Consider the following 57671-nt stretch of genomic DNA (forward strand, 5'->3'; position numbering starts at 1 on the left):
AGAAAGATAGGATGTTATCTTTTGTAAGATATGATCAGATATTTAGGAATTAATTCATTTCTTTTGTTTAAATTAATAAAGAATAGCACTTTTCTACTGAATTTCAATCCGAAAAAATCAGTATAAAAGTGCTATTTTTCTGGATTACGTTGACATATTTACATGTTCAAGGTATGGTTTTTTTGTGGAAAAAAAATCCAACAAAGGGATGGTGGTTGTATGAAATATATTAAGAAAGCGTTATTAATATGCGGCTTAGGAGGATTATTGTTTAGTAACATACAAGCTTATGCGACTCCAGTAACTGGTTATTCTTGGGGAAGCAGAAATATAACTTATCAAAACAATGGTTCTAATAATTTCTACATAAACATATGGACAAATGCTAGAGATGAATGGAATCTATCTACTGATGTTTTTCTGAAAGCTGGTACGAATTCTAAATTTACTGCGGGCAATAAATCTGACAGTGGCGTTACTTGGGACGGTCTTGCGGAATGGACATTTAGTATTATAACTGGTAACTATTCCACTATGAAAACATGGGTTAATACATACTACACAACGCAAAGTCATTACAATACAGACAATGTAGAGGGTATCGCAACTCATGAATTTGGACATGCCCTTGGGTTGGATCATGCTCCATATGGTAATCCTACAGTTATGACTCCAAATACATTTGAACGTAAATCTTCTGGAACTTTGGTAGATGGGCGTCCAAACAAGTCACCAACTTCATGGGACATAAATACCGTTAATGTTCTTTATGACAATAACTTTGCTAAAGCCCAGAATCAAGAACCTGTACTAGATGTTCCCGAAAATATTCTTCAAAAGGCTCAGATAACACAAAAAGATTTGAAAATAAATCATTATTCCTGGGCTATTGGCTATAGCACACTCGAAGCTCGTGCATATGATGCTGATCTTATTGTGAGTGGGATTGTTAAAAACAAACTTAGTCCTCTCATAAAAAATGATGGTGAAACCGAAGAAGCATTTCACCAATCAGAGGTAGCTATAGAAAATGTCATCAAAGGAGAAGGTTCAAAAGGAGATACAATTATTTTACGCCAAATTGGCGGAGAAACGGATACGTCTATTATTTACCATGAAAATTCAACCGAACTCCAAGAAGGTACAGAAGTATTGATGTATCTAAAAAAGATCGATGATAATGTATACATTCCAATTAATGAGGATGAAAGTATCTTTATTAAACAGGGTGTACAATCGCTTAAAACGGGTGACAGTTCGTTTAAAAACCTGTACGATAATCGTTTAGTTACTCTTGATGAAGCTTCGGCTTCTATTAATTAATAGCCAAGTCAAGGCCTCATCAATTGGGGGCCTTAATCTATTCCTGGAGGTAATATGAAAAGAAAATTTTTATTTATACCGGTCGTTTCTTTGATTTTACTTTTGATTGGTTGTTCATCTTCCTCAGGAAGTTTTGCTTCAGATAAAATGATAAAACTAAAGGAAGAAGTCTATATTACAAGCAATGACATCATCTCAGAGGAGGAACTAGCTGAACAAGTAGGTGAGATAGAGGTATCCTCGACCAATGAGAGTGATCACGGTGATGGGAACGTTATTAGTTCCAACACCTACAATGTAGGTACAAAACTATTTAAAATCAAAAACGAAAACAGTAAAGATATGATTGCTGTAGAGGACTCTACAGAGAAATACCTCATTGCCTATAATACCAAATACAAAGAAATAAAATAATGTTAATAAGACGTCTTATACTTCAACCCAATGATCGTCTTTTTTCCACCCCAGATGCACCCTTAATCGCACCGAAGTCGTACGAATGACCATCCGCGCTAGGAATGAAAGGGTGTAAGATTATATTATCGGATCAATAGCAAAGGACACACACCGAAAGCACATACGCTAATGTACAGATCGGCCACAAGGGGCTGGTCTTTTTTGTTGCGGTGAATGGTGTCCAGCTTTGGCGCCGGTGGAGAACCGTTAGCACAGAGACGTACTGACGATGATTTCCTTTTTCCATTAGCAGATCGGTTAAAGGGGGGGGAGTTCGTTGCTGCCACATTGTCGCTGCACAATGCGGGCAGATCGAAACTTGCAGCTGAAGGGGGCGAAATAAATGTGTCTATGAGTAGTGACTTAAACAACACGGACAGCACAGGGAAAGCGAGTAACGTCATCAGACGAACGCTGAAGCAGAAGCTGGAGGCTCTTGTTCCGGCATGGAATGGCCGAGTAAAGGACATCCCTGCACCGGGAGAGGTGTTAGCCGGACCCTGTGCCGTGATTGCTTTTGCAGAAGAAGTACCGAAGTCTGCTTGGGCTGGGTATAGGAGGATCATCAAAATCTCTCCATATGCACGCCCCGAAGATGGAGGTGCTGAACAAGTAGAAGTATGGTCAGCAGCGCTGATGGAAGGACTGCATCAGGTCAGGCTGGAGGATGAAGAAGGCGGGGCATTTACCTGTATTTATCTGGGTTCTTCAGATTGTGATCGTGTGGATGCCAGTTCTGGACTGGTTACGCGCAGCCTGCGATTTGGGGTGTATGTTCCGGAAACGGTGGAATATGCTCAGGCTGAAACCACAGATTCGTGGATGGCTGCACTTCAGGGCTGGACACGAACTCAGCTTGGACAGGAATGGTCCGTATATGGGGATGCCTGGCCTGGGGGTTATAGGTCCAAGTCTATACTGTGGCGATTGACGGGATGCAGTACAACCACTGCAGGGACTTCTGCGCTGGAGATTCGTAAGCAATGGATTGGGCATGTGCTGGCTGCGAATGTGGGAGATGTCCGTCAAACGGTCACACATCTGGTTGAACAACTGGCTGTGCAACCCCGTATTGCTTTGACGGATACAGACGGTACGCGATATGTGACGGTGGATGAAGTTTCTGCCGACTTGCAGGCAGACGCTTACTTGAACGGGCAGATTCGTCTGACGTTGCAGCAGCGTATTCGCCGTCCGGGTACGGATGTGCCATTAATCCGTGAGATTCACCATAGCAAAGGGATAGAGTAAGCGCTAGTCGAGAGGGACTCTAGATGGGGTTCCAGATGAGAAATTCAATATCATACTTTAGCTTCAAATTCATAGGTTCATAGTTTCGTAGGTTCATAGGGACAAAAATTCATAGGTCAAAATTATGGTGCAAAGATCAGGTTCAACGAATTCAGTAGTCAAACAATGAGGTGAGATGGCCATGGCAAGCTCAGTGAAAAAAAATAAACAGGCTGCCCCGCAATACACGCGGGCCGAGCTGATGAATCATGCCGAAGCCCTCTTTGCCGTTAAGGCAGAGGTGCTGTATGGTGCGCTGTACGAAGTAGCGCAAGAGACGTTTTCCATTGCGGAAGCGAAGGAACGCATCAACCAATTTATGAAAGCGAAGGTGAAGGGATAATGGCAGGCGGAACTTGGGAGCAAACGAATCGTCCGGTACTTCCGGGCTTATATATGAATTTTCAGGCGGCAGCGTCTTCGGCCATTCAGGCTGGTAATCGGGGAACGGTGGTTGTGCCGATCAAGGCAAACTGGGGTCCGGTGGGTACTTTTGTAGAAGTTGGCAGTGAAGCTGCAATTGAGCGTATTTTCTCGGCACATGCCTTGGATAACGGAACAGCTTATACATCCTTGAAGCTCGCTCTGTTGGGTGGACCGAAAAAGCTGCTCGCTTATCGGGTAGCCGGAGAGACGGCGAAAGCAGCCACGCTTACGCTGAAAGACAGCAGTGATACAGCCGTTCTGCAACTGGACGCCAAGTATCCGGGTGACCGGGGTAACGGGTTCTACGTCACCATTCAACCGGGTGTAATTGATAATACGAAGCATGAAGTGCGCTTGTTTGAAGGCAACCGGATGCTATATGCACTGCTGACTGCGGATATTTCGGCAGCGTCACTGGCGAAAGAGATCAACGCGGATGAAAGCAACATTTGGATTAACGCTCAGGCGATTGGCGATGGTACAGGTGTTGTTGCAACCGTTGTGGGAGCGGCTTTTAAAGGTGGTGCAAGTGGCAACGATGGACTGACCAATGCGGAGTATATCGCCGTGCAGGGCGCGCTGGAAGGAGAGCAATTTGACGTTTTGGCACTGGATCATGCGGCGGATGCACCTTTGCTGGCGAGTTTTGCAGCTTGGGTGAAACGTGTACGCAATGAGGGTAAACCCGTGATGGCTGTATTCGGTGGTACTACGGCAGACGACACCTCTACGACTGCAGCACAGAAGGCAGCAGCACGTTCACTTACGTTGAATCATGAGGGTGTGATTAATGTTGGTACGGGTGTGCGTCTGGGAGATGCGTTCTACAGCTCGGCGGAAACGTCTGCTTATGTTGCGGGTCTGATTGCCGGACAACGTCTGAATGAATCCACAACATACGCTCCTTCTCCGTTCGATGACGTGACTCGTCGCTGGACTCGTGCAGAACAGGAGCAGGCGGTACAGAATGGCGTATTTATTTTCTTCCATGATGGACGTCAGGTGAAGGCGCTTCGCGGAGTGAATACACTCGTGACCCCTGCTGCAGGACAGAATAATGCCTGGAAAAAAATCCGTTCCATTCGTGTCATGGATGCAATTAATACGGATTTGCAGCGCTCTGCTGAAGATACGTATATCGGCAAAGTAAACAATACGGAAGAAGGACGTCAGGCGCTGATCGGTGCGATGAAAGCCTATTTGGCGCTGCTCGCACAGAGCAATGTCATTGAAGCTGAGGGATACGATGTCGTTCTCGACCCGGCTTATTATGGTGCTGCACCAATTCTCAAGCCTGAGGCGGACCAGGTATTCCTGCAATGGAATGTGAAGCTGACGGATGTGATGGAGCAGTTGTTTGGAACGTTTTACGTGCAATAAGTAGTGTAGAGAAGATCGGTTATTAAATTGATTAAAATTATTTGAGCTGGTGTTTTACACGATAACGGAGAGGGCAGAAAAAATCTGGGGATAACAGCGATCGGAAGATTATTCTGCCCGCGAAGTTATACCGTGTAACAATGATCAGCCAACCATTTCAAGGAGGAATTGTTATGTTGGATGCGTCAAGAGTAATTCTCGGTACCCATGGTCAGCTGCATATCGATGGTGTGTGGCAGACGAATATTAATAAGCTGGAGGCCAGCGTCGAAATTGAGAAGCGTGAGCTGAATCTGGTCGGCAACGATTGGAAAGTACACAAGAATGGTGCAAAAAAAGGAACAGGCACGATGACGGGTTACAAAGTCACTTCGGACATGATCCAGCGCGGCTTCACCAAGTTCCAAATTATCTCGAAGGTGGACGATCCAGAATCCTACGGACATGAGAGTGTCCTGTTGAAAGGTTGCATGGTGGACAAAATCCAGCTTGCCAACTGGACTGCGGGTGAGGAAGTACCGGAGGAAACAAGTTTTACATTTGAAGGGTTCGAATTGTTGAACCCGATTGTAGCGAACTAAGATTTTTCAGAGTCTGCTTCTGTAAGTATCTAAGTATCTCCGTAGAAACTTTTGTTTTCATATGATATCTAGTTGTTATGATATAGGCTCCAAAACTACTTTTCTCAGCAGTGCATACTACATCATAGGAATATAAATCTTTATTACCAAGGAGACGATTGATATGTTATCCATTAAAGATTTTGAAAATTTGGTACCCGATAAAAGTTTGCCTGTTTCCCAATGGGACTGGACCAAAGCATTTGATAAGCTGATGGAAAGTAATGAGGTAGATGTGATGATTCCTTCTGGCACGTATCTGCTTAAATACACACTTAAAATCACAAAGCCTAAGAATATTCTTGGGAATGGAGCGATTCTAATGCTTGAAGCTCCTTTGCAAATTGAAGGCTCCAATATCATTCTCAATGACCTTAAGTTCAGGAGTGAAAAGCAAGTTCGGGCCATTCAACTGCATAATACCATGAATGTAAGTGTTCATCACTGTGACTTTATAGATATCATGGAAACAGCTATTTATTTTGAAAACAAAAGTCATCAAAATGTTAGTATCACAGACTGCAATTTCGAAAATATAGGTAGAAACATTACCAATATTGTTGTTCAGGGTAATGCCGTTTATGTTCAGAATGCTTCTACGGTATTTATCGAGAATTGTGAAATGCATAAAATTTGGGGGCAATCCGCCATTACGGTACGAAGTTCAAGTGATATCAAGATTACCAATTGTATCATTGAGGATACGGCTTATCGTGGAATTCAAACGTATGGTTCCGATTCGGGTTCGGCTGCAGATTCTGTGCGTAACATGGAGATTACGGAATGTTCAATCAGAAGAACAGGAGAGTTAAACCAGACTCCAAAAGGAGATGCTACGAATGGGATATTTGTTCGTAATCCACAGGGGACTGCCGCTGACGTTAAGATCTCTAACTGCATCATTGAATATTGTGGAGAGAATTTCATAGAAGGAAACTTTTATGCATACAACAATACCATGAGGTATTCTGGTTATTATCCTCATTTCACAACTCCTTCTAAAGAGGGATTGTTTCCTCAAACTAACTCGGTGATTGAAGGAAACTCTATTCATTCCTCCTATTTAGAAGCTATCAAATTATTTTTCAGCCGCAATAATATTAGGATTGATAACAATACCATTCTTGATTGGGATATGACACCAGCTCCCAAATCGTCTTTCTTGCCAGCGATCACGATGCAAACTAAGTTATCTTCGGATGTAATGAATAATATTACTATTCAAAATAATACGATTACTGGTCCGGCAAGGAAGTTGATGATTGGAAATACGGTTAAGGGAGAACAAGAAGTTATTAAAAAGATTCCGTCCCCTGGAACTTTTGGTACCATTGTTTATGCCAATAACCAGATTATTGTTGAATAGTTATGTGTGTTTGGAGAGTTATTATTAAGCAGCCCTAGCCAGGGCTGCTTTTATTCTAAATTGAAACTATGTAGCTAAGAAGGAGACCACAACCAATGAGTATGAATGAGAATATGTCGGAAGAACAAATTTTGGATCAGTTGTTTGAAGCAGCAGAGCGTTTGCCGGAAGAGAATGTACGGATTCAACGTTTGGATCTGTTGCTGACTCTGCGTGGATTGACATCCTCCAAAGTGGATCAGATCCGCGAACGCTGTACGATTCGCAAAACGGTCAAAGGCCGCACTGATGAAAAGGTGGATACCGAAACATTTAACGCGCTACTGATTTCCGAAGCTACTGTGAAAATGAATGTGCGCGGACTCGAACTGTCCGGTTGGGGAGACAACCGCATCACTGGTCGCATGAAGCTGTCCGGTGGGGAACAAGCGGTTCGCCGTATGCTGCTTGCGGGTGAGCTGGATGCCGTTGGCGACAAGGTACTTGAGCTGTCCGGCTTCGGTGTGGAGATTGAAGACCTAAAAAACTAATTCACTCCGGCGGGATGACCACGTTCCTTTATCACATGTGGGTTCGTCATCATCTACGGCCCGGAGAATTCTGGTCTTTGCCACGCGGGGAGCGCTCGCTGTTGATTGCTTTCTCGGAAGAGGAAATGGCAGCGATCACCTCGCAAATGAATCGATGATTAGATCGGACAGGGGGTGAAAGAAATGGCAGAAATGATTGTGGGTTTATCCAAATCCAATGCGGAAATGCGAACGACCATCCGATATCTGGATCAGATCCAGCGCTCAACGGAACGTCTGGGCAGAGTTCGCTATCAGAGTCTGATTAAAGTGAACAATGAGCTGAGAACAACCGGGCGCAGGCTGGAGAGCATTTATAGTACGGCTATGCGATTGAGTAGATTGCGGATCACGCCAACGGTTGATTTGGCTGACCGTGCTACTCCAGCATTAAATGGTTTGTTGAAAAAAATGAAGCAAATCCGATCTAAGATGTTGAATGCTACAGCTAATGTGCAGCTCAAAGTGAGTCACCAAATTTCAGGTGTGTCCGTTAATGTGAATTCACAGCCATTAATAGATGCTTTGAGTATGAATACGCAGTCAATTAATATGCTGAGCACCAAGCTGGATTCCATTAATATTGGGGGAGCAGCAGGAGCCGAAGAAAAACCTAAAACCTTTTTGCAAAAGATGAAGGGCATGTTTGATCGAGGCAAATCGATTTCTTCTGGCGTACAGAAAGGATTCGCTGCCAGGAGTAGTGGGAAAAAGCTGTTGAGAGAAATAAAAAGGCCATCCACTCCAGGAAATAAGTTAAAGAAATTGATGAAGGTTACGAAACGCGGAGCCACTTTTGTCAATGATTTCTCGTCCGCAGGATCGGATTTAATCGGTGGTATTGATGGAATGTGGGGAGATGTCAAAGGACTATTTGGTGGTGGAGGAGCAGGAGGTAGTGGAGCCTCTGGAATAATGAGTAAACTGGGTGGAGGGTTAGCCAAGGGCGCAGGCAAGTTATTTGCACCGATTCGTATGCTTAGCAATATTAAAGATCTTGCGAGCGCCCCTCCAGAGGAACGAGTGCGTGCATTAGGTTCTGTTGCTGGTAGTGCAGTAGGAACAACTCTTGGCAGCATCCTTGGCAGTGTAATTCCGGTGGGTGGAACCTTTGCAGGAGGTGCATTAGGTGGTTGGCTTGGTGAGAAAGCAGGTGGCTGGGTTGGCGATAAGGTAGGTGGATTTATCAATAACCATGCAGAGGGTATTTCGAAAATGGCGAATCTTGCTGTGCAGGGAACGAATATTGTTATGGAGAAATCAAAGGATATGTTCAATGGCATATCCAGTTTCTTCGGTTTTGGTTCCAAGAAAGAGGAAGAGAAGCCTGTCGTACCCGTATCCACTGTCCCCGTATCCCCAGCAGCAATGGTGGTTTCAACGTCGCAAGTAGCAACAGGTCCGCAGATGCCACCTGCCTATATTCCACCGGCACTGACAATGACGGGTCCAGCAGCTTATATGAACAGTAAGGTCGGCCAGTCTACATCTGCTGGTTTTATGGGAACAAGCGTGATGCAGTCCCAAGCCATGGGTCTAGGTAACGGAGCGCAAACTGCTGGAAATGCCAACGGCAAATCATCCACGATGACGGTACAAATATCCGAAGATCAGATGAGCAGTCTGTCCGCTTACCTCAAGGATTTCAAAACCGAGACGACCAACCAGATATCCGTAAACGTACCACAAGGTGCAGTGCAGGTGACTGTCCGGGAGAACGCCATCGACTACGATGCGATTTCACATCAGGTTGGAATGAGATTTGCAGGCGAAGTGCGCCGTGCGATGGAAAATCGAAAAACGATTATGGCCTAAGTAGAAAGGAGGCCTGTCATGACTGTATTTAAAGATAACGTGGAAGGTGTCAAAATGGAATTTACCTTGATCGATGGGAAAACGAAGTTTCAATTCCCGGTGAAACCGGAAGAACTGACGATCTCCCGATCCAAGGGATACGAAACGATTAATATGCTGGAGTATGGCGAGTTTGATTTTGCGCAGGGGGAGAAGGTGAAGGAGATCACCTTCTCTTCTTTTTTTCCCAAAGAATATGATGCATCCTATTGCATGTACGAGCCTTTGCCTGATCCGCGTGTAGCAATGAATATGCTGAATACGTTTCTGGTATCGAAAAAGCCGCTGCGCTTCATCATTACAAACACAGGGGTGAACGTGCCCGTGTATCTGATCTCCCACAATACCACCTTCCGAGGCGGTGAGAGCGGGGATATTTACTTTGACATTACGCTGCGAACGTGGCGGGATTCCAAAGTGGAGAAGGTTGGCGGTGCAACGTCTGCGAGCAAGTCAGGTTCTCGTACGGATCTGAAAACGAGCAGTAAGACCTACACCGTCAAATCTGGCGATTCCCTGTCCAAAATAGCAAAGCTTAAGCTGGGCAGCAGTTCCAAGTGGAACGAGATTTATAAGCTCAATGTGAAGACCATCGGGAGTGATCCGAACAGGATCAAGCCAGGACAAAAGCTGGTGATGCCATGACCTACAAGGTCATTGTCGACGACAAATATGACATCACGAAGCTGGTGGAGACGATTACGTTGAAGGATTCGCTGGACCAGATTGCCTATCAGGCCAACATCCGGCTGGCGGTGTCTTCGTCTTCGGGTCTACCTGCGATATCACCGGGTATGGCGGTGCGGATCAGCGGGATTCCTTTTGGCGAAAAATCAATGGTCCACTTGCTGCACCCTGCGGTCATCTGGGAAGTGGAAAGCTCCAACAGCGGTACCAAGCGACTGTCCCTGACCGTCTACGACCGGATGATTTATCTGGAAAAATCAGAGGACGAGTTCCTGCTGCCGAAAGACCAGACTGCCACGCAACGACTCAAAACATACGCTAAAGAATGGAAAATTCCATACGCCGCGCTGCCGGATACCAAAACAAAGCTGAGCAAAGCGGTTTATCGGTCGCAGACGATTTTTTCGATGATGTTTGCCGATCTGAAGGAAACGGTGAAATCCGGTGGGGATATGTATCATCCGCGGATGACGCCGGGCGGGTTGCAGCTGTTTAAGGTGGGCAGCAATGCGAAGGTACACGAGCTGGATCGGCTGATCGATCTGACCCAGATGCGTACGCTCGAAGGTGCGGTCACCAAAGTTAAAGTGATGGCAGCCTCGGAGTCCAGCAGCGGCAAAGAGGTTCCTTCCAAAGTGCTCGCGATTGAGCAGGCTGGTGTAGCCGAGCTGGGCACGCTGCAAAAGCTGATCGAAGACGATCAGGTCAAAACGGCGACTGCCGCCAAGAAGCTGGCGAAAAGCCGTCTGACGGGTATTCAGGAGACCTTTACGATATCCGCACCTGATGTGAATACGATTCGTGCCGGAGACGCGGTGCTGCTTAAAGGGCTGAAACTGATCATCATGTCGGTTAGCCGTGATCTGTCCGCCGGACCTGGAACGATGACGTTGGAGCTGGGCACGGTCGAGATGGTGAAAAGGAGGGTTTATCTTGAATAAAGAAGATCCGTACGGACATTTTGCCGAGGTCATGCGGGGTGCGATGAGCACACAAACCCGTCAGGCTGTGAGTGGCCTTGGCGCGGTGTTGGGTACGATGACTTCATCCGGCGTGAAGCTGGATGATTTCAAGCACGAAGTGCAGGACTATCTCGTGGCCGAGCTGCCGGGCACGCTTGGACTGCCGGAACGCGAGGCTGCTGGCGCGATTTCCGGTATACCTGACGTGGCAAATGGCGGAACGACCGGCACGGGAAGGTTTCTTTTGCAAGAAGAGGAAGTGGAAGAAGCGGTGTGGTCTCTTGGTAAAGGATTAAAAGCTGGGGACCGTGTGCTGGCGATGCGGGTGAATGGCGGTAACGACATTGTGGTGCTGTGTAAGGTGGTGAGTGCGCATGCCTAGTTTGTTCCCGGAAACGGGCTTGGTATGGGGAGATGAGGAAGATCTGTCAGGAGTGGCTTCGGAAGAGGTACGATTTGGACGGAGCTGGCGATTCGATTACGATGCGGGGGATTTTGTGCTGACTCCAAGTGGCAAGGTAGCTGCGGCAGGTGCGCATGAAGCTTGGGTACAGTGGTGCATCAAGGCGGTCAAGACGCCTAGGTACAGACATGTGATCTATTCTCGAAACTATGGCTCGGAGCTGGATGAGTTGGTTGGTCAGGGGGACAGTCGGGGCGTAATCGAAAGTGAGATAACCCGTATGGTTACGGAGACGCTGCTGGCTGATCCACGCACGGATTCGGTAGACCAGTTTACGTTTGATTGGAATCGGGAGCAATGCATGTTCTCATGCCGGGTGGCGAGTGTGCAGGAAGAGATGTTTATTTTGGAAAGTGAGGTGATCTGACGGGATGGCTGAGATTCCGCGTTATTTGGAGGACCAGACGGAGGAACAGATTATGCAGCGTATGCTGGATCGTCTGCCCGCGGATCTGGACAAGTCGGAAGGATCTTTTCTGTGGGATGCGGAGGCTCCGGTTGCGTTTATGCTGTCTGAGGCGGCTTTGTGGGCGCAGGAACTGCTGCGGCGCGGCTTTGCGAGCACTGCGGCGAGCAGTGATTCGAATTTTCGTTCGGAGGAGCTCGATCTGCGAGCGGGGGAGCATGGGCTTACGCGACGGGCTGCGGTGGCGGCACAAGGTACGGTTAGATTCGTGGGTAGGCCGGGCAAGGTGATTCCTGCGGGTACAGTTGTGGCTACTTTGGCGGATGAAATCTCCGGTGAAGCTTCGCTCGAGTATGAAACGGTTGGTCGTGTGGAGTTGGGAGAAGATGGTCTGGGTAGTGTTGGCGTGCGAGCGCTCGTTGCCGGAAAAGAAAGCAATGTGCCTGCAGGCACCGTGACCGTGCTGTCTACACCCGTGAGTGGCGTTACCTCTGTAACTAACGTTGAGGTGATCAAAGGTGGTGCGGATATCGAGGCAGATATGGCGCTGCTGGAACGCTTTTATGCCAAAGTCCGCAACCAGGGAACCAGCGGTAACAAGGCGCAATATGTGCAATGGGCCAGTGAGGTGCCAGGTGTTGGTGCAACTCGTGTCATACCGCTATGGAAGGGGCCGGGCACGGTGGGACTGTACCTGCTGGATACGGACAAACGTGCCGCGGGAACCCATCTGGTGGCGGCTGTGCAGAAATACGTGGACCCAACGCAGGATGGACAGGGTGAAGGCGTTGCTCCTGCTGGTCCGGTGGTGACCGTGATGCCCGCAGAGGAAGTGCCGATGAACATCCAGGTGAAGCTGACGCTAGCGAGTGATGCGACGTTGGCAGATGTACGAGCGTTGATCGAACATGGGGTGACTGCGTATCTGAAACAGTTGGCTTTTTCCGATCCGCTTGTACGCTACACTCGAATTGCCGCGATCCTGCTCGACATTCCGCCGATTATCGACTATTCGGAGCTGACCGTAAACGGTGTGAGCGACCAGAATATCGAGATGACAGCGAGTCAGGTTGCGGTGCTGGGGACGGTGGATGTGCATGAGTAGCGCAGTGAAGATGGTGAAAGCGAAGTGCGGATGTGGAGGCAGCGGTAAGGTGGGACATCGGGAATATTCTGACTATACGGTATCTGGTTCAGCTGGAAATGAAGTAAGTGGTGGGCCAGAAGAGTGCTTGGGTCGTGAGGTAAGCGGCTCGGGAACTGAGCATTTGAGCGAAGCGGTTTGCATCGATGTGGAAGGAAAGGAGGATGCAGGTCATGAGTGCACCTTCTGCTGTACATGTTGGACTGACGAGTGAGAAAGGGCGGGAGTTGTTCTCGTATTTGCCGAGCTATTATGAGACTTCCCGCGTGATACAGGCGGATATGCAGTCCAAAGGGACCGAGATGGACCTGCTGTATCAGGCGCTAGATGAAACATTGGATCAGTTCTTTGTCCGCACGGCAACGTGGGGCTTGGATTTCTGGGAGCAGGAGCTTGGCATTGAGACGGATCGTCTCAAACCTGTGGATCAGCGGCGTGCGGTGGTCGAAGCGAAGCTGCGTGGCGCCGGAAAGTTTTCAGGGAGATTGGTTGCGAATGTCGCTGAGGCGTACGCTGGAGGCAAAGTAGATGTAACCTTTCAGCCGGAAGAGTGGAGCTTTACGGTGAGCTTTGTGGATACGATGGGCATCCCGCCCAATATTGACGATCTCAAACGCGCGATTGATGAACTAAAACCGGCCCACATGGCCGTAGAGTATGAGTATCGCTATCTGATCTGGGACGATTTGGATAAAAAACAGGTGACCTGGGATGAACTGGACGCCGCGTCCTTGACGTGGAATGAACTGGAGGTGTGGGCGTAATGCCAAAAGAAACGAATCGACTGAAATTGCCTCTGCCCTTAGGAAACGAGAACGTTACCCGGGAGAGTATTAATGGGATTTTTGAAAAAATTGATGCAGGCGTTGCGACACGGGAGGATTTGGAGACATTACGCCAAATGATGGGCGAGATGGACATCCCGGATGCATCCCTTACGGTAAAAGGTAAAGTGCAACTGTCAAATAAGATTGACGGTGACTCTGAAGAACTTGTACCTACTGAAAAGGCGCTCAATGATGCTAGATTAGCTGCTCAAAAATATGTAGACGATAAGCCATGGCAAAAGTACAAGCTCACACAGGATGATGGAATTGTCAAGGTGGTGGGGAGTTCGGATTTAAATGACTATTTGACCCCTGGATTTTATTTCAGTAGTGTGACTGCAAACGGCCCAATTCAAGGTTCTTTTTATATTGAGGTTATTATTTATTCTTCTTCGTTTTTATTACAAAGGGTTACGACTTTTATTAGTCCGTCAATCACTTATACGCGGATTAGAAATAATAACTCTTGGCATCCTTGGGTATTGCAAACACCAGAAGAAAATCTATGGGGGGCGTTATAGATGGCAGTAGTATCAAAACGATTTGCGAAAGGTCAGGCAACAACAACCCTTACTACAGTGTATACCGTTCCAGCGAATACAACCTCTTTTCTAAAAGCGCTCACCATTTGCAACACAGCAGCAAGCGGTGAAGTAGACTTTACAATGTTTCTAGGAGGGACGAAGATCATAAATAGTCACAAGATAAGGACATTTGACACGATTACTATTCCTTTTTTGGATCAAATCATATTAGCAGGTGAAACTATCCAAGTTCAATCAGCCGGTAACGCAACTTCATTTTTTATCAGCGGTAAAGAGGTGACGTAATGCCAGGTATAGATAACTACTCATTGGATAATTACGGTTTGGATGGTACGGATGTATTTCCGGCAACGACAGAACAGGCGTTGTATAGTGTGCCGGGTTTTAATACTCCACTAAATACAACAGTTGATAGATTGTTGTTGACTTTACCGAACGGATTCCGTAGTTTTAGTTTTGTTTCTAGTGATAATAATAGTCGACTAAACTGGGATTCTGTCTATACTATTCCGGGTCTGGTATTGAAAAATATCGGTGGGTCTACAAGTTCCGGTTATGAATTTCCTGATCAGTATGCTGCTCCTGCTTACTTCTTGAATATTGTTTTGGATGTAGTAAATAAAAGATATCAACATATTCAATACGATGTATCGAATAGTAGAATGATTAGGTCAGTATGGACATTTGGGTCTATTGATAAGTCAGTAGATTTTAATCAGCCACTAGGGATTTATGTGAGAGCAAGGAGAACAAATGCCGAAGTGGGAAATGTATGGGCATCACTAACGGGACAATCATTCTTTAGTTAATGGAGGGATATGAGATATGGAATTCTATGCCAAGTGATGCGCTATTTTTGTGCCAACATATAGAGTATCGGGAAGGAGGTGACAATACAATGCAAACAGGTATGAGAATCATATATGATCAAGACAGGGAGATTGTACTTTCTTTCATGCCAAGTGATGGTTCGCCGCGGAAAGAAATCACAAAACTAGAACACATTGATTTGAAGTATGATGAGATCGATCTTAATATTTATTATATTGAGAAGGTCGATCTAGAAACCAAAAAGCCAGTCATTAAAAGGATTTGTCCCGAATTGACTCCAGAAGAGAAAATGAGGGAATTGGAAGATCAAATTTTATTATTAGCCAATGAAAATACAGGAGGGATTTTGTGATGGTGAACGAAGTCGTGGTACGTATTGCAGCAGCAAGAATATTGAATAAAGGACTCAACCCAAAGACAAGTCAAGTATACTTGCTTAATGACATTACCAATACTGATTATCGCCAGGTTATTGAGGATTACATTTTAGAAAAAACTGAAGGAATTTAACGAGCGTACCCAAGTGGTGCGCTTTTATTATTCCCTCTGGAGCAGCTGGTATTTAAAAACCAAAGGAGGTGAAACCATGGAACGATGGGACACCCTATGGAAATGGCTCCTCGCCCTAATAACCAGCTCAGCAACCTACTTCTTTGGCGGCTGGTCTGCTGTGCTCGGCGTACTACTCGTGTTCGTCATCCTCGATTACCTAACAGGCATCGCGGCGGCAGGCATGACTTGCAAGTTGGAGAGTAATGTCGGGATGTTCGGCATTGCGCGAAAGGTATTTATTTTTGCAATGGTATCGGTGGCTCATCTGGTGGACGGTGTTCTGGGGGACGGACATTTGTTCAGGGATGCGGTTGCCTTTTTTTATATCGCAAATGAGTTATTGTCCATTATCGAAAACGGGGGCAAATTAGGCGCGCCGATTCCGCCTGCGATCCGGCAGGCTATTGAAGTGCTCAAGGGTAAGGGAGGAGACGGGGGGATTCCCGGCAAGTATACTCCTGATTACAGAGAATCTTTTGTACAGTCAGATGATAAGGATGTTGAACAGAACAGAGATGAAACGAAGTAAAGACTATTCATTCAAATATGTCCTGTAATAAGAGAGAGAAAATATTTGAATCGATAATCTGATCCATTGGATACAAGTAGTAAAGGAGACGGAATCGATTCTGAGGAAGCGATAGCGGTCGCCTTTGTCTCCGAATTGCTAACCTTTAAGAAAATGAATCAAGAAAATTTGGAGACAACAACGATCGGAAGAACGATCCGTATCTGGAACGGTAACGTACCGACTCGGTATTTTTCCTTAGTGAGTTGATGGAAACCCAATAGACTACCGATAGAAGTTAGATAGCACCGACATAGAATACGAAGCAGACTGACCAAGCAGCACCTGATCTTACCCAAATAGCAATACCCACATAACCCATAGCCATACGACTTACCTTTTACCAACAACAAGGGACACGCACACAAGCAACTCCCGATCCCCAAGCATTAACTATAGGAGCATTTTGCATCAATCAAGAGAGTGACTTCCAATCAGCAATGTATAGATCAGAATGATCTAATCTGTCTATACTTGTACCCGGGAGCGCTTGAATCGAATGATGCAAAATGCTGATACAAACGGCAATTTGCCGCATAAAGGGTGTGAGAAACATGCAAACAAGAAGCTCGGGCAACACGCAGGGCATAGACGTTTCCCGTTACCAGGGCGCGATCGATTGGGCCAAAGTGAAGGCAAGCGGTATGACGTTTGTGTTCATCAAGGCGACCGAAGGGCAGACGTATACGGATCCGAATTTCCAAACCAATGTGACTGGCGCACTGGCGGCGGGCATGCTGGTAGGGACGTACCATTTTTTTCGCGCAACGACTAGCGATGGTGCCAAGGCTGAAGCGGCGCATTATGCCACGACACTGCAAAAAGTAGGAGGCGCCAAGGCGCTGCAATTACCTCCTGTTATGGACTACGAGAACAATCCGGGTAACCTGAGCAAAGCTCAGATCAACACGGTAGCCAAGGCTTTTTTAACGGAATTGCAACGTCTCACGGGTGTGAAACCGATCATATACACGGGCAATTCATTTGCTGGCAATTTTGAACCTTCGATGAACTCATACGATCTATGGATTGCGCGTTACAGCAACACACGTGTACCAGAAGACCAGCCGGCCTGGAAACGTTGGACGTTCTGGCAGTATACGGACTCGGGCAAGGTGAACGGGATCAGCGGCAATGTGGATATGAACGAGTTCCAAGGATCGGCAGCGGAATTGAAAGCAAAATATGCAACAGCAACACCAAAGCCACCCGAACCAACCAATCCCACGAATCCAACCGAACCACCGAAAGGGGGCGAACCGATGACAGCCGAAGAGAAAGCAGCGTTTGATGCGTTGAAATCCCAGGTCGATAAATTGCAGGCGCGCCAGCAGATGGAAGTTCCAGTCTGGGCAAAAGCGGCCGTTGACGCAGCACTGGCATATGACACCAAAAATCCGTTGTTCACCATCGATAGTGGGGCGAGTTATGATTTTTACCGTTTTATCACGGTCATGTACCGCAGAGGTTTATTCAAAAAATAAGCTGACCTAACATAAAAATATAAGTTGGACCTGGTTTTAAAAGAGGGAACACAACAAGGGACACACGACACTTTTTGTCGAATAGTGTTCCTTTTTTGTGTTTTATGTAAATGATATTGACATATATAATAAAGTTGAAGACTTATGTCCGTAAATCTCTTGTCTAATTGATGAATGTGATGTAAAGTAAGTTACACGAAATCGTTTTTCACCACTGTTTATTTACACAAACCTCCTCATCATGACAAGACTTTAACATGAAAAGTTATTGTAATGTCTCCCTGTTGTAAAATCCAACATCTCTAGATCAATCTCACAACGTATTGAAACAATCCAATCCAACCTGCTTGAGAAACCACTTAAATGTCCTGTTTACCAACTTTCTGTTCCGGCTAATCGCCATCATTAGACGTTGCCAATTACACTTTAGCCATGACGTTTAACTCGCAGTCAAACCCTAAGCCAAGCCTTTAGCCAAACTGCATACCAAATTCCATACCAAACAACACTACCGTTCTCTCTAAATCAGTCTTTTAAGCCGCCACCAAGTCCGTACCATTCTACTGTTGCTTATTGACCTAAGTTCAATTATTACGCAACAACCACAGGCATTTACAACTCGTCACATCATCCGAAAAAACTTACAAAATGTGTACGGTTACATCCGTTTTTACATTTCATATATACTCCTCAACTTATCTAAACACCCATCCCAGGTATCAAAGGCATCTAAAGCCTTTCATATGATACAAAGCACCAAACCGATCGATTGTAATCATTGGAGTTTTTTCACGCCAGTATCACACACATTATGAGACAGGGAAGGGTGTTGTACGTATGCGAATGAGAAAAAAGTGGTTATCCGGGGTCATGGCAATGGCCATGAGCACAGTGTTGATTCTATCGGGCTGCTCCAGCGCCAGTAACGAGGGTACAGGCAATTCCCCCGTTCCGGCGGAAGGTAGCGAGCCTCCAGCAGAAGTGGCAGCACAGGATACAATGATTATGGGACGCGGCGGAGATTCTGTGGCGCTGGACCCGGCAATCGTTACGGATGGGGAGTCGCTGAAGATTGGACATCAGGTATTCGACTCATTGCTGGACTACAAGGAAGGTGGAACTGAGGTTGTTCCTGCACTGGCTGAAAGCTGGGAGATTTCGGCGGATGGACTCAAGTATGACTTCAAGCTGAAGTCCGGCGTGAAATTCCACGATGGTACCGACTTCAACGCAGACGCTGTGGTGTTCAACTTCAACCGATGGAGTGATCCGGCCAGTGAATATAAATTCGAGGGAGATTCCTTCGACTATTATGATTCCATGTTTGGTCCGGAAGATGGACGCGTGATCAAGGAAGTGAAGGCGATTGACGAGACAACGGTCGAGTTCACCCTGAACCAGCCTCAAGCGCCTTTCCTGCAAAACATTGCGATGACGCCATTTGGCATTGCAAGTCCAACTGCGATTCAGGAGAAAAAGGAGAATTTCAAGAGCGAGCCAGTAGGCACAGGCCCGTTTGTATTCAAAGAGTGGAAGCGGAACGACTCCATCACCCTGGAGAAGAATCCGAATTATTGGAAAGAGGGACTGCCGAAGCTGAACAAAGTGATCGTGCGTTCGATTCCGGATAATACGGCTCGCTTCAATGCGCTGCAAAACGGAGAGATTGATATCATGGAGGATCTGAACCCGGACGATCTGTCCATCCTTGAGGGAAATAGTGAGCTGCAAAAAATCGAGCGTCCACCATTTAACGTGTCATACATTGGCTTCAACTTTAAGAAAAAACCGTTTGATAACGTGAAAGTAAGACAAGCGCTCAACCACGCGGTAAACAAACAGGGCATTATCGATGCTTTCTTTGCCGGACAAGCGCAGCCAGCGGTGAACCCGATGCCGCCAACGCTGTGGGGGTATAACGACAGTATTGAGGACTATGCTTACGATCTGGAAAAAGCAAAAGCGTTGCTTGCCGAAGCTGGCTACCCTGACGGATTGCCTGACCCGGTAACATTCTATGCAATGCCAGTATCCCGGCCGTATATGCCTGACGGCAAGAAGGTTGCCGAAGCGATCCAGGCCGATTTTGAGAAAATCGGAGTGACCGTCAACATCGAATCACCGGAGTGGGCGACGTACTTGGATGATGCCAAAGCTGGGGAGAAAGACGACATTTACATGCTCGGCTGGACTGGTGATAACGGTGACCCGGATAACTTCCTGTACACGCTGCTGGATAAGGATGCAATCCCGGGTAACAACCGCAGCTTCTACGTAAACGAAGAATTGCATATGTTGCTGACGAGTGCGCAGAAAGAAACGGATCAGGACAAACGTGCGGAACTGTACAAGCAAGCGCAAGTTATTATTAAGGAAGATGCTCCATGGATTCCACTTGTGCACACCACTCCTATTCTGGCAGGTAAAGCGAACCTGAAGGATTTTGTACCGTCCCCATTGGGCACGGAATCCTATGCTAATGCCTACTTCGAATAACTTATGTATGAGCTGAACTTAGTATTAAATAGGAACCATTAGTTCAAAGCGCTGGCGTACACGCAATGCTTGGCAGAACCCACATCAGGATGTAACGATCTAAAGCATGCATGTCTGCCAGCGCTTTTTATACGTTAAAGGCAGGTGAATGAGGAGTGAACAGTTACATCGTCAAACGTGTACTCGTGTTACTGCCCGTGCTGCTGGGCATGACCCTGATCGTCTTTTCCATTATCCACGCCATTCCGGGTGATCCGGCCGAGACCATACTCGGGCAAAAGGCAACCGAACAATCCAAGCAAGCTCTGCGTGACCAGCTCGGACTGGACAAACCCTGGTTTCAACAATATTTTGCTTATCTGGGCAATTTGTTTAAGGGAGATCTGGGCACATCCATCCGCACCAAGGTTCCCATTGCCCAGGAAATTGTGCCCTATCTGACAGCGACCCTTGAATTAACGATGGCGAGTATGCTGTTTGCGATCATTATCGGCGTGAATGCAGGAATTGTCAGTGCGTGGAAACATAACTCGTGGTTCGATTACTGCTGTATGGTCATTGCATTGGTGGGTGTATCGATGCCGATCTTCTGGCTTGGGTTGATGGAGCAGTGGCTGTTTGCTAACAAACTGCACTGGCTGCCATCCATCGGCAGGATGAATGCGCGCGATCCCATTGAAGCCATTACGGGCTTGTATGTGCTGGATACGATGATTGCCGGACGCTGGGATCAGCTGTGGACGGTAACGAAACATTTGCTGCTGCCAAGTATCGCTCTCGGCACGATTCCAATGGCCGTTATTGCCCGGATGACGCGTTCCAGCATGCTTGAAGTAATGAGTTCGGATTATATCCGAACCGCGAAGGCGAAGGGACTTGGCCCGTTTTTCGTCATATATGGACATGCATTGAAAAATGCGTTTATTCCCGTGCTCACCGTCATCGGCATACAGACCGGATCTTTGCTGGGTGGAGCCGTACTGACCGAAACGATCTTTGCGTGGCCCGGTGTAGGTCGCTATATATATGAAGCAATTAGTTCGCGGGACTATCCGGTGATCCAGAGCGGCATTCTAATTGTGGCCTTTTTTTTCGTAGTAATCAACCTGATTGTGGACTTGCTGTACGCTGTATTCGATCCTCGGATTAGTTATAAATGAGTATGAACAGAAGGGAGACGCCGCATGGCCAAATTATCGACCAATACCGGAGCATCTGTTGACGCCGCGTCGGCACCTGCCTCGGGTCCATGGCGGGAAGCCTGGAGAACGTTTCGGAGAAATCGGCTTGCGCTAGCAGGCTTGATTATTATCGTTTTTTTCATCCTGTTGGCCTTTGCTGCCCCGTACATTGCCCCGTATGATTACAAAGAGCAGGTACTCACAGATCGTTTGCAAGCCCCTTCGGCAGAGCATTGGTTCGGTACCGATGATCTCGGGCGTGACGTTTTTTCCAGAGTGCTGCATGGAGCGCGCATTTCATTGTGGGTTGGTTTCTTTTCTGTTGTTGGCTCTATTATTGCGGGCGCATTGCTCGGTCTGATTGCTGGATATTATGGAAAATGGGCAGACATGCTCATCTCGCGTTTGTTCGATATCTTGCTCGCTTTCCCAGCTATCCTATTGGCAATCGCCATTGTGGCGATTCTCGGCCCGTCTTTGCAAAATGCACTACTCGCGATTGCAATCGTGAACATCCCGACCTACGGACGACTGGTGCGTTCAAGGGTACTTAGCTTGAGACAGGAGGAATTCATTACGTCAGCGCGTACGCTGGGGGCTGGCAATATGCGAATTTTGTTCCGGCACATCTTGCCCAATAGTCTCACCCCGCTCATCGTACAAGGTACCCTGGGGATTGGAACAGCGATTATTGAAGCAGCTGCGCTTGGGTTCCTCGGCATGGGGGCGCAACCCCCAGACCCGGAATGGGGCAAAATGCTGTCGGATTCGCGCCAGTTTCTGCAAAAAGCACCGTGGACGCTGATTTTCCCCGGACTTTCCATCATGTTCACAGTGCTTGGTTTCAACTTGCTCGGGGACGGCTTGCGCGACACCCTTGATCCAAAGATGGCCAAAAAGTAGAAGATTGCATCTCCAACCGTAACCGTATCTCTATCTCTGTAACTCTAACTTTTGCTGTAACGCTGCTTGAACGACAACGCTAACCGTAAGTGTAACTTGTAGCTGTAACACCAACTTCTGTTCCAAATCTATCGAACCTAGGAAGCCTTATTCTGCGATTTCTTGCCAATTTGCCAATCTAACGAATTCACGCTATTTCGCGGAAAACCAGTGGAAAGTCTCGAAAGGTCGGCTAAGGGTAAAAATAGCGTGTCTACGATTCTTTAGATTGCGAAATCATCCTAAAAAGACCAATTAACGTCTGTAAGTTTTCTTAGTGCGTGGATTGTCACTGTCACCCGCCCAAGACAGTCAACCAGCTGGCCAGTTACTACACAGCAAGGTGGATGCCCGTTCGAAATACATTAAATGGGAATGATGTGATAATAGCTACTATTCCTACATTACGATCTATCTCCAAGCCGGTTCGAACTGTGGTTCGAGGCGGCTTTTGTGTTGCATGATGTATTGAGCTAAAATGGGTAGAGATGCGCAAAACTTAAAGTGTTACTCTATGATTTTGCTAAAATAACCGCCATCGTATTGACACCCAATTTTCCCATATGTTATATAAAAGGAAGGGTTTAGCACTCCGATCATCAGAGTGCTAACAAATGATGTTTTTAATACACGACTACATATGGAATGATTGTGTTTTGAATATGGATTAAGTTAACTTTAAATAGGTTATGAGAATGGAATGAGCTAGAAAAGGCCTGGCACGCGAAAGATTGATCACTAGATTTTTAATTGATAAAAATCTCAATGTTTAAAATCAGTTCCTGATCAGATGCAAAAGTAGTGGAGGGGACGAAATCGATTTGGAGGAAGCGAAGCGTTCGCCTTTATCACTGAATTTCTCCCTTTTCAAAAAGGGAATCAAAGAAATTCGGGGATAACAGCGATCCGAAAAACGATTCGTAACCGGAACGGCTAGACCGCAGAAAATCATGCACTTATTTTAAATGAACGATTGAGTGAATCAAAATAATCTAGTGATCAAAGCGATTGAAGGCTTTTCTAGTAACGTAATATTCTGCATGGGAGTATTCAAAGGTTTACTTTCTATATTCAACCAATTCATTCTATCCCCAATTTGAAAGGAGACACCCATTCATGGCTAAAAAAGAATTTCAGGCTGAATCCAAACGCTTGCTAGATATGATGATCAACTCCATTTACACCCAAAGAGAAATCTTTTTGAGAGAACTGATCTCCAACTCCAGTGACGCCATTGACAAAATATATTACAAAGCACTGACTGACGATACACTCGTCTTCAACAAAGAGGACTACTACATCAAGCTCACCATTGATAAAGAGAACCGTACACTTACGCTGACCGACACAGGAATCGGGATGACCCAAGAAGAGTTGGAGAACAATCTGGGAGTTATCGCGAAGAGTGGCTCGCTGGCGTTCAAGAAAGAGAATGAAGCCAAAGACGGCCACAACATCATCGGACAATTCGGGGTTGGTTTCTACTCCGCATTTATGGTGGCGGACAAGCTGACGGTAACGAGTAAAACGCTGGGCAGCGACGAAGCATGGAAATGGGAATCCGAAGGTGCGGACGGATACACGATCTCTCCAGCCGAGAAAGATTCCGTGGGTACGGAAATCGTCTTGACGATCAAACAAAATACTGAAGAAGATTCGTATGACGAATTTTTGGAAGAGTATCGCCTCAGATCCATCATCAAGAAATACTCTGACTTCATTCGCTACCCGATCAAGATGGATGTGACAGGTCAGCGTGCAAAAGAGGGTACAGAGAACGAGTTCGAAGAGTACAAAGAAGAGCAAACCGTGAACAGCATGGTGCCGATCTGGCGTAAAAATAAAAGCGAACTGACCGAAGAAGACTACAACAACTTCTATATGGAAAAACGCTACGGTTTTGACAAACCGCTAAAACATCTGCACATCAGCGCGGATGGCGCAGTGGTATATAATGCAATCCTGTTTATCCCGGAGAATACACCGTTTGATTATTATACAAAAGAGTATGAAAAAGGGCTTGAACTGTACTCTAATGGTGTATTGATCATGGATAAATGCGGTGATTTGCTGCCAGATTACTTCGGATTTGTAAAAGGTATGGTTGATTCCGAGGATCTGTCTCTGAACATTTCCCGTGAAATGCTCCAACACGATCGTCAACTCAGTCTGATTGCGAAGAACATCAAGAACAAGATCAAGAGCCAACTGCAAAGCTTGCTCAAGGACGAGCGTGAGAATTACGAGAAATTCTATCAAGCGTTTGGCCGTCAGCTGAAGTATGGCGTATATAGCGACTATGGCGTGAATAAGGATACCCTGCAGGATCTGCTTTTGTTCTCTTCTTCCAAAGAGAAGAAATTGGTTAGTCTGGACGAGTACGTTTCCAGAATGCCGGAAGATCAGAAGTACATCTACTACGCATCCGGTGAATCCATTGAACGGATTGAGAAGCTGCCACAGATCGAGGGTGTACTCGACAAAGGTTATGAAGTATTGTACTTCACCGACGACATTGATGAGTTTGCAATCAAGATGATCACGAATTATAAAGAGAAAGAATTCAAATCCATCTCCAGCGGTGACCTGGGCATCGAGGACAGTGCAGATAAAGAAGAGACGGACGCACAGGACAACGACAACAAAGAGTTATTCGAAGCAATGCAAGCACAGCTCGGCGGCAAAGTAAAAGCTGTTAAAGCTTCCAAACGCCTGAGAAGCCACCCGGTATGTTTGTCCACTGAAGGTGAGCTGACGATTGAGATGGAGAAAATCCTGAAAGCCATGCCGAACAGCGAAAATGTACAGGCAGATAAAGTGCTGGAGATCAACGTAAATCACGATGTCTTCAAATCCCTCAAAGACGCATTCGCACAGGATAAAGAAAAACTAAGCCTTTACACAAGCTTGCTGTATCATCAAGCATTGCTGATCGAAGGACTGCCAATTCAAGACCCGGTAGAGTTCACCAACGATATCTGCAAAGTTATGGTCTAACATCGCTGTACTATCATTTCCACCCGACAGGGCATTTCCGTCCTGTCGGTTTTTTTGTTTTTACCTCCTTACCCATACCGGGGAGGGGATGGGGAAGACAGACTATTATTGAAGTGATGAATGAAAATTCGGATGATATATGCATTGTAATCATTGATAATAAAGTCTCGTTATAAGAATCTTACATGTCATTGGGATTTGTTAATAAGAAACAGCCGAAAGTAGTGAAGGGGACGGAATCGATTTTGAAGAAGCGCAGCGTTCGCCTTTGTCTCCGGGTTTTCCCCTTTAAAAAGGGAATTCAGAAAACCTGGGGACAACAGCGATCGGAGAAACGATCCGTAACCGGAACGGCTACTACGCACAGCGAGTACTTATTTGGTTTTTCTGTCTGCGGGTTGATGTGATGTAAATTGTGATTTCATTTTATATCATTATCATTTAGGTGCACGGATGATAGTCTGGCAGGGTATAATAAGAGAAGACGACTGTGCATCACAAGTTGATGTGAGAAGAGATGACAATCGCAGACAGGTTTTGCTTTTCGAAACTGCAGAATATGTGTATAATCACTCAAAATAGAGACAGTCGGCTAGGAGTGATCAACATGCAATGGAACGATCTGAGAGAACATAGACAATACCCTGAACTAACGAAACTGGACGGGGCTCGTGCAGCCTATGAGCGCGACTATTCCAGACTGATACATTCACCGACTTTTCGTCGGCTGCAAGGCAAATCGCAGGTGTTTGGCGCAGGAACGGGCGATTATTATCGCACACGATTGACCCACTCCCTGGAGGTGGCGCAGATTGCGCGAGAAGCAGCAAGAAGCTTGCTGCGTCGCTACCCGGAGGTGGAGTTGAACCAAGCGGACAGCCCCGGACTGATTATTGATTCGGAAGTGGTGGAGTGTGCCGCGATTGCGCATGACTTCGGTCACCCGCCTTTTGGGCATAAAGGGGAAGAAGTGCTGGATGGCATCCTCGATGATCTCATCAACACAGAGGTCAAGAAAATCATGAAGAAAAATCGCGGGGCCAAATCACCTCAACAGGAATCGGAAATTCGTGCAGAGCTCAAGCGGAAGTATGAGCACTTTGAAGGTAATGCGCATAACTTCCGTCTCATTATGTATTTGGAAAAACGGGAAGATATTGATGGGTTAAACCTGTCGGATGCGGTGCTGCTGGGCATCAATAAGTACCCGTATCCTGGCACGGAGAGCAAGAAAGGCATGTATCATCATGAATGGCAGTATATCCGCGAAATTCGTAATCGTTGGGACATTCCTGCTGGCAAAAAGACACTTGAAGCGCAGCTGATGGACCTCTGCGACGATATTGCGTATTCCGCACATGATCTGGAAGATGGCATTAAGGCAGGTAAAATCGAAGTACACGAGCATTTCCTGCAAGATCCACATATCAATCGATTGATTGTGGATAAGATTACCACACTGGAGGATCTGTTCTGGAACGGATGGACAAGGGAAGCGATTGGGAAAAAAGTCGAAGAAGTCCTCGCTTCGTTCCTGCGCATCTGGAATGAAAAGATGCCTTTCTGCGAGCATGATTACTCACGTACCCGCCGTGAGGTCAAGGCTTACTGGGTCAGCCTTTTTGTCGCTAGCCTGGGGGTTATTGATAACGGAGACTGGAAAAAGGTTACATTTGTCCGTGAAGGAGCCGAGGATCTCGATATGCTGCGCACGGTGAGTGTGCTTAAGAGCTTTGCCTGGGTGACCATGATTCGTGACCTGCGTGTGCAGAGGTTGCAAAAGCGCAGTGAATGGATGATCAAGCGTCTGTGGGATGCTTTCCTTGACCCGGAAACGTCCAAATCCATTATTCCATCCGATTGGCTGCAACGTTATGAGAAGGATCAGGCGAAGGCGAATCCGATCTGGACTTGGGAGCATATGGTGATTGATTATATTGCCGGGATGACGGATGCTTTTGCCGAGAAAATCTACAATGAACTTTATGGTCTCAAGGTCGGTTCCATCTACGATCTGGATTAGAGATAAGCGAGACGAAGGGAGATGAGACGCTTGGGTGCGAACATCAGTGGAAAATACAATCTGGGCGTACTTGACCTTGTTCCAAGGTTGAACGGCGCCACAGCAGAACAGGCGCTGCAACAATCCGTTAGACTTGCGAAGCATGCTGAAGCGTGGGGCTATTCAAGGTACTGGACGTCGGAGCACCATGACATGGACGAACTTGCATCAGCATCACCGGAAGTGCTGCTTGCCCATATTGGCGCGCGAACGAACACGATCCAGCTTGGCTCCGGTGCCGTACTGTTACCTCACTATAGCCCGCTTAAGGTAGCGGAGTCGTTTCGACTATTGGCGGCGCTATACCCGGGGCGCATTGAGTTAGGCTTGGGACGTGCTCCTGGGGGAGGTCCCCATGCAACGATGGCCTTGAGTGGCAATTACTTGCAACATGTGTCCAAGTTGCCTGAGTCGCTCGCTGCACTGACCGAACTGCTGGAAGATCGTTACACTTATGAGGAACATCCGGTGACGGCCCGTCCGATTCCGGAGCTTCCATTATCCTTATGGATGTTGGGTACAAACGTGAAGAGTGCTGAGTTTGCCGCTCGCTTCGGTATGGGGTATGTATTCGGACAATTCATGAGTGATGCGGATGGTACGGAGGCTGTGCGGCGTTATCGGGAGGGCTTTATCCCCAGCGCCAATAGGAAAGAGCCGGAGGTTATGGTTGCTGTAAGTGTGCTGTGTGTGGAGACGCAGGAAGAAGCGTTGTCCTGTAGCCGCGAAATGGCGGAGAAACGCAGAGCTGTTGGGAAAGAGATTCCAACGCAATCTGACAACATCAACACAAGTACCAGCACCAACGAAGGGACCGATGCCAATGAGAATGAAGTTCAACGGCATTATGCCGGTACATCGGCACAGGTTTGGGATCAGTTGCAGCAGGTGTGCCAAAGGTTGAATACGGATCAACTGCTTGTGGTGACAACTGGACCAGATTACGAGCGAAGGTTGGCATCTTACAAGTTGCTGGTGAACGCATAAGGGGGCGGCTGTTAGCCCGCTATGATACAAAGAATGGATGGTTCCATACCTGCCATCTGAATGGAGTGGAATTGTAAGAGCTGCAGATCGGATAATTGCCGTATGCTGCAGCTCTTTTTTGCTTCATTTTGGTCATCATTTTACATCATTCGATTCCGTTCTACAGATAGTGTGAAATAATCACAAGATTTTACAAAATACAGCATGTCTAAAACAAAAGAATGTTATAATACTTTACGTCTCTTTTCCTATAGATATAATATAGAAAAGAGTATTTTGCAAGATGCCAAAAGAAGGGTAAAACAACGACAAAAGCACCTAAAATACGGAAGTGGCCGAAGATGGGCACAAGGGGGAAATCACATGTTCAGCAGATTCAGGATCAAGAGTATCGGTCTGCGTATCAGCATCGCGTTCTATCTATTAATCCTCTGTTTAATTCTTCTTAGTGTCACGATTGTTACACAAATGAACTCGATGGAAAAAAACACGAATATGATCACCAATAACTGGATGCCCTCCATCCAGCAGATTAACCGATTGAATTATACAACAGAACATATTCTGTCATTGAGCTATCGTCACTTTGATGCACAGGCAGGGGCTAAAGCGGACCTTGCTGAAGAGCGCACCAAATACATTCGCGAAACGGCTCAGGCTATTAAAATATATGATCAACAGCAAAAGACGGCTGAAGAAAAAGAACATTGGGAAGCGTTAAAGACAAAGTGGGAAGCTTACCTCAAAATTAACACGCAATCAATTAAGCTGAGTGACGAAGGTCAGGAACAGCTGGCTAAGGAAGTATCCGAAAAAGGGGCCGCCTCCTTCGATGCCATGCAAGTCCATCTGGACTATCTGGTGGATTACAATCAGGAGCAGTCCGATCTCTCTGCGGCTCAGACGATCAGATCCGTCCAAGATGGACGAATCATTATCGTCATTGGTGTTCTCGTGATGATTATCATTACAGCAATTGCGATCCCTATTATCCGTTCACAAGTCGTTAAACCACTGCTTCGGGTGATCAGTGCCGTGAAACTGATTGCGGAAGGTCAATTGAATGTCCAGGACATACATACCAAACATGAAGACGAAGTTGGTGTACTTGCCAAAGCCGTGAATGACATGAAAGGTAATCTGACCTCGATGGTATTGAATGTCAGACGAATCGCTGAAGCCGTCAATCGTCAAAGCAGCGAACTGGCCATTTCCTCTGAAGAGGTTAAGATCGGCAGTCGCCAAATTGCCATAACGATGGAAGAGTCGGCAAAAGCGGCGGAGAGTCAGGCGGAAACGGCTGTTGAATCCGCCCGTACCGTCGAGGGGCTGAACGCAAATATTCAGCAACATTCGGAACAGGGGAATCAGCTTCGTCTGATGTCAGAACTGATTCTGAAACAAGGACAGACAGGTCGCGAGTCCATGGAGCAATCCGTGAACCAAATGCTACAGATTGCTGGCGCAGTTTCCTCTTCCATGAACAAGATGGAACAGCTGGACCGCAAAAACGAAGATATATCGCAGTTGGTTCAAGTTATTCATGACATTGCGCGCCAGACCAACCTGCTCGCATTGAATGCTTCCATTGAAGCTGCCCGTGCAGGAGAGAGTGGACGCGGATTTGCAGTTGTTGCAGCAGAAGTGCGGAAGTTGTCCGAAGCCGTTCGGACTTCTGTAGAAGAGATTACCGTCATCACCGAGGATATCCAGAAGGATTCTCAGGGTGTTGTTGAGGAATTGCGAACAGGTGTACTGGAAACAGAACGAGGGCAGCAGCAAGTACGTAATTCCGGCAATCTGTTCCGTACCATTAATGAGTCGGTAGAGGGTATGGTTCAAGTCATTGGTACAATGACGGATGGTCTGGAAGGCATGCAGGAAGCGAGCGGACGCATGAATGATTTCAGTCAACAAATCTCGGCAGTGTCAGAGGAATCCGCGGCAAGTGTTGAGGAAGTGTCAGCGTCAGCCGAAGAACAGGTGAGTTCAATGGAAACGATTAGCGGCAATATTCAATCCCTAAAAGATCTGTCCGAGGATCTGCTTTCTTCCATTGAAAAATTAAAAATATAAAACCTCTTCTTATAATAGAAGAAACATGAAGGACGGCTACCATATTGAGCTCTACAAACAGCAAAGATTCAGTTGTCGGAAGTTACGTATATACCTTCGCTTGCCATGAGAATGAACGTGCCCTATGTGAATTGGAATTGGAAACGATGCTCGTTCCTGGGACAGATATTGGTTCAGGAGATCACGCCTATGTTTGGTCCAATATTTGCATTCCACCAGGTAGAAGTCCGTTTGTCCGGGGCAGACTGGATGTGATGGCCGAAGCGGATACAGTGGCAGGTCTGAAACCTGTCGCTTCACAAATCGACCTGTCATCTGGTGAAACGTTCAAGGTTGTCTGCTTGAAAGAGGGCGATGACATGCCGGATTATGCGCATTCCCGTCTGCTGGAAAAAGAGCTGGGCATGTGCATTCAAGGCAAAGCTATGATGAAACAGCCTGACGTGACTTTTGGACTAATGCTATTGAATGGAAAATGGCTCTTCGGTCAATGGACAGAAGCCGATCGCTCGTGGAAAACCCATCATCAGAAGCCGCAAAATTACTCCACAGGCCTTGGTGTTACGTTAGCCAGAGCGTTAGTCAATATTGCTATTCCGCAAGTGGAGGGGCATCAGTTGCTCGATCCATGCTGCGGAATGGGAACCGTTGTAATTGAGGCATTGTCGATGGGAATTGAGGCCAAAGGAAATGATTTGAACCCTTTGGCAGTACAGGGTGCTCGCATTAATCTTCCTCATTATGGGTATGATTCAGCCAGAATTACCCTCGGGGATATGAATGATCTGGAAGGTTTCTACGATGCAGTTATTCTGGACATGCCATATAATCTCTGTTCTGTTCTTCCGGATGAGGAACAACTTGCCATGTTGACCAGTTTGAAGAGACTTGCAGGACGGGCAGTGATCGTTTCCACCGAATGGGTGGAGGGGCACATTCTGGATGCCGGATGGAACATCGACCAGTATCGAACGGTGAGCAAAGGTACGTTTATACGTCACATTTGGCTATGCACTTAGAACGACTGCGCTGAAAATAACTGAAAAAAACCTCCGTACCGGAAAAAATCCATTTTCCGGTACGGAGGTTTTTGATTTTCGTAGGGAAACTACCTTACATGAATTTGTACAATTTCACATAGGAACATCTAGCATTTTTAGTATTTATGACTATAATTCACCAGATTGAGCGGGAGGGTTTTTCCGGCGATATATGCTTCCAAATTTTGAACAAAAATATCAAGTGCCCGCTCGGTGTATTGCTCTGTACTGCCTGCAATGTGTGGCGTAATCAAGACGTTATCCTTACCCCATAGTGGATGGTCGGCAGGGAGCGGCTCCTCCTCGAATACGTCAAGTGCAGCAAAGGCAACCTGTCCACTGTCCAGTGCACCCAGCAGAGCTTCCGTATTCACGCTTGGGCCACGTCCCACGTTGACGAAACAGGAACCGGATTTGAAATGCTCAAATGCAGTCTGATTATAGATATGATGGGTTTCATCTGTGAGTGGCAAAATATTAATAACGTAATCGCCTTGCCCTAGTGCTTCGTGTAAGCTGGACATATTGTACATTTGGTCTACATTTGGAACGTCTTTTCCGGAGCGCCGAACCCCAATGACGTTCATGCCCAGTGCTTTGAGAATGCGCGCAGTTTCTGATCCAATCTCCCCCACGCCGACGATAACCGCTGTTTTGCCATGCAGTTCAGGAAGTGATTTGCCTGGGGATTTCCACTCCGCCTGCTGCTGGTGCAGCATTGCTTGTCTGAGCCAGCGGCTGTGGGACAACATCATGCCCAGAATAATTTCGGTAATGGGAATGGCGTGTACGCCATTAGCACTGGTTACCAATATACTTTTTTGTTCCAAATCTGAGAAAGGAAGGTTGTCCACACCTGCGGACCAGACCTGAACCCATTTCAATGGGCTATTTTCTTCAAGTGCATGTTCAGTTACCAGAGGAGACCAGCCTAAGATAATTTCGGCTTCTTTTAACTCCGATGTGTCAATCTCTTTGGCTTTGCCAACCGTAAGTGTATAACCTGGTGCTGCATCCAGAATACGTTGTTGCTGCTTTGTCGACAGGGATGGAAAACATACAATTTTACCCATAGTTAGTGGCCTCCTGAATTGAAATAAGTTGTGGTATTAGTGTAGCAGAAAAGAAGGTGATGTGCGTAAAAGGCAGGAATACAGCCTCTTGTGCAAATCCCAAAAATTGTGTCACTCTATACTTAACCAGCTTGAAACCATAGAGACGACTGTGAAATAATAAAACGAACTTTAGATGAGGTGTATACCATGAATAACTATTTACATTCACATACGGATCTTCCATCCCGACGGGAACGATTATTTATTGCACTCCGGGTGCCTGCACATATTCAGAATTCACTTCGGATGTCTGCGGAACAGGTGCAAGGAAAGCTAGATTTTCGCAAATGGACGGACTACCGGGATTATCATATTACATTGCAATTTCTGGGAGATATCCTTGTTAGTGACATTGGACAACTTCGGAAAGCGCTGCGTTCGGTAACGGCCGGGTTCCAGCCTTTTGAACTGCAATTATCCGGTTGGGGAACGTTCGGTTTGGAAGAGGCGCCAAAGGTGCTGTGGAAAGGTGTTGAAGGAGAAACGGATCAACTTCATCTTCTGCAAAAACGGATCGTCGACGCAACTTCCTCCCTTGGATTCGAGGCCGAATTAAGACCTTATTCTCCTCATATTACGATTGCGCGTAAATTTCTGGGTCAGGACCCAGGAAATGAAGATAAAGGGATATTTAAAGTGCTTCCAGGGCAATTTTTAAGTGTTAATTCTTGGATGGTGCAAGATTTTGTGCTTTATGTGACACAGCCAGGTCAGGCGCCGATGTATGGGGTTGTGGATACGTTTTCTTTTTCCTGAAACTCATTGATATGACATAAAATCACATTGACATTACGTTATTCCCTATGTAATATTAGCCATCGTTATTCAAATTCTTTTTTTGTGGTTACTTAGATTAGGGAATTGTTTCGACAGGAGGAATCTTCGAATGGATATTATAAGCAAGAATCGTTGGGTGGCACCGATGTTATCTGTGCTGCTTGTATGTATAGTGGGGGCTAACGTCGTTCAAGCGACTGGTAAGTGGAATGAGGCAAGTGATAGCAAACAGATGACCGAACTTGCGGCATCTGCAGAAAATAGCGAAAATTCTTTTAGCGGAGACAGGCGAATGATGGAAGACGGGACAAGTCTATCTACTGATGCGTCTATTCAGACTGATAACTGGACCAATTCGCTCCCGGCCAAGAACTGGCTGACGGCTGCCCAAGAAGAGCAGGAACAGAAAGAAGCCAAGGCTAAACATGCGGCCCGAGCTGCAGCTGCGGCCAAAGCGAAGAAAGAAGCTGCTCTGAAATTGGCCAAGATTGAGCATGCCAAAGCGTTAGCTGCAATTACGACTCCCCCCCAAAAACTTTACTTTACACGGACCAAACTCCTGAACCAGGAAGACTCGAAACTTGCAACCTGGTCATACAGTGTGTCCGATAAAGAGCTGCTTCTGCTGCAAAAAATCGTCATGGCAGAGGCGGAAGGTGAACCGTACGAAGGCAAAGTGGCAGTTGCCAATGTTGTCTTAAACCGGCTGCGGTCAGCCAATTTTCCCGATACCATTTACAAAGTAATCTACCAGAAATCTCAATTCAGTCCTGTAGCGAACGGGCGCTTGAAACGTGTTACTCCTAATGAGGACAGTATCAAGGCAGTTAATGCAGCGTTGAATGGGAAAAAGGAAGTCGCCGATGATACGTATTATTTCTTGTCATTGACGCTTGCGGATGATCTGACAGTGGCTCGCTCCCAGAAAAAAGTAAAAACGATCGGGCATCATACTTTTTACAAGTAATTGACCTGTAAATTCTGCAAACAGGCAGGGTAGTTAACTATGTATTTGCTACATAGACCTTGAAAAGCCCTGTAATGCAGTTTTATTTCGTCGTTTTTAATTTCATTGGTGATTAGAGTTTGTTATTTAAATTACCCTTTTTTGCAGCAAATCATACGTATATATGAATGAAATAAAAGAAGGTTCCCTTCCGGATCATTGGAGGGGAACCTTCTTTATGCATGTCCTTAAGAGATAAAACATCCTCGTAGAACGACTATAAGGGGTCATAGAGCTGCTAGAATGGGATTCGGGTACCTGACAGCGAAGTTGCCCCAAATCCGGCTGTGAGGCGTTCCTTAGGTGCGGATGTGACTTCCGCTGTAGCCGGGAACAATAAATCATGGACAGCCTGGGCACAACACGTTGGATCGTAGGTGTTTCTGCTCCCTGGTTTGTGGACTGATTTCAGCTGGCTTTCAGCTTCACGTGGTGCATAGATCTGCTCACACAAATGCCTGAAGCGATCGGCGATAACGTCAGCAGAGTGAATGACTTGGCCGTATCCGGCTTGTACAAAATATTCACAGTTCTCTTCTTCCTGTCCCGGCAATGGAGGTACGAATAACATCGGCAGGCCTTTAGCCAATGCTTCTGTACAAGTCATGCCACCTGGTTTCGTAATGAGAACATCGGATACGTCCATCAGTTTGCTGACCTCACGGGTATACCCAAGAATGCGTATATTCGGATGTTGGAAGCAGGACATTTCCTTCAGCTTGGCAATCATTTTCTCATTGCTTCCCAGACAGAACAGCAGCTGTACACGATCCGCCCATGATGTGAGGGCCTTCATGTGCTCTTCATCAAAGGAAAGACCCCATCCGCCACCCATTAGCAGAGCAGTGGGCATGTTCTGAAGCCCCATTTCCTGTCGGAGGCTTACCTTGTCTCCTGCTTCCCAGAAGTCAGGATGAACAGGAATACCGGTGATTTGGATGCGAGAGGGTTCAACACCCCTGATCTCAAGCAGAGCCTTTACCTGAGGTGTGGATACCAAATATTTGTTGACCTCGGGATTAATCCACGTTGCATGTACGTCGTAGTCTGTGACCAGCGTATATAGTGGAATATTAAGTCCCTGACGTTTCAGTCGTGAGATGACCGCATTCGGAAATGGATGGGTACAGATTACGGCATCGGGTTTCAATTGGGATACGACTTGAGCCGTCTGTGTATAGAAAATCCGGTGCAAGGCCAGTTTGGTAAATCCGTTTAATGATTTGTTATATTGTGTCCGATACAGCAGACTGACCAGCTTGGGCTGAACGGTTAGTGTCTTGCGGTATGCGGACAGAATAAGCGGAGCCATGGTTGGATTTAAAAATTTGCCGAGCTCAATGACCCGACTATGCACATGTGGACTGACTTTCTTAATGCCGCTTGCGAGCGCATGGGCGGCCTGGGTGTGACCGGTGCCGAAACCTTCGGATAACAAGAGCACTCTTGGTTTTCGCATGAGTTCACCTTTATTCATCAATTTAAATTTAACATTCACAGTTATACCGCACGTTGCATTACTACATGAATATACAGCGAAGCGGAAAATCATGTTCATTCGTTACATATTTACACTATAGTTAATGTTCTGATACATCAAAACTTCGTCTTTATCCGTGTTATTGGAGTCATCATACACTATAGACGACGATAGAAGCAGTTTCCACTGCATTTCGGTTAAAAAAAATTAACACAATTTTTTAATGTTAGGGTTGCAATCTGATGATGAGAGTGGTAATCTTGATTTTGACCGAATGACCGAATTGTATTTTTGGTCATTTAAAGAGGACGATCAACGAAAACGAGGAGGGATATGATGGCTCCGATTGACAGGAGACAGCAGGTCATTCATGCAGCTGCGCAGTCTTTTGCCATGTTTGGATACAAGGCAACCACGATGGATCAGGTAGCGAAGATTGCGAATGTTGGCAAGGGAACGATCTACACGTTCTTTACGAATAAGGAACAATTGTTTGATCAGATTTTGGTGGAAGTAATCCAGGAAATGAAAAACATTGCTCATCGTGAAGTTCATCAGGAAAGTGCTTTTTTTGATAATCTGTTTCGTGTACTAGATTCATTGCTGGAGTTTCGTCGTGATCACGATTTGCTGGTTAAATTGTCCCAGGAGCTTAAGGATTTTGGAACTCTTCAGGCCAAGGAAGGTTTGGAGAAAGTGGAGAAAGTCATCTCCGATTTTCTGGCTCGGGAGCTTGAGAAGGCAAGAGACAACGGAGAGATTCGTGAGTGTGATCCACAGGTAGTAGCTTTTATGATGATTCGTTTGTACATTGCCCTCACCTCAGATTGGAGCAAGCAACACGAACCGCTGAGCAAAGAGGAAATCAAGAATTACTTTCGCCTTTTCTTAATGGAAGGAATTGCTGCAGCAACGTAACCCGAATTTATTCTTACTATAATATGGGTTAGTCATACGATTACAGGCAGTGAGGCTTGTCGAGAGACAGGTTTGTTTTTTTGCTCTAAAGTGACCGTTTGAGGAAAGTGGTCACTTCGTGTTTCGGTAAATTTTCCGGAACGCATCAAAATTAATTTCATTATGGTTATTCTGCTTGGAAAGCAGAGAGAACAAGGGGAGAAAATGACATGAAATCTTTATCCGTGTTTTTCAAGGATGTGGGATCGGCCGTGAGAAACCCGAAGGTGTTGATCCCCGTTATTGCAATTTTGTTTATACCGATTCTATATAGTGGTATCTATTTGGCTGCCTACTGGGACCCATATGGTCATGTCGATGAAATGCCGGTTGCGGTTGTTAACCTTGATAAAGGGGCAGAGCTGGAAGGCAAATCATTGCATGTCGGTAGTGACCTCGTGGATGAACTGAAGAAAAATGCAGATTTTAAATGGGACTTTGTCAGTGCCAACCAAGCCAAAGAAGGCATGGAAAACGACAAGTATTATATGCAAATTACGATCCCGGAAAACTTTTCATCCCAGGCAACCACGTTGCTTGATGATAAGCCAGAACCGGCTGATCTGATCTACGAACCAAATGGAAATTACAGCTTTGTGGGTGCGCAGATTGGCAAAACGGCCATCAAGGATCTGAAAGCTAAAGTTTCGGCCAAAGTAACGGAATCCTACGCGGAGACCTTGCTCGATAAGTTTTCCGAAGTATCGGACGGATTGGCTGAAGCTGGCGATGGCGCAGGAGACTTGAATACGGGCGCAGGCCAGCTGGATGATGGAGCTGTGAAGCTCAAGGATAATCTGGCGAAACTGGCATCCGGTACATTGGAACTTCAGGATGGCTTGTCTCCATTAAGTGATGGTGTCAATGCACTGCACACGGGGGCAACCAAACTTGAAAGTGGTACATCGAATCTGGTATCCGGTTTGCAGCAGCTTCAAGCTGCGGCGACAAGCCAGCTTCAGAGCGGTGCAGACCAGTTGAAGGACGGCAGTGCCAAGCTGGAAACTGGACTAAAATCTTCCGTGGACGGAGCAGGCAAGCTGCAAGCGGGTCTGCAATCGTCAGAGCAAGGCAGTGCGAAGCTGTCTGATGGTCTGCAAAGTGCAGTCCAGGGCAGTGGCACCTTGGCCACTGGCCTGCAATCGGCAGTAGATGGCAGCAGTAAGGTTGCTGACGGTGCTCAGGGCGTTGCTGACGGGTTGAAGCAGCTAGCTGCATCCAACCCTGAACTGGCAGCCAGTGAAGACGTACAGAAGCTGCTGGCAGCCAGTGCAGCAGTCGCTGAAGGCAGTAAGCAACTGCATGAGAGCGAACAGAAGCTTGCGCAGGGTGCAGATCAATTACACCAGGGCAATCAGCAACTGGCAGCAGGTGCGTCCGAGCTGCACGGAGGCCAAGAGCAGCTTCTGACGGGTGCGAACCAGTTGGTGGATGGTCAGCAGCAATTGCTGGCGGGCGCTGGACAGCTTAGCCAAGGCGGAGCGAAACTCTCCGATGGTCTGAAACAATTTAGCGGCAAGCTGGGCGAGGCTGCAAGTGGTGGCACATTGCTGGCAGATGGAGCCAAGCAGCTGGGCTCGGGAACCACAGCCCTGCAAACGGGTGTAGGTAAACTGAGCGGTGGCGTGAGTTCACTAACGGATGGCTCCAAACAACTCGGTGATGGGGCAGGCAAGCTGGCAGATGGTTTAACTGAGCTGAAAGACGGCTCAAGCGAACTGGCTACCAAGCTGAACGATGCAGCTCAGAAAACGTCAGAAGTCAAGAAAACGGACGATGTGGTGAATATGTTCGCCGAACCTGTGAATACATCCGAGAATACAACAGAGAACGTGAGCAATTACGGTACAGGGTTGACGCCGTTCTTCCTGTCCATCGGTTTGTTTGTTGGATCACTGATTTCAACGATTGTTTTGAAAATGCGGGAAACTTCCGTACCGGGCGCAACGGGTTGGAACCGTTTTGTCAGCCGTACACTCGTATTCGGTTTTGTGAGCATTATCCAATCCGTAATCGTGGCAAGCTTCATGCTGTACGGTCTTGGACTGGAAACGCACAGCGTATCGCTGTTCTATCTGTTCACGATCTTTACGGGACTAACCTTTATGTTTATTGTTCAGGCCCTCGTAACTTGGCTTGACTTGCCAGGTCGTTATGTTGTCATCCTGTTATTGGTCTTCCAGCTTGCAGCAAGTGCGGGAACCTTCCCGGTAGAGCTGATTCCGTCATGGCTCCAGTCATTTAGCCCTTGGCTGCCAATGACGCACAGCATCATGGGCTTCAAAGCAGTTGTATCCAGTGGCAATTTCGATGTGATGTGGCATCAGGTCGGTATTCTGTCAATCTATGCAGGTATATCTGTGCTGCTGACCTTGGCTTTCTTCCTTTGGAGCGGCAAACGTCGCAAAAAAGAAGCTGAAGTGGCTGAATCCGGTCAAGTGGTGACGGCATAAGCCGAATTGAACCGGAATAGGACAGAATAGTGAAAATAAACTTTGAACTCAAGTATCAAAATTATGCAATATAGTAGTCAAATAGTGCAAAGAGTCTGTGACCCGAAAACGGGTTGCAGACTCTTTTTGTATACAAATGCATAAGGATGAAGATATTCGCTGGAGCATGGTATGAGAAATTGGCCCAACTATGGTTAAATGCAGGCTACATATGGAATGATTTTCTTTTGTCAGCAATTAAAATTAGTTGTACTCTGACATAAAATGTGTATAATTATTCGAAAAAGAGATGAATTTTAGCATCATCACACTAAAGCTGTACTGCAAAACATTTCTTATCAGAGGTATTAAAAAGTTTAAATTGCGCTGATGTTAGGTCGGTGTTAAAATAATAGAACTATATCAAAAAACGTCGCTCCATATCAGCGGCCGTGCCAGCGGTTGCGTGTTGTTATACCAAGCTGTTTACCGGGTGATCCGGACCAGCTCATCTCATGGATGGCCTCTGCCGCAATAGCAGCAATTATAAGATTGACAGCCCTTATTGCTGTCGCCTCGTTCATCTAGCAGGTGTTTATTCATATTGAAATGCCCGCTCCTTCCGTTTCATTGTTGCTTGTTGCCTATGTTCTTGATCTTTCCGAAATACTTCACTATAGAAAGGTTGCGTTCCATGAGACACATCGGATTACCTCCTAAACAGGGTCTGTACGACCCACAGTTCGAAAAAGACGCATGCGGAATGGGTTTTGTTGCCAACATCAAAGGAGTACCTTCACACGACATCGTTAGTCAGGCACTGACCATGCTCAGTAACATGGAACACCGCGGAGGACAGGGCAGTGAGCCGAATTCCGGTGACGGAGCCGGTATCTTGATCCAGATTCCACATCGCTATTTTGCACAGGAAGCGGACCGTCTTGGTTTTGCATTACCTGAACAGGGCTTCTACGGCGTAGGGATGCTGTTCCTTTCACAGGACCCTGTCATTCGGAGCGCGCATGAAGAGAGCCTTAAGAAGATCATCGAAGAAGAAGGCCAGACGTTCCTGGGTTTCCGGGATGTGCCTACGTTTGATGAGATGCTGGGACGTTCTGCGCTTGCAGCGAAGCCTTATGTGCGTCAGGTGTTCATTGGAAGATCGACAGATATTAAGGATGAATTGGGATTTGAACGGAAATTGTACGTCATTCGTAGACGTGCGGAGCTGGCTATTCGTTATTCAGCGGATGAAGCAGAAGGTGGTTCATTCTACCTGCCAAGCTTGTCCTGTCGCAAAATTGTCTACAAAGGCATGCTGACAACGGAACAGGTGGGACAGTTCTATCTGGATCTTCAGGAAGATCTCGTGGAATCAGCGATTGCGCTTGTTCACTCCCGTTTCAGTACGAATACATTCCCAAGCTGGGAACGTGCCCACCCGTATCGCTTCATGATCCACAACGGTGAGATCAATACGATGCGTGGTAACGTGAACTGGATGCATGCCCGGCAGTCGCTGTTTGAGAGCGAATTGTTCGGTAACGACATCTCGAAAGTAAAACCGGTTATCAATCCGGATGGTTCGGATACAGCAATGTTTGATAACACGCTGGAGTTCCTGTATTTGAGCGGCCGTTCATTGCCACACGTGGCCATGATGATGGTTCCTGAGCCTTGGAGTACAGATGAGGGAATGGACCCTGCCAAAAAAGCATTCTATGAATACCACAGCACGATGATGGAGCCTTGGGATGGACCGGCAGCAATGGCCTTTACCGACGGTTTGCAGATTGGTGCAACTCTTGACCGTAATGGTCTGCGTCCTGCACGTTACTATGTAACGAAAGACGATCGTATTATTTTGTCCTCTGAGGTTGGGGTACTTGATATCGCTCCTGAAGAAATTCTCTACAAAGATCGTCTGCGTCCTGGACGTATGCTGCTTGTCGATACACAACAAGGACGGATTATCGCGGATGAGGAAGTGAAAGCTCTCATTGCGGCCGAGAATCCGTATCAGGATTGGCTCGATGAGCATCTGATGGATCTGAATGAGCTGCCGGATGCACCGGAACTGCCTGATCCAAAACATGATAACGTAACCCAGCTTCAGCTGGCGTATGGATATACATTTGAAGAATTACGCAAAGTGTTGGAGCCCATGGCTTCAACAGGTATGGAAGCTACAGGCTCCATGGGTTATGATGCGCCGCTTGCGGTTCTGTCGGATCGTCCACAGCGTCTGTACAACTATTTTAAGCAGATGTTTGCACAAGTTACCAATCCACCGATCGATGCGATTCGTGAAGAGATTGTAACGTCTACGGCAACAACGATCGGACCTGAGCGTAACCTGCTGAATCCTGAACCGGAGAGTTGTCGTCAGATTCGTTTGGATACACCGGTACTTTCTAATGAGGATTTTGCGAAGATTCGCCACGTTCGTCGTCCGGGCTTCCGTTCCATGACGATTCCGATCTTCTTTACAGCAAAAGAGGGCGCAGAAGGACTTCGCAAAGCGATGGAACTGCTCTTCGAAGCTTCAGACCGTGTCATTGACAAAGGTCACAACATTTTGATCCTGTCTGACCGTGGTGTGGACGCCGAGAATGCGGCTATTCCAGCATTGCTGGCTGTAGCAGGTTTGCATCACCATCTGATTCGTAAAGGAACCAGAACCAAAGTCAGCATTTTGCTGGAATCGGCAGAGCCACGTGATATTCATCACTATGCCTTGTTGCTTGGTTACGGCGTAAGTGCGGTGAACCCTTATCTGGCGTTTGAAACGCTGGATGACATGATTCAGCAAGGGCTGCTGCGTGGCATCTCACATGATAAAGCTGTGAAGAACTATATTAAAGCCGCTACCAAAGGCGTTATTAAAATATTGTCCAAAATGGGAATCTCGACGATTCAATCCTATCGTGGAGCTCAAATCTTTGAAGCCGTGGGTCTGAAATCGGACTTCGTTGACCGTTACTTTACGTGGACGCCTTCCCGAATTGGCGGGATTGGCCTGGAAGAAGTGGCTGCCGAAGCATTGACTCATCACAACCGTGCCTTTACGGACAAGGATGGTAATGACAAAGTGCTGGATTCCGGCGGGGAATACCAATGGCGTAACGACGGAGAAGAGCATTTGTTCAATCCGCAAACGATCCATACGCTGCAGCATGCAGTACGTACGGGCGATTACAAACTGTATAAAAAGTATTCCAAACTCGTGCAAGGAGAAAATGATCAGTTGCTGACCATTCGCTCCATGCTGAGACTGAAACCGGTCGGTCCTGCGATTCCTTTGGAAGAAGTAGAGTCCGTCGAAGACATTATGCGTCGTTTCAAAACCGGGGCAATGTCCTTCGGTTCAATCAGTAAAGAGGCACACGAAGATCTCGCTATTGCGATGAACCGTGTTGGTGGTAAATCCAATACAGGTGAAGGCGGGGAAGATCCGGCTCGCTTCATTAAAGATAGTAACGGTGATTCTCGTCGCAGTGCGATCAAACAGGTGGCATCCGGACGTTTTGGTGTAACATCCAACTATCTGGTCAATGCTGACGAGATTCAGATCAAGATGGCACAGGGAGCAAAACCGGGTGAAGGTGGACAGCTGCCTGGACGTAAGGTATACCCTTGGGTTGCTGAAGTTCGTGGATCAACACCGGGTGTAGGTCTGATCTCTCCGCCACCGCATCATGATATCTACTCGATTGAGGATCTGGCTGAGTTGATCTACGACTTGAAAAATGCCAATCCACGTGCAGAGATCAACGTTAAATTGGTATCCGAAGTCGGCGTTGGAACGATTGCGGCTGGTGTAGCTAAAGGTCGTGCCGACATTATCCTAGTAAGCGGTTATGACGGTGGAACAGGGGCTTCTCCACAAGGTTCGATTCGCCACGCGGGTATGCCTTGGGAGCTGGGACTTGCAGAAACGCATCAAACGTTGATGCTGAACAATCTGCGTGACCGTGTAGTGCTGGAAACTGACGGCAAAATGCTGAATGGTCGTGACTTGGCCATTGCTGCTTTGCTGGGAGCTGAGGAGTATGGATTCTCTACAGCACCACTCGTTGCACTCGGCTGTATCATGATGCGTGTCTGTCAGATGGATACATGTCCGGTAGGTGTAGCAACACAAAACCCTGAATTGCGTAAAAATTACACGGGAGATCCTGCTCATGTCGTTAACTTCATGCGTTTTGTCGCTGAAGACGTTCGTGAAATCATGGCTGATCTTGGCTTCCGTACGATTCAGGAAATGGTGGGCCGTACAGATTGCCTTGAAACAGTAGAGGCTGTAGACCACTGGAAGAAGAAAGGTGTAGATCTGTCCGTATTACTGCATGTGCCTGAAATGCCGGAAGGCTCTGCACGTTACCGTACACAGCATCAAAACCACCAATTGGAGGAGACGCTGGATATGCAGCAGTTGTTGCCATTGGCGCAACCTGCGCTTGAATCTGGTCAACCGGTTGAAGCGGTGCTTCCAATTACCAACGTTAACCGTGCAGTAGGAACCATTTTGGGTAGTGAAATCACGCGCAAATATGGAATTGCAGGATTACCGGAAGATACGGTTCAATTCAAATTTGTCGGCTCCGCTGGACAAAGCTTTGGGGCCTTTGTACCTAAAGGTATGACATTGACTGTTGAAGGGGATTCCAATGACTATGTAGGTAAAGGGTTGTCCGGAGGTAAACTGATCGTCATGCCTTCTCCAAAAGCCACATTTGATGCCGAAGATAACATCATCATTGGTAACACCGCTCTATACGGGGCAACCAGTGGTGAAGCTTATATTCGTGGTATCGCCGGGGAGCGATTTGCTGTACGGAACTCGGGTGCCAAAGTGGTTGTTGAAGGTGTAGGCGACCATGGTTGTGAGTACATGACGGGTGGACGTGTCGTCGTTCTGGGTGATACAGGTCGTAACTTTGCAGCCGGGATGTCCGGAGGTATTGCTTATGTGTATGATCCAAAAGGCACATTCCTGAAACGTTGTAATCTGGAAATGGTACTTTTGGAGCGTATCGAAGATGTTTCTGAGAGTGCAGATCTGCGAGGCATGATTCAACGTCATGTTGCGAATACAGGTAGTGCCGTTGGTCATCGCATTCTGGATAACTGGCAGCAATCTGTAGATCAATTTGTTCGTGTTATTCCGAAGGACTTCAAACGAATGACCGAGCAAATCGAACGGATTCAGGCAACGGGCCTGACCGGAGAGGCTGCTTTGCTGGCTGCTTTTGAAGCAAACATGCGTGAACTTGCACGTACAGGAGGTTAATATATTCCTGTCCGATTGCATGAACGGGTTGTATTAAGAATAATAGGAGCTTTATGGCGGCCAATGCGGCGCTGTAGAGCTCCTATTTGGTTTTCGACAAAATTAGAACCCGCACAAAAAACGCTATCGCCATGAGACGACAACATTGAAGAACTTTCTCAAGTATAATTAGGCTAGTTTTGGAGTGCAGGGAAAGTATAAAGATAAGAGAGGTTAGCGGAATGAATATGAAGCAACCAAACAGGGGCGATCGTAAGCCGAAAGGTAAACCAGTCGAAGCAACCCAGATGGACATCATGAAAGTTTTACTGCAATGCGGAATCGACCCGGAGCGTTGGAACCATTTCGTATCCTCCGACAACAACAAGCGCGCTTGACAACACATCGACAAGCCTAGAATAGATGGAGGGAAATCAAGACATAAAAAAGCCCAGCAACCGGAGAGTGATGTTTTCTCGGTACTGGGTCTTCTTTGCGGTTTAATCCATACTGCGCTCCATGCGGACAAAAGCAATAAAACGACGTGCCTCTTCTTCTGTTAAGGGTTTGCCATCAATCATCAGGCCGAAGCGTTCCAGCACTTCCTTATCTGATAATTCAAGGGCGTCCACGAACTCCCTTACGTCCTCATCCATTACGACATCATTTTGTTTCGTCCGTCCAATGAGATAATCAATAGATACGCCAAAGATGTCAGCAAGTCTCGTTAACACTTCGAAATCCGGTTTGCGTCGGTTTTTCTCGTAGTGGGAGAGAGCAGCTCTTGTAATATGAATGGAGCTCGCAAGTTCTTCTTGAGTAAGTCCCCGCTGTTCCCTTAATTCAGCAATGCGATTTCCGTAGCTCATATGCTATTTCCCCCTGAACGCCATCAAATATATATTGAAACAATCCTGAGCCAAGTGTTTGATCAGGGCAGCTTTCCTGCATCATCGTAACGCCTTAGTAGTCCTAGTTGTATATAGGTCTGTCTAAGGACATCTCATATTGTCGTAAATCAAAAGAACCATGTCCAAATACTGCTTGACATGATACAAAATGTATCGTAAATTGAACGTATGGAGTTACAAATTGTATCATTTGGGATATTTTAAGTATGACCACGTTGCCTAGCCAATATACCTGTGAGAAGGAGTATGGGCAACTCTTGCAAGCTAATCCATTCTAAAGGAATGAAGCCATGAATTCAATGATTCAGGAATGGGCGGATCTCAAATTAAATGTCCATATGTACATTCAGGAGGTTCATGGCAAATTGGTAGACCGCAAAAGACGCCCCGTTCTGTTGCTTGGTATGGACACACGAGCGATCACCTTCCTGAGCGATCTGGACTTGCCCATATCATCAGAGATGCTGATTGGTTTGGATGTAGAAGATAGCCATGTATGTGTACGACTCCACGCAAGTTTGCAATGGAAACAGCCCTTCGGTGAGCTCACATTGTATCATTCAAGCTTGCATATTCAGCAAGAGCAGACACTATATATAACGGGACAGTTAAATACAATGATTCGAGAAGTTCAGTTTCCGACCGTTTCCCGGTTTCAGTATGAGAAAGCATCGGAACAACCTAACTTGCAGGAAACCTATCATTACATTGATTTTACCATATGAGTTGAACACATTCTAAACATATTCTGAACAAGCATGTACTTAACGCCATTTTACTATATTTCATAGCGTTATGCATTAGTTCTTTAACACCAAAAGCATTTGCGCAATGAATAAAGGGGCGAGGGGGATCATACATTGAGGACGTTTGGATATGGTTGAAATACACTGCCACATTTTATCCGGTCTGGATGATGGCCCTGTTCATATGGAACAGTCCATTGCGATGGCTGAGAAAGCGGCAGCCTCAGGAATTACCTCGATCATTGCTACTCCGCATCACCTGAACGGGCAGTACAACAATCAACCCAACGTGGTCAATCAGGCAGTGGACCTGCTACATGCAGAACTTCGCAAACGCAACATTTGCTTGGAGATCCGTCCCGGACAGGAGATCAGGGTGCATGACAACTTGATTGCAGACTTATACGCAGGAAAGTGCTGCACACTCGCCGGGAGCCGATACATGTTGCTGGAATTGCCCTTTGGTCATATCCCCTCGCAGTTCCCCGGGATACTCCAAGAACTTAAGTTGGCGGGTATCATTCCTATTATTGCTCATCCCGAACGAAATCGTCCAATCCAAAACAATCCCGATTTATTGGTTGAATATGTTGGGCAAGGTGCTTTATGTCAAATCACGGCTCAATCGGTCATAGGACTTTTCGGGCGAAAAGTTCAGAGATGGTGTTTTCATTTTTGCAAAGAAAACGGATTTCATTTCATTTCATCGGATGCTCATAATTTGGAAGAAAGAACATTTTCAATGAAAGCTGCATATCACCTGCTTGAACGCCGATTTGGAGATCGTCTAGTTCAAAATTTGCAAAATAATGCGTGCTCGGTCTGGAACAATCAAATCATAGAGCCGGAAGAACCCGTAATTATGAAGCGTAGATTGTTGTTCTGGTAACCAGCTAAATATATACAGAAGAGACAATCTGCATCATAATTTGCTGACTTAAATAGGAGGGATACGAGATGGAGCTAAAAGAGTACATGCAAATTTTACGAAAACGAATTTGGATCATCATTGCCTTTGTTGCAGTTGCTTGTATAGGGGCAGGTGTTAAAAATTATTTTTTGACTGTACCTATTTACGAGGCGAATGCCAAATTAATCGTGAACCAGGCTTATAATGCTCAAGGTATTCCAAATCTTGATATTAGTTCAATTCAAACCAACATTAAAGTGATTAATTCGTATATGGAAATAATCAAATCTTCAGCAATCCTCGATAAAGTTGCTGCTACATACCCCGATCTAGGCATGAATGGGAATCAACTGGCACAGAGCATCCGGGTAACGACCGCGAACGAATCCCAGGTTATGAGTTTGACCGCCACTGGTTTATCTTCTGAAAAAGCAGCGAAAACGGTAAACGCCGTTGCCAAAGTGTTTAAATCCCAAATCCCCGTAATTATGAAAGTGGACAACGTGACGATTCTGAGTGAAGCCAAGCCTACGGATCCCTCTAAACCCATTAATGTAAATCCCTTTATAAACATCCTAATCAGTTTTCTTGTGGGACTTCTGCTGGCTGTAGGGTTTGTATTCTTGTTGGAATACTTGGACGATACGTTGAAAACGGAGGATGAATTGGAAAAAGAGCTGGGTATACCTGCACTTGCTGTTATTTCAAGAATCAGAAAAGAAGAAGCGCGTTTTTCCAAACAGTCAACAACATCTCAAAAACAGGTAGGTGATGGCCAGTATGCCACGGTTAACCAATGATCAAGGGAGCCTCGTCACTATGGCTAATCCCAAGTCTACATCATCTGAAGCATATCGGAAATTAAGAACCAATATCCAATTCTCATCCATAGATAGTCAGATCCAAACGATCATGATTGCTTCAGCGTTGTCTGGTGAAGGGAAAACGACAACGATTGGCAATCTGGCAGTTACTTATGCACAAGAGGGGAAAAAGGTTCTGCTTATGGATACGGACTTACGTAAACCTACGGTGCATCGCATGTTTAATGTTCCTAACCATGTGGGGCTGACTAGTGTATTATCCAGCCAATATAAAGTTACGGAAGTACTTCGAGAAACCGGAGTGGAAGGGCTGCATGTTCTGTCTTCTGGCCCTATACCTCCTAATCCTTCAGAAATGATTGGATCACGTAAAATGACAGCTTTGCTTGAAGATTTAAAAGACGAATACGATGTAATTTTATTTGATACACCTCCTGTTCTTGCAGTTACGGACGCTTTAATTATTAGTTCATTGTGTGATGGCGTCATTCTTGTCGTGAGTGCGGGCAAGGTCAAGAAGGATCTGGTTAAAAAGGCAAAAGCCCATCTTGAACATGTGAACGCACGTATCCTGGGAGCTGTTTTGAACAATGTGCAGGTGCCCAAGAGCCGGAATGCGTACTATGGGGAAAATGCTTAAAAAATGCACACATTTGATCCACAAATAATGTCGTCAAGGTGATGTCTACTATACCTTTATCAAGGTAGGCACTCGGTCACACTGTGGGTAGTGTACCTTAGACGTATATCGTCAAGGGTGTGATGTGAGGTTGGGTTTGATGCCCTTTTATGAAATTAAAAGTAAGAATTGCATCAATTTATTTCATGATTTCATGGATTTTAATAAGTGATCCAACTCATGCTTTTAAACATAAAAAAAATAATGGATAGGGTGGTATTTGATGACTAAAGTGAGGAAAGCAATCATTCCCGCAGCCGGATTGGGAACCCGATTTTTACCCGCTACAAAGGCAATGCCTAAAGAAATGCTCCCTATTGTGGATAAACCGACCATTCAATACATCGTGGAAGAAGCTGTAGCTTCCGGGATTGAGGACATTATTATTGTAACGGGCAAGGGAAAACGTGCGATTGAAGATCATTTTGACAGCGCGTTTGAACTGGAGCAAAATCTGCTCGAAAAAGGAAAGCTCAGCTTACTGGAAGAAGTCCGGAAGTCCTCCAACGTTGATATTCATTACATAAGGCAGAAGGAAGCGCTGGGACTCGGGCATGCGGTATGGTGTGCTCGAAACTTTATTGGCAATGAACCGTTTGCTGTATTGCTCGGCGATGATATTGTGGTTTCTGAAGTACCGTGCACGAAGCAGTTAATTCAGCAATATGAGAAGGTCAAACAATCTGTACTCGGTGTGAAAACGGTGAGTCCAAGTGAAACCTACCGCTATGGAATTATTGATCCCCTGCATACAGAGGGACGCTTATCCTCTGTAAACAGCATGGTTGAAAAACCCCCGTTGGGTACAGCACCTTCCAACTTGGCTATTATGGGCCGTTATATTTTGACACCTAAAGTATTTGAGTATCTGGAAGAACAAAATGTGGGTGCAGGTGGTGAGATTCAACTCACGGATGCGCTGCAAATGCTGAATCGGGATGAAGGAATTAGTGCTTATGATTTTGAAGGCTCCCGGTTTGACGTCGGTGAGAAGCTGGGCTATATACTGACCACACTTGATTTTGCTCTCAAAAATAAAGAATTGCGTGCGCCGGTCCTAATGGCGATCGAAGAGATTCTGATGAAGGAACAATTGAACCAAATGCTTGTAGCAGGAGGGGATAGTCTGTGAAACTTTCAAGACCGGAATACTTTGGGAGTGGAGAAGCCCTGGCCAAGGATGGCACTTCGGCAGTATTAGAACAGCCTTACTCCCAGCGTGTTGGCGGATATGCTGACGTAATAAAACCGTTTATCGATTTTATTATTGCGGCTGTCCTGTTGCTGATTACATCACCGGTCATGCTTGTTGCAGCAATTATGATTAAGCTTGATTCCAAAGGACCTGTAATATTCAGACAAGAACGTTACGGGAAAAACGGAGTTAAATTTAGTATTTATAAATTCAGAACGATGCGTACGGATGCGCCGAAATATGGCGTATCTCCAACGACAAGTAATGATCCAAGAATTACACGGCTGGGTAGATTACTTCGTAAAACTAGCATGGATGAGCTGCCACAATTGCTTAATATTATCAAGGGTGACATGAGCTTCATAGGTCCCAGACCTGAAATGAAGCGAATCGTAGAAGAAAGCTACACGGATCTGGAGCGCAGACGTTTTCTGGTGAAACCAGGGATTACTGGATTATGGCAAGTAAGTGATGTTCGCAAGGAGCCGATTCACCATAATCTGCAATATGATTTTCACTATATCTCCAACGTCTCAATGAAGATGGATATCATTATCATTTTTAAAACCGTTGGCGTTATGATCAAAAGTAATACATTTTAACAAACTCTTTAGATAATATGGAGCGTGATCGCATTGAAACATGTTGTAGTGACTGGCGCAGCCGGTTTCCTAGGCTCACATCTAGTCAAATCATTAATTGATCAAGGACATCAGGTTACAGGAATAGATAACCTTTCAACAGGCGTTTCTAAAAATCTGCAAGAGGTGGCTAACAGCCCCCTCTTTTTTTTCCGTGAAGCTGATGTTACGCTACCCGACTCATTGGATTTTCTGGTAGATCAGTCAGTAGATGAAGTCTATCATCTGGCTTCACCCGCTTCACCCAAGTTCTATCAGGCAGATTCGATCGGAACGATCTGGGTGAACACTCGAGGAACCTATCATTTGTTGGAGCTCGCTCGTACCAAAGGAGCAAAGTTCCTATATTCGAGTACGAGTGAAGCTTATGGAGATCCTGAAGTGCATCCGCAGCCTGAGAGTTATCGAGGTAACGTGAACACTTGGGGGCCTAGAGCCTGTTATGATGAGGCCAAGCGTTTGGGTGAAGTTTTTTGTTATGAATACTACACGAAACACAGTGTTCCCGTGAAAGTGGCGCGTATTTTTAATACGTATTCATCAGGACTTCGGAACGATGATGGCCGTGTTATTTCTAACTTTGTAACACAGGCACTGACAGGGCAGGATATTACGGTGTACGGTGACGGATCACAAACACGCTCGTTCTGTTATGTGGATGATAACATTCGAGGACTACAGCAGCTGATGGCTGTAGATAGAGCAAATGGAGAAATTATCAACATTGGTAATCCCACGGAATATAGCGTACTTGAAGTTGCTCGTTTGGTTAAAAGGCTAACCCAGTCAGAGAGTAATCTGGTATTTCTACCGTTGCCAGAAGATGATCCAAAAGTAAGGCGACCCGTAATTGATAAGGCACGGGAAATCTTAAAGTGGGAACCGGAGGTTGGCTTGGAAGAAGGATTAAAGCTTACAATTGACCATTACCGGGCGATGCTGCAGCAAACCCCATGAAGCTGATTAAAGTGAGTTGAGAAGAATGGAAAAAGTATTAATTGCTCACAGTTTGTATCCACCCCATATCATTGGGGGCGCAGAGATATCAACACAAATTCTGGCGCAGACGATGAATCGTCATTATGATGTCAAAGTCATTACTGTAGGTGGACACGAAAAAGGGGAAGTACGTACAGAGATGATTAACGGGATTGAAATCTCACGGCTGCCCTACAACAATCGGTATTGGATCGGGGACTCCGTACAAGAAACGTCAGTTGCCAATAAGATGATGTGGAGAGTCCAGGATATCTTTAATGTTAAGCAATATCGATACATCAAAGCGTATTTAGCCAGAGTACAACCTGCTATTATTCATACACAAAATATCCCTGGTCTGAGTCTGGCAATCTGGAAGGCTGCACATGAATTGAATATTCCAGTCGTGCATACGCTACGTGACTTTTCATTAATTGACCCGATCAAAATATCTGCCTATTCCAGGTTATATAGACGAATATCAAGAAGATACAGCCGAATGATATCTTCGGTAATTGGTATATCCAATCATATACTTGGGAGTCATACAACGCTTGGATTCTTCGAACGATCCTCCAAACATGTCGTTCATAACATTGTAGAGGAAAATAACAATGTCCAGGAGTTGTATGCACAGAAGGAGATACACCATCATCAGCCATTGAATATCGGTTACTTTGGGCAATTAACGGAAGTAAAGGGCGTTCAATATCTAATTGATGCGGTAAAAAGTCTTGGACAGGACATTGTGGGCAACCTGCATATTTTTGGGGATGGTCCACTGCTACAGCATTTGAAACAGTTAGCAGGGTCAGAATCACGTATTATTTTCAGAGGGAAACTGGATAAATCTCAGATTACCCCACAGATGAAAGAGATGGATCTTACCGTTGTTCCCTCTACGTGGGCTGAACCTTTTGGAAGAGTTGTGATCGAATCTTATCAGGTTGGCACGCCTGTATATGCTTCTCGTGTAGGAGGAATGCCAGAGATTCTGGTTCAACCGGATAAATTTTCGTTTCCTGCATTCAGTTCAGAGGCTATTGCTCAAGGGATAATTCAATATTATTATCTGCCCGAACAGGATAAGGTTCAATTGAAGCAGCATTGCTATGCACATAGCCAAACATTTAATGAAGCCTATCTTCTTAAAGAACATATGGACATATACGAAAAGTTAATCAGGCGTGGAGGGTAAAATGCAAATCACATCATTAAATGCCAGGCACCATGTGAATGTATATGAAAAGCCGGAGTCACAGTATCCACTGCTCATGACAACTACCCATATGTTACTGATCTATCTGTCGATCTATGGTTTGGTTTCTATTTATGTTGATAATCTCATCATTCGTTCACTTAAGGACTTGGGGATGGTATTGGTGGCGATCTTTGCTCTAAGCAAAGTGTACCGAAATCATACTACGTTTATCAGACCGTTTCTATTCATCTTGGGGTCAGTTGTTGTACTGGGTGCGTTTAATCTGCTGCTGGGTGCAAGCGTAGTAACACTTATTTATGGCATAAAAATAACATTCTTTCCGTTAATTATGATATTCACTGGAATGTTCCTCTCACAAAACCAAGGCATATACCCTTTTGCCAGAACAAACCTAATTGTTTTTTTCTTATTAATTGCGGGTTGGTTGATTCAGTACTCACTTGGAATTGAAAAGTTGATCTCACTTGGTTTTATCTATGGTGTGAATATTAAAAATTATTTTGAAGGTGTGCCTCGTTTATCATCCATCACCTATTCGCCTGACGGCTATGCGTATACTTTGGTGATTACAGGATTGATTGCGGAAAGGACCAAAATGGCTGTGAATCACCGAATATTTCGAGGAATCATTCAGATAGTGACAATCAGTTTTTTACTTTTATCCACGATTCGTTCTGCTTTGGTTCTTTGGATTGTGTACCAAGTGGTTATGTTTTTTCTTCAAATTCGAAAGTATACCAAAAAGAATACATTAATTTTGGCGTTCACCTTCATTTTGCTTCCAGCAGTTGTGTTCTTCGGAAGGCTTTTGCTTGAATCTAATAACCTTCTTTCTAGTTCCTCTTTACTGAATCGATTGCAGTCATGGGGCAACAATCTTACCTCCCCGTTTACGATGAATGGAGCGATTGGAAATGGAATTGGTTCCGTTGGTGCTGCCAGCCGCAGGACACTGATTATCGGTTTGGATTCCAATAACTTTGCTGTCGATAATCAATACTTTTCTTTCTATGAACAGACGGGATGGATCGGGCTGATGTATTTTATTGTTCTATTTATGTGGATTGTTATCTCGCTCGTGAAAAAAATGAATATACTTTCGGATTCAAATCCGTTGCGTCTGCCTCAGATGGCAATCGCACTTGGGGCGGGGGTAGCTGCTGCAAGCCTTACAACGAATGTACTGGAGATGTTCCCAGCCAACATTTTTTTCTGGATGATTATTGGTATGGCTCTTGTTTATTCTCGTGATTCAAGAGATATACCACAGAAAGCGGGTTGAGGGGAAAATGAGGATTTTACACATCGGCGAGTACGTTGTTGGTGGAATGGCGACTTATATAAATGAAGTTGTTGGATATCAACAGCAATATTTTGATGTTTATCTGCTGATGAGTGAGCATAACAGTGCCACCCATTTTGAGCTGGATCCGAGTCATATTCTGTATTATAAATACAAACGACATCCTAAATATTTTCTTTCAGCCATGCGACAGATTCATAAAGTTATCGAGGAAGTGCAACCGGATATTATTCACATTCACAGCTCATTTGCAGGCCTGCTTGCAAGAGGGTTATTTTTTGTGCGACCCAAGAAGGCAATTGTTTTTTATTGTTCCCATGGTTGGGCTTTTCTAATGGATACAAAGCCAATATACAAAAAAGGATATTTTTTAATAGAAAAGCTGATGGAGTTTAAAACGGATGTCATTGTTAATATTTCGAGATATGAACTTGAACAATCTTTACATTTGGGACTATCCGCCTCCAAGTCCAAACTCGTTTATAACGGTGTACGTGAACGCAATGCTAGTAACATGATTCAATTCAGCGAACCTTCGGAAGAAACTAACATCATTAAGTTGCTATTCGTGGGCAGATATGACCGACAAAAAGGGCTTGATATTGTATTAAATCTATTTAAAGAAAATCCCGAAATGAAGCAACATATTCACCTATATATTATCGGAGATAATGTACTTGAAGAGAATGTATGGGAATTCCCCGAAAACGTTATTCGTCTTGGTTGGGTGAATAACGCGGAGATAGATCGATATTATCAGCAATGCGATGCAGTCATTATGCCATCCAGATGGGAAGGATTCGGACTTGTGGCTATTGAAGCGATGAAGAACCACAAACCTGTCATTGGAAGTAACCGCGGAGCTCTACCAGAACTCATTCAACAGGGTGTAAGTGGATATATTTTTGACATTGAACATTCTCATAACCTGTTGAACATCCTTAAGAACCTAAACATGGCTGAGTTGGTGAAAATGGGTGAGGCAGGTTATGCCATCTATAAGGAGAAATTTAGCGCTGCTCGGATGAACGAAGAACTTGTTGGGCTTTATTATGAGGCGTTCACAGGAGCTTCTGCTTCGGAAAACCTCGTGACAGGTCGTTTAGAATATTTGAAGAGAGCTGGAGATACACATGATTAAGATATATATTAATGCTCGTTTTTTAACCCAGACTGTAACAGGCGTTCAGCGATATGCACTGGAACTAGTGAAAGAAATTGATCAATTGATTGATCGGGGTGAAATTGACAGAAATCGTTATGAATTTTGTCTATTGTCTCCTGCCAATATACTTAACGAACCAGCATTCAAGCATATGCGCCACAAAGTGGTTGGTAAGTTGAAAGGACATCTGTGGGAGCAGCTTGAACTTCCCTTTTATGCCAAGGGTGGTTTGTTAATTAATTTGTGCAATACAGGCCCTGCTTTTAACAAAAACCAGATAGTCACGATTCATGATGCTGCTGTCTTCAATTACCCGAAGGCTTTCTCTTTTGCTTTCCGTGTCTGGTACAAATTTCTAATGGTTCGTCTGGGTAAAACCTCTAAGAAAATTATTACCGTATCTCATTTCTCCAAAGCAGAGCTGATGCAGCACTGTAAGATCGCGGAGCATAAGCTGGCGGTCACTCATTTGGGCATTGATCACATCCATCGGAAAAAAGCCGCGGAAGGAACGATTGAAAAATACGGGATTCAATCTCCCTTTATTTTGGCTGTGAGTACGATGAATCCCTACAAGAACTTCAACCTTATTTTTGAAGTGTTGCCTGAAATTGAAGCTCATAATTTGAATGTAGTTATTGTTGGCTCCAAAAACAACAAAGTATTTGGTGAACAAAGATGGGCCGACTCAGATGCAATCAATTGGTTGGGGTATGTTACTGATGAAGAGTTAAAGGCGCTATATGAAAATGCTGCAGGGTTTATTTTTCCTTCCCTATATGAAGGGTTTGGATTGCCACCCTTAGAAGCAATGGCAACGGGTTGCCCGGTGATTGTATCTTCCCGCGCATCCATTCCTGAAGTGTGCGGAGATGCCGGTTTGTATTTTAATCCCGATAGCCCGAAAGATGCAGCATCACGGTTGATTGAGATTACATCCGATCCAGAATTGAGTGAGCAAATGTCATACAAAGGCAAAGGTCACTCAGGTTTGTTTTCCTGGAATAAATGCGCTAAAGACACGGTCAATATCATTATGAACACGGTATAGATGCTGGATCCATGAGGTCTTTCAAGGGAGATAAAACGTATGAATAAAGTATTTGTTGCTATTGATTTCCCGCCGGAAAAAGGAGGGATTCATGATTATGCTTATGGGCTTATCACCCAAATTCCTGCAGCAGAAGCCACTGTTCTAACGAACAAAATCAAAGATGTTACCGAATCCGAACAATTTGACCAGAAGGCCGATTTTGAGATTATTCGAAAACGAATTTATTGGAACTCAAATAAGATCCTGCTGATCCTATCGCAGATTATCTTGGTCATACAGCTTATTGTTTTAAGGTGGCGTAAAAAAACAGAGGAAATACATTTTGTCAATGTTTTCCCGGTTGGTATCGCGGGTCCGATTATGAAGGCTTGTTTTGGAGTGAAATATTTCCCTTATGTTCATGGTCTTGATGTCATGGGGATGGTAAACAGTAGGTTGTTCCCACTCCTGCTGTTCATTTTAAGGCGCTCTGACAAGGTGATTGCGAATAGTCAGTATACCAAGTCAAAATTGGTGGAGCTCGGCATTTCGGAGCTACAAATTGTCATTATTCCACCAGGATTAAATGTAAGTAAATTAAACGGTTATAATGGGCTCCACGAAGATATCCGGGATAAATATAATCTGCACGGTAAAAAAGTAATGATCACCGTATCTCGTCTGGTGGAGCGAAAGGGGCATGATGTCACTCTGAAAGCCATTAGTCACATGATCACACGAATTCCTAATCTGAAATATCTGATTTGCGGGGAAGGGCCTCATAAAGGACAATTGGAACTCTTGGTGAGACAGTACGGGTTGGAATCTGTAGTCGTTTTCACAGGTGGGATCACTGACCTTGAACTGCATCAGTTATATGAATGTTCTGATTTATTTATCATGCCTAGCCGTGATATTAAGGAGAAGGGTGATGTTGAAGGTTTCGGAATTGTATTCCTCGAGGCCAACTACTACAGATTACCTGTGATTGCCGGGAATAGTGGTGGAATTCCCGATGCGGTAAAGGACGAAGTTACCGGTTATCTCGTAAATCCTCTGGATGAGAAGGAAATCGCCAAACGTATTGAAGAACTGATTACCGATGAGAGGCTAGCCAAAACGATGGGAAATAACGGATATGATTGGGTTGTAAATCATTGCCTGTGGTCACATCGAGGTCAGCTCTTGAAGCAATTAGCCTGATTATATCCACAATCTTCATGTCCGAATCTAGGAGGATTAAGGATGAAAATATGTATTGTTACCCATAGGGTGGTTAAAGGAGAGGGACAAGGCAGAGTCAACTATGAGGTTGTAGTTGAGGCTTTGAGACAAGGCCATGAGGTCATTATGGTTGCTAATGAAGTGGACCCTCAATTACTTGAAAAAGAGGGGATAACATGGATAAAGGTGTTTCCTTCTGTCAAGTTGCCGCAGCTAATACGCTATCAAATTTTTGCGTTTGAAAGTGCGATTCATATTCGCAAGCTA

At 45.7% G+C, this 57671-nt stretch carries 55 protein-coding genes (1 of these 55 running past the window's edge); 52 read left to right on the top strand and 3 right to left on the bottom strand.

Going from position 1 to position 57671, the window contains the following annotated elements:
• The first annotated feature begins 219 nt into the window (after positions 1-219).
• The 33 genes from BLV50_RS12595 (at position 220) to BLV50_RS12740 (ending at position 31513) form a co-directional block, all read left to right on the top strand.
• Positions 220-1323, top strand: a complete 1104-nt coding sequence (locus tag BLV50_RS12595; RefSeq protein ID WP_063564553.1) for a matrixin family metalloprotease — start codon at positions 220-222, stop codon at positions 1321-1323.
• A 54-nt stretch (positions 1324-1377) separates the two neighbouring features.
• Entirely contained in the window at positions 1378-1737 is a 360-nt protein-coding gene (locus tag BLV50_RS12600) for a hypothetical protein (protein ID WP_063564552.1), read from the top strand.
• Positions 1738-2124: 387 nt separating this feature from the next.
• Complete coding sequence (locus BLV50_RS12605) at positions 2125-3030, top strand: hypothetical protein (protein ID WP_143038117.1); 906 nt, start codon at positions 2125-2127, stop codon at positions 3028-3030.
• A gap of 181 nt (positions 3031-3211) precedes the next feature.
• Complete coding sequence (locus tag BLV50_RS12610) at positions 3212-3412, top strand: YqzN/YkzM domain-containing protein (RefSeq protein ID WP_090807999.1); 201 nt, start codon at positions 3212-3214, stop codon at positions 3410-3412.
• The gene (locus BLV50_RS12615) at positions 3412-4875 is read left to right on the top strand and encodes a phage tail sheath family protein (RefSeq protein WP_090808001.1); all 1464 of its coding nucleotides are present in this window, start codon (positions 3412-3414) and stop codon (positions 4873-4875) included. The genes BLV50_RS12610 and BLV50_RS12615 overlap by 1 nt, the downstream gene beginning before the upstream one ends.
• 173 nt (positions 4876-5048) lie before the next feature.
• Positions 5049-5456: a phage tail tube protein gene (locus BLV50_RS12620; protein ID WP_064640174.1), complete on the top strand. Its 408-nt coding sequence runs from the start codon at positions 5049-5051 to the stop codon at positions 5454-5456.
• A 163-nt stretch (positions 5457-5619) separates the two neighbouring features.
• Positions 5620-6861: a right-handed parallel beta-helix repeat-containing protein gene (locus tag BLV50_RS12625; RefSeq protein WP_090808003.1), complete on the top strand. Its 1242-nt coding sequence runs from the start codon at positions 5620-5622 to the stop codon at positions 6859-6861.
• A gap of 95 nt (positions 6862-6956) precedes the next feature.
• Entirely contained in the window at positions 6957-7391 is a 435-nt protein-coding gene (locus BLV50_RS12630; RefSeq protein WP_090808006.1) for a phage tail assembly chaperone, read from the top strand.
• Between the two features lie 35 nt (positions 7392-7426).
• Positions 7427-7549, top strand: coding sequence for a hypothetical protein (locus BLV50_RS33435; protein ID WP_256337973.1), 123 nt, complete (start codon positions 7427-7429; stop codon positions 7547-7549).
• Positions 7550-7574: 25 nt separating this feature from the next.
• A complete protein-coding gene (locus tag BLV50_RS12635) occupies positions 7575-9245 on the top strand; it encodes a hypothetical protein (protein WP_090808008.1) in 1671 nt (556 codons plus the stop codon).
• A gap of 54 nt (positions 9246-9299) precedes the next feature.
• Positions 9300-9929, top strand: coding sequence for a LysM peptidoglycan-binding domain-containing protein (locus tag BLV50_RS12640; RefSeq protein WP_090808787.1), 630 nt, complete (start codon positions 9300-9302; stop codon positions 9927-9929).
• Positions 9926-10912, top strand: a complete 987-nt coding sequence (locus BLV50_RS12645; RefSeq protein ID WP_090808010.1) for an XkdQ/YqbQ family protein — start codon at positions 9926-9928, stop codon at positions 10910-10912. Before BLV50_RS12640 ends, BLV50_RS12645 begins: the two co-directional genes overlap by 4 nt.
• A complete protein-coding gene (locus tag BLV50_RS12650) occupies positions 10905-11315 on the top strand; it encodes a hypothetical protein (RefSeq protein ID WP_090808011.1) in 411 nt (136 codons plus the stop codon). Before BLV50_RS12645 ends, BLV50_RS12650 begins: the two co-directional genes overlap by 8 nt.
• On the top strand, positions 11308-11763 hold the full coding sequence (locus BLV50_RS12655; RefSeq protein WP_090808013.1) for a DUF2634 domain-containing protein: 456 nt from the start codon (positions 11308-11310) through the stop codon (positions 11761-11763). The genes BLV50_RS12650 and BLV50_RS12655 overlap by 8 nt, the downstream gene beginning before the upstream one ends.
• A gap of 4 nt (positions 11764-11767) precedes the next feature.
• A complete protein-coding gene (locus BLV50_RS12660; RefSeq protein WP_063564544.1) occupies positions 11768-12907 on the top strand; it encodes a baseplate J/gp47 family protein in 1140 nt (379 codons plus the stop codon).
• A complete protein-coding gene (locus tag BLV50_RS32465; protein WP_143038118.1) occupies positions 12900-13160 on the top strand; it encodes a hypothetical protein in 261 nt (86 codons plus the stop codon). The genes BLV50_RS12660 and BLV50_RS32465 overlap by 8 nt, the downstream gene beginning before the upstream one ends.
• The gene (locus tag BLV50_RS12665) at positions 13120-13710 is read left to right on the top strand and encodes a YmfQ family protein (protein ID WP_090808015.1); all 591 of its coding nucleotides are present in this window, start codon (positions 13120-13122) and stop codon (positions 13708-13710) included. Before BLV50_RS32465 ends, BLV50_RS12665 begins: the two co-directional genes overlap by 41 nt.
• Entirely contained in the window at positions 13710-14294 is a 585-nt protein-coding gene (locus BLV50_RS12670) for a pyocin knob domain-containing protein (protein ID WP_090808017.1), read from the top strand. The genes BLV50_RS12665 and BLV50_RS12670 overlap by 1 nt, the downstream gene beginning before the upstream one ends.
• Positions 14295-14603, top strand: coding sequence for a hypothetical protein (locus BLV50_RS12675; protein ID WP_090808019.1), 309 nt, complete (start codon positions 14295-14297; stop codon positions 14601-14603).
• Positions 14603-15127 carry a hypothetical protein gene (locus BLV50_RS12680; protein ID WP_090808022.1) on the top strand — a complete coding sequence of 175 codons (525 nt, stop codon included), beginning with the start codon at positions 14603-14605 and terminating at the stop codon, positions 15125-15127. Before BLV50_RS12675 ends, BLV50_RS12680 begins: the two co-directional genes overlap by 1 nt.
• Before the next feature lie 89 nt (positions 15128-15216).
• Positions 15217-15501 carry a hypothetical protein gene (locus tag BLV50_RS12685; RefSeq protein ID WP_090808024.1) on the top strand — a complete coding sequence of 95 codons (285 nt, stop codon included), beginning with the start codon at positions 15217-15219 and terminating at the stop codon, positions 15499-15501.
• Positions 15501-15659 (top strand): hypothetical protein, encoded by a 159-nt coding sequence (locus tag BLV50_RS32755; RefSeq protein ID WP_090808026.1) that lies wholly within the window; start codon positions 15501-15503, stop codon positions 15657-15659. The genes BLV50_RS12685 and BLV50_RS32755 overlap by 1 nt, the downstream gene beginning before the upstream one ends.
• A 76-nt stretch (positions 15660-15735) precedes the next feature.
• Complete coding sequence (locus tag BLV50_RS12695) at positions 15736-16230, top strand: phage holin family protein (protein ID WP_090808028.1); 495 nt, start codon at positions 15736-15738, stop codon at positions 16228-16230.
• Between the two features lie 66 nt (positions 16231-16296).
• Positions 16297-16479: a hypothetical protein gene (locus BLV50_RS33085; RefSeq protein ID WP_218135392.1), complete on the top strand. Its 183-nt coding sequence runs from the start codon at positions 16297-16299 to the stop codon at positions 16477-16479.
• A 344-nt stretch (positions 16480-16823) separates the two neighbouring features.
• Positions 16824-17753, top strand: a complete 930-nt coding sequence (locus BLV50_RS12700) for a glycoside hydrolase family 25 protein (protein WP_090808030.1) — start codon at positions 16824-16826, stop codon at positions 17751-17753.
• 837 nt (positions 17754-18590) lie between these two features.
• Complete coding sequence (locus BLV50_RS12705) at positions 18591-20249, top strand: ABC transporter substrate-binding protein (protein WP_371129246.1); 1659 nt, start codon at positions 18591-18593, stop codon at positions 20247-20249.
• A gap of 155 nt (positions 20250-20404) precedes the next feature.
• A complete protein-coding gene (locus BLV50_RS12710; protein WP_090808032.1) occupies positions 20405-21409 on the top strand; it encodes an ABC transporter permease in 1005 nt (334 codons plus the stop codon).
• A gap of 24 nt (positions 21410-21433) precedes the next feature.
• Positions 21434-22333: a nickel transporter permease gene (gene nikC / locus BLV50_RS12715; RefSeq protein WP_090808034.1), complete on the top strand. Its 900-nt coding sequence runs from the start codon at positions 21434-21436 to the stop codon at positions 22331-22333.
• A 1155-nt stretch (positions 22334-23488) separates the two neighbouring features.
• Positions 23489-25369 (top strand): molecular chaperone HtpG, encoded by a 1881-nt coding sequence (gene htpG, locus BLV50_RS12720; protein WP_063564526.1) that lies wholly within the window; start codon positions 23489-23491, stop codon positions 25367-25369.
• A 607-nt stretch (positions 25370-25976) separates the two neighbouring features.
• Complete coding sequence (locus BLV50_RS12725) at positions 25977-27392, top strand: deoxyguanosinetriphosphate triphosphohydrolase family protein (protein ID WP_090808036.1); 1416 nt, start codon at positions 25977-25979, stop codon at positions 27390-27392.
• 30 nt (positions 27393-27422) lie between these two features.
• Positions 27423-28418, top strand: coding sequence for an LLM class flavin-dependent oxidoreductase (locus tag BLV50_RS12730; protein ID WP_256337945.1), 996 nt, complete (start codon positions 27423-27425; stop codon positions 28416-28418).
• 363 nt (positions 28419-28781) lie between these two features.
• Positions 28782-30494: a methyl-accepting chemotaxis protein gene (locus BLV50_RS12735; protein ID WP_176854578.1), complete on the top strand. Its 1713-nt coding sequence runs from the start codon at positions 28782-28784 to the stop codon at positions 30492-30494.
• A gap of 44 nt (positions 30495-30538) precedes the next feature.
• On the top strand, positions 30539-31513 hold the full coding sequence (locus BLV50_RS12740) for a TRM11 family SAM-dependent methyltransferase (protein WP_256337946.1): 975 nt from the start codon (positions 30539-30541) through the stop codon (positions 31511-31513).
• A 137-nt stretch (positions 31514-31650) separates the two neighbouring features.
• On the opposite strand, the gene BLV50_RS12745 is transcribed toward BLV50_RS12740, so the two are convergent.
• Positions 31651-32607: a D-2-hydroxyacid dehydrogenase gene (locus BLV50_RS12745; RefSeq protein ID WP_090808042.1), complete on the bottom strand. Its 957-nt coding sequence runs from the start codon at positions 32605-32607 to the stop codon at positions 31651-31653.
• Positions 32608-32796: 189 nt separating this feature from the next.
• Here BLV50_RS12745 and thpR point away from each other — a divergent pair, with 189 nt between their 5' ends.
• Positions 32797-33405, top strand: coding sequence for an RNA 2',3'-cyclic phosphodiesterase (thpR, locus tag BLV50_RS12750; RefSeq protein ID WP_090808044.1), 609 nt, complete (start codon positions 32797-32799; stop codon positions 33403-33405).
• A gap of 130 nt (positions 33406-33535) precedes the next feature.
• Positions 33536-34393 carry a cell wall hydrolase gene (locus tag BLV50_RS12755; protein WP_063564519.1) on the top strand — a complete coding sequence of 286 codons (858 nt, stop codon included), beginning with the start codon at positions 33536-33538 and terminating at the stop codon, positions 34391-34393.
• A 277-nt stretch (positions 34394-34670) separates the two neighbouring features.
• On the opposite strand, the gene BLV50_RS12760 is transcribed toward BLV50_RS12755, so the two are convergent.
• Positions 34671-35891 carry an MGDG synthase family glycosyltransferase gene (locus BLV50_RS12760; protein ID WP_063564518.1) on the bottom strand — a complete coding sequence of 407 codons (1221 nt, stop codon included), beginning with the start codon at positions 35889-35891 and terminating at the stop codon, positions 34671-34673.
• A gap of 357 nt (positions 35892-36248) precedes the next feature.
• Between BLV50_RS12760 and BLV50_RS12765 the strand changes: the two genes are divergently transcribed.
• From BLV50_RS12765 to BLV50_RS32760, 4 genes are all read left to right on the top strand, one after another.
• On the top strand, positions 36249-36830 hold the full coding sequence (locus BLV50_RS12765; protein WP_063564517.1) for a TetR/AcrR family transcriptional regulator: 582 nt from the start codon (positions 36249-36251) through the stop codon (positions 36828-36830).
• Positions 36831-37039: 209 nt separating this feature from the next.
• Complete coding sequence (locus BLV50_RS12770; RefSeq protein WP_090808046.1) at positions 37040-39322, top strand: YhgE/Pip family protein; 2283 nt, start codon at positions 37040-37042, stop codon at positions 39320-39322.
• Positions 39323-39995: 673 nt separating this feature from the next.
• On the top strand, positions 39996-44594 hold the full coding sequence (gene gltB / locus BLV50_RS12775) for a glutamate synthase large subunit (RefSeq protein ID WP_090808048.1): 4599 nt from the start codon (positions 39996-39998) through the stop codon (positions 44592-44594).
• Positions 44595-44815: 221 nt separating this feature from the next.
• Positions 44816-44971, top strand: a complete 156-nt coding sequence (locus BLV50_RS32760; RefSeq protein WP_157258495.1) for a hypothetical protein — start codon at positions 44816-44818, stop codon at positions 44969-44971.
• Positions 44972-45073: 102 nt separating this feature from the next.
• On the opposite strand, the gene BLV50_RS12780 is transcribed toward BLV50_RS32760, so the two are convergent.
• Complete coding sequence (locus BLV50_RS12780) at positions 45074-45442, bottom strand: helix-turn-helix domain-containing protein (RefSeq protein ID WP_063564514.1); 369 nt, start codon at positions 45440-45442, stop codon at positions 45074-45076.
• A gap of 332 nt (positions 45443-45774) precedes the next feature.
• Between BLV50_RS12780 and BLV50_RS12785 the strand changes: the two genes are divergently transcribed.
• The 13 genes from BLV50_RS12785 to BLV50_RS12845 form a co-directional block, all read left to right on the top strand.
• Positions 45775-46209, top strand: coding sequence for a hypothetical protein (locus BLV50_RS12785; protein ID WP_090808050.1), 435 nt, complete (start codon positions 45775-45777; stop codon positions 46207-46209).
• A gap of 151 nt (positions 46210-46360) precedes the next feature.
• On the top strand, positions 46361-47119 hold the full coding sequence (locus BLV50_RS12790) for a tyrosine-protein phosphatase (protein WP_090808052.1): 759 nt from the start codon (positions 46361-46363) through the stop codon (positions 47117-47119).
• Between the two features lie 68 nt (positions 47120-47187).
• Positions 47188-47940: a YveK family protein gene (locus BLV50_RS12795; RefSeq protein ID WP_090808054.1), complete on the top strand. Its 753-nt coding sequence runs from the start codon at positions 47188-47190 to the stop codon at positions 47938-47940.
• A complete protein-coding gene (locus BLV50_RS12800; protein ID WP_090808056.1) occupies positions 47921-48604 on the top strand; it encodes a CpsD/CapB family tyrosine-protein kinase in 684 nt (227 codons plus the stop codon). Before BLV50_RS12795 ends, BLV50_RS12800 begins: the two co-directional genes overlap by 20 nt.
• Positions 48605-48866: 262 nt before the next feature.
• Positions 48867-49775, top strand: coding sequence for a UTP--glucose-1-phosphate uridylyltransferase GalU (gene galU, locus BLV50_RS12805; RefSeq protein WP_053783444.1), 909 nt, complete (start codon positions 48867-48869; stop codon positions 49773-49775).
• Positions 49772-50440 carry a sugar transferase gene (locus BLV50_RS12810; RefSeq protein ID WP_218135393.1) on the top strand — a complete coding sequence of 223 codons (669 nt, stop codon included), beginning with the start codon at positions 49772-49774 and terminating at the stop codon, positions 50438-50440. Before galU ends, BLV50_RS12810 begins: the two co-directional genes overlap by 4 nt.
• Positions 50441-50473: 33 nt before the next feature.
• Entirely contained in the window at positions 50474-51436 is a 963-nt protein-coding gene (locus tag BLV50_RS12815) for an SDR family NAD(P)-dependent oxidoreductase (RefSeq protein ID WP_090808058.1), read from the top strand.
• A 25-nt stretch (positions 51437-51461) separates the two neighbouring features.
• Positions 51462-52655 carry a glycosyltransferase family 4 protein gene (locus tag BLV50_RS12820; protein WP_090808060.1) on the top strand — a complete coding sequence of 398 codons (1194 nt, stop codon included), beginning with the start codon at positions 51462-51464 and terminating at the stop codon, positions 52653-52655.
• Position 52656: 1 nt separating this feature from the next.
• Positions 52657-53961, top strand: coding sequence for a hypothetical protein (locus BLV50_RS12825; protein WP_090808062.1), 1305 nt, complete (start codon positions 52657-52659; stop codon positions 53959-53961).
• A gap of 7 nt (positions 53962-53968) precedes the next feature.
• Positions 53969-55123: a glycosyltransferase gene (locus BLV50_RS12830; protein WP_090808064.1), complete on the top strand. Its 1155-nt coding sequence runs from the start codon at positions 53969-53971 to the stop codon at positions 55121-55123.
• Complete coding sequence (locus tag BLV50_RS12835) at positions 55116-56198, top strand: glycosyltransferase family 4 protein (protein WP_090808066.1); 1083 nt, start codon at positions 55116-55118, stop codon at positions 56196-56198. Before BLV50_RS12830 ends, BLV50_RS12835 begins: the two co-directional genes overlap by 8 nt.
• 39 nt (positions 56199-56237) lie before the next feature.
• Positions 56238-57383 carry a glycosyltransferase family 4 protein gene (locus tag BLV50_RS12840; protein WP_090808068.1) on the top strand — a complete coding sequence of 382 codons (1146 nt, stop codon included), beginning with the start codon at positions 56238-56240 and terminating at the stop codon, positions 57381-57383.
• Between the two features lie 42 nt (positions 57384-57425).
• A protein-coding gene (locus BLV50_RS12845) for a glycosyltransferase family 4 protein (RefSeq protein WP_090808070.1) crosses the window boundary here: on the top strand, positions 57426-57671 show its start. Its footprint extends 957 nt past the window's final position; 246 of the gene's 1203 nt are visible here — the first part of the coding sequence; its start codon is at positions 57426-57428; its stop codon lies off the right edge, out of view.

Origin of the sequence: Paenibacillus sp. 276b, assembly GCF_900107875.1 — a bacterium.
GTDB lineage: Bacteria > Bacillota > Bacilli > Paenibacillales > Paenibacillaceae > Paenibacillus > Paenibacillus marchantiae.

What these genes read in the sequence shown, in the direction of transcription:
- BLV50_RS12675 (WP_090808019.1), top strand. Translation starts at nt 14,295, where the DNA reads ATGGCAGTAGTATCAAAACGATTTGCGAAAGGTCAGGCAACAACAACC.
- BLV50_RS32755 (WP_090808026.1), top strand. Translation starts at nt 15,501, where the DNA reads ATGGTGAACGAAGTCGTGGTACGTATTGCAGCAGCAAGAATATTGAAT.
- BLV50_RS12610 (WP_090807999.1), top strand. Translation starts at nt 3,212, where the DNA reads ATGGCAAGCTCAGTGAAAAAAAATAAACAGGCTGCCCCGCAATACACG.
- BLV50_RS12595 (WP_063564553.1), top strand. Translation starts at nt 220, where the DNA reads ATGAAATATATTAAGAAAGCGTTATTAATATGCGGCTTAGGAGGATTA.
- BLV50_RS12755 (WP_063564519.1), top strand. Translation starts at nt 33,536, where the DNA reads ATGGATATTATAAGCAAGAATCGTTGGGTGGCACCGATGTTATCTGTG.
- BLV50_RS12765 (WP_063564517.1), top strand. Translation starts at nt 36,249, where the DNA reads ATGGCTCCGATTGACAGGAGACAGCAGGTCATTCATGCAGCTGCGCAG.
- BLV50_RS12735 (WP_176854578.1), top strand. Translation starts at nt 28,782, where the DNA reads ATGTTCAGCAGATTCAGGATCAAGAGTATCGGTCTGCGTATCAGCATC.
- htpG (WP_063564526.1), top strand. Translation starts at nt 23,489, where the DNA reads ATGGCTAAAAAAGAATTTCAGGCTGAATCCAAACGCTTGCTAGATATG.
- BLV50_RS12795 (WP_090808054.1), top strand. Translation starts at nt 47,188, where the DNA reads ATGGAGCTAAAAGAGTACATGCAAATTTTACGAAAACGAATTTGGATC.
- BLV50_RS33435 (WP_256337973.1), top strand. Translation starts at nt 7,427, where the DNA reads ATGTGGGTTCGTCATCATCTACGGCCCGGAGAATTCTGGTCTTTGCCA.
- BLV50_RS12725 (WP_090808036.1), top strand. Translation starts at nt 25,977, where the DNA reads ATGCAATGGAACGATCTGAGAGAACATAGACAATACCCTGAACTAACG.
- galU (WP_053783444.1), top strand. Translation starts at nt 48,867, where the DNA reads ATGACTAAAGTGAGGAAAGCAATCATTCCCGCAGCCGGATTGGGAACC.
- BLV50_RS12785 (WP_090808050.1), top strand. Translation starts at nt 45,775, where the DNA reads ATGAATTCAATGATTCAGGAATGGGCGGATCTCAAATTAAATGTCCAT.
- BLV50_RS12640 (WP_090808787.1), top strand. Translation starts at nt 9,300, where the DNA reads ATGGAATTTACCTTGATCGATGGGAAAACGAAGTTTCAATTCCCGGTG.
- BLV50_RS12700 (WP_090808030.1), top strand. Translation starts at nt 16,824, where the DNA reads ATGCAAACAAGAAGCTCGGGCAACACGCAGGGCATAGACGTTTCCCGT.
- BLV50_RS12630 (WP_090808006.1), top strand. Translation starts at nt 6,957, where the DNA reads ATGAGTATGAATGAGAATATGTCGGAAGAACAAATTTTGGATCAGTTG.
- BLV50_RS12670 (WP_090808017.1), top strand. Translation starts at nt 13,710, where the DNA reads ATGCCAAAAGAAACGAATCGACTGAAATTGCCTCTGCCCTTAGGAAAC.
- BLV50_RS32465 (WP_143038118.1), top strand. Translation starts at nt 12,900, where the DNA reads ATGAGTAGCGCAGTGAAGATGGTGAAAGCGAAGTGCGGATGTGGAGGC.
- gltB (WP_090808048.1), top strand. Translation starts at nt 39,996, where the DNA reads ATGAGACACATCGGATTACCTCCTAAACAGGGTCTGTACGACCCACAG.
- BLV50_RS12655 (WP_090808013.1), top strand. Translation starts at nt 11,308, where the DNA reads ATGCCTAGTTTGTTCCCGGAAACGGGCTTGGTATGGGGAGATGAGGAA.
- BLV50_RS12790 (WP_090808052.1), top strand. Translation starts at nt 46,361, where the DNA reads ATGGTTGAAATACACTGCCACATTTTATCCGGTCTGGATGATGGCCCT.
- BLV50_RS12660 (WP_063564544.1), top strand. Translation starts at nt 11,768, where the DNA reads ATGGCTGAGATTCCGCGTTATTTGGAGGACCAGACGGAGGAACAGATT.
- BLV50_RS12615 (WP_090808001.1), top strand. Translation starts at nt 3,412, where the DNA reads ATGGCAGGCGGAACTTGGGAGCAAACGAATCGTCCGGTACTTCCGGGC.
- BLV50_RS12680 (WP_090808022.1), top strand. Translation starts at nt 14,603, where the DNA reads ATGCCAGGTATAGATAACTACTCATTGGATAATTACGGTTTGGATGGT.
- BLV50_RS12760 (WP_063564518.1), bottom strand. Translation starts at nt 35,891, where the DNA reads ATGCGAAAACCAAGAGTGCTCTTGTTATCCGAAGGTTTCGGCACCGGT.
- nikC (WP_090808034.1), top strand. Translation starts at nt 21,434, where the DNA reads ATGGCCAAATTATCGACCAATACCGGAGCATCTGTTGACGCCGCGTCG.
- BLV50_RS12685 (WP_090808024.1), top strand. Translation starts at nt 15,217, where the DNA reads ATGCAAACAGGTATGAGAATCATATATGATCAAGACAGGGAGATTGTA.
- BLV50_RS12800 (WP_090808056.1), top strand. Translation starts at nt 47,921, where the DNA reads ATGCCACGGTTAACCAATGATCAAGGGAGCCTCGTCACTATGGCTAAT.
- BLV50_RS12830 (WP_090808064.1), top strand. Translation starts at nt 53,969, where the DNA reads ATGAGGATTTTACACATCGGCGAGTACGTTGTTGGTGGAATGGCGACT.
- thpR (WP_090808044.1), top strand. Translation starts at nt 32,797, where the DNA reads ATGAATAACTATTTACATTCACATACGGATCTTCCATCCCGACGGGAA.
- BLV50_RS12645 (WP_090808010.1), top strand. Translation starts at nt 9,926, where the DNA reads ATGACCTACAAGGTCATTGTCGACGACAAATATGACATCACGAAGCTG.
- BLV50_RS12600 (WP_063564552.1), top strand. Translation starts at nt 1,378, where the DNA reads ATGAAAAGAAAATTTTTATTTATACCGGTCGTTTCTTTGATTTTACTT.
- BLV50_RS12820 (WP_090808060.1), top strand. Translation starts at nt 51,462, where the DNA reads ATGGAAAAAGTATTAATTGCTCACAGTTTGTATCCACCCCATATCATT.
- BLV50_RS12620 (WP_064640174.1), top strand. Translation starts at nt 5,049, where the DNA reads ATGTTGGATGCGTCAAGAGTAATTCTCGGTACCCATGGTCAGCTGCAT.
- BLV50_RS12780 (WP_063564514.1), bottom strand. Translation starts at nt 45,442, where the DNA reads ATGAGCTACGGAAATCGCATTGCTGAATTAAGGGAACAGCGGGGACTT.
- BLV50_RS12625 (WP_090808003.1), top strand. Translation starts at nt 5,620, where the DNA reads ATGTTATCCATTAAAGATTTTGAAAATTTGGTACCCGATAAAAGTTTG.
- BLV50_RS12705 (WP_371129246.1), top strand. Translation starts at nt 18,591, where the DNA reads ATGCGAATGAGAAAAAAGTGGTTATCCGGGGTCATGGCAATGGCCATG.
- BLV50_RS12665 (WP_090808015.1), top strand. Translation starts at nt 13,120, where the DNA reads ATGAGTGCACCTTCTGCTGTACATGTTGGACTGACGAGTGAGAAAGGG.
- BLV50_RS12825 (WP_090808062.1), top strand. Translation starts at nt 52,657, where the DNA reads ATGCAAATCACATCATTAAATGCCAGGCACCATGTGAATGTATATGAA.
- BLV50_RS12745 (WP_090808042.1), bottom strand. Translation starts at nt 32,607, where the DNA reads ATGGGTAAAATTGTATGTTTTCCATCCCTGTCGACAAAGCAGCAACAA.
- BLV50_RS12840 (WP_090808068.1), top strand. Translation starts at nt 56,238, where the DNA reads ATGAATAAAGTATTTGTTGCTATTGATTTCCCGCCGGAAAAAGGAGGG.
- BLV50_RS12695 (WP_090808028.1), top strand. Translation starts at nt 15,736, where the DNA reads ATGGAACGATGGGACACCCTATGGAAATGGCTCCTCGCCCTAATAACC.
- BLV50_RS12635 (WP_090808008.1), top strand. Translation starts at nt 7,575, where the DNA reads ATGGCAGAAATGATTGTGGGTTTATCCAAATCCAATGCGGAAATGCGA.
- BLV50_RS32760 (WP_157258495.1), top strand. Translation starts at nt 44,816, where the DNA reads ATGAATATGAAGCAACCAAACAGGGGCGATCGTAAGCCGAAAGGTAAA.
- BLV50_RS12835 (WP_090808066.1), top strand. Translation starts at nt 55,116, where the DNA reads ATGATTAAGATATATATTAATGCTCGTTTTTTAACCCAGACTGTAACA.
- BLV50_RS12770 (WP_090808046.1), top strand. Translation starts at nt 37,040, where the DNA reads ATGAAATCTTTATCCGTGTTTTTCAAGGATGTGGGATCGGCCGTGAGA.